Origin of the sequence: Rhodanobacter sp. C06, assembly GCF_002001105.1 — a bacterium.
GTDB lineage: Bacteria > Pseudomonadota > Gammaproteobacteria > Xanthomonadales > Rhodanobacteraceae > Rhodanobacter_A.
This window is the reverse complement of record NZ_MUNP01000049.1, coordinates 1-55,057: the sequence shown is the minus strand read 5'-3', so window position 1 is coordinate 55,057 and position 55,057 is coordinate 1. Positions and strand designations below refer to the sequence as shown.

56 protein-coding genes (1 of these 56 cut by a window edge) are annotated in these 55,057 nt (G+C 68.9%); 33 read left to right on the top strand and 23 right to left on the bottom strand.

Features of this window, described 5'->3' with window-relative positions; translation table 11 throughout:
- Positions 1-881, bottom strand: the 5' portion of a protein-coding gene (gene xerD / locus B0E52_RS10625) for a site-specific tyrosine recombinase XerD (RefSeq protein WP_077483816.1). It extends 34 nt beyond the left edge of the window; 881 of the gene's 915 nt are visible here — the first part of the coding sequence; the start codon lies at positions 879-881; its stop codon lies beyond the left edge, outside the window.
- A gap of 44 nt (positions 882-925) precedes the next feature.
- On the opposite strand from xerD, the gene B0E52_RS10620 reads away from it, so the two are divergent.
- Positions 926-1,417: an RDD family protein gene (locus B0E52_RS10620; RefSeq protein ID WP_077483799.1), complete on the top strand. Its 492-nt coding sequence runs from the start codon at positions 926-928 to the stop codon at positions 1,415-1,417.
- 3 nt (positions 1,418-1,420) lie between these two features.
- Here B0E52_RS10620 and B0E52_RS10615 read toward each other — a convergent pair whose 3' ends face one another.
- Positions 1,421-2,443 carry a cupin-like domain-containing protein gene (locus B0E52_RS10615; protein ID WP_168174177.1) on the bottom strand — a complete coding sequence of 341 codons (1,023 nt, stop codon included), beginning with the start codon at positions 2,441-2,443 and terminating at the stop codon, positions 1,421-1,423.
- A gap of 288 nt (positions 2,444-2,731) precedes the next feature.
- Between B0E52_RS10615 and phaZ the strand changes: the two genes are divergently transcribed.
- On the top strand, positions 2,732-3,985 hold the full coding sequence (gene phaZ / locus B0E52_RS10610; RefSeq protein WP_077483797.1) for a polyhydroxyalkanoate depolymerase: 1,254 nt from the start codon (positions 2,732-2,734) through the stop codon (positions 3,983-3,985).
- 6 nt (positions 3,986-3,991) lie between these two features.
- On the opposite strand, the gene B0E52_RS10605 is transcribed toward phaZ, so the two are convergent.
- Entirely contained in the window at positions 3,992-4,327 is a 336-nt protein-coding gene (locus tag B0E52_RS10605; RefSeq protein ID WP_077483796.1) for an MGMT family protein, read from the bottom strand.
- An 80-nt stretch (positions 4,328-4,407) separates the two neighbouring features.
- Here B0E52_RS10605 and B0E52_RS10600 point away from each other — a divergent pair, with 80 nt between their 5' ends.
- Positions 4,408-4,812: a hypothetical protein gene (locus tag B0E52_RS10600; RefSeq protein ID WP_077483795.1), complete on the top strand. Its 405-nt coding sequence runs from the start codon at positions 4,408-4,410 to the stop codon at positions 4,810-4,812.
- A 10-nt stretch (positions 4,813-4,822) separates the two neighbouring features.
- Here the strand turns inward: B0E52_RS10600 and B0E52_RS10595 are convergent, their stop codons facing one another.
- The gene (locus tag B0E52_RS10595; protein ID WP_077483794.1) at positions 4,823-5,947 is read right to left on the bottom strand and encodes an inorganic phosphate transporter; all 1,125 of its coding nucleotides are present in this window, start codon (positions 5,945-5,947) and stop codon (positions 4,823-4,825) included.
- Positions 5,948-5,957: 10 nt separating this feature from the next.
- Positions 5,958-6,587 (bottom strand): pit accessory protein, encoded by a 630-nt coding sequence (locus B0E52_RS10590; RefSeq protein ID WP_077483793.1) that lies wholly within the window; start codon positions 6,585-6,587, stop codon positions 5,958-5,960.
- Positions 6,588-6,818: 231 nt separating this feature from the next.
- On the opposite strand from B0E52_RS10590, the gene B0E52_RS10585 reads away from it, so the two are divergent.
- The gene (locus tag B0E52_RS10585) at positions 6,819-8,144 is read left to right on the top strand and encodes a hemolysin family protein (protein WP_077483792.1); all 1,326 of its coding nucleotides are present in this window, start codon (positions 6,819-6,821) and stop codon (positions 8,142-8,144) included.
- A gap of 103 nt (positions 8,145-8,247) precedes the next feature.
- Here the strand turns inward: B0E52_RS10585 and B0E52_RS10580 are convergent, their stop codons facing one another.
- Positions 8,248-9,057, bottom strand: coding sequence for an RNA methyltransferase (locus B0E52_RS10580; RefSeq protein WP_077483791.1), 810 nt, complete (start codon positions 9,055-9,057; stop codon positions 8,248-8,250).
- Positions 9,058-9,204: 147 nt separating this feature from the next.
- Here B0E52_RS10580 and B0E52_RS10575 point away from each other — a divergent pair, with 147 nt between their 5' ends.
- Together B0E52_RS10575 and B0E52_RS18350 are read left to right on the top strand one after the other, a co-directional pair.
- Entirely contained in the window at positions 9,205-10,023 is an 819-nt protein-coding gene (locus B0E52_RS10575) for an inositol monophosphatase family protein (protein ID WP_077483790.1), read from the top strand.
- 48 nt (positions 10,024-10,071) lie between these two features.
- Positions 10,072-10,530, top strand: coding sequence for a hypothetical protein (locus B0E52_RS18350; protein ID WP_139351641.1), 459 nt, complete (start codon positions 10,072-10,074; stop codon positions 10,528-10,530).
- Between the two features lie 80 nt (positions 10,531-10,610).
- Here the strand turns inward: B0E52_RS18350 and hda are convergent, their stop codons facing one another.
- From hda to B0E52_RS10560, 3 genes are all read right to left on the bottom strand, one after another.
- A complete protein-coding gene (gene hda / locus B0E52_RS10570; protein ID WP_077483789.1) occupies positions 10,611-11,318 on the bottom strand; it encodes a DnaA regulatory inactivator Hda in 708 nt (235 codons plus the stop codon).
- Positions 11,315-12,508, bottom strand: coding sequence for an AI-2E family transporter (locus B0E52_RS10565; protein ID WP_077483815.1), 1,194 nt, complete (start codon positions 12,506-12,508; stop codon positions 11,315-11,317). Before B0E52_RS10565 ends, hda begins: the two co-directional genes overlap by 4 nt.
- A 238-nt stretch (positions 12,509-12,746) precedes the next feature.
- Entirely contained in the window at positions 12,747-13,727 is a 981-nt protein-coding gene (locus B0E52_RS10560; protein ID WP_077483814.1) for a DUF2066 domain-containing protein, read from the bottom strand.
- A 164-nt stretch (positions 13,728-13,891) separates the two neighbouring features.
- Between B0E52_RS10560 and purM the strand changes: the two genes are divergently transcribed.
- The 3 genes from purM to B0E52_RS10545 all read left to right on the top strand — a co-directional run bounded on the left by purM (position 13,892) and on the right by B0E52_RS10545 (position 16,511).
- Entirely contained in the window at positions 13,892-14,926 is a 1,035-nt protein-coding gene (purM, locus tag B0E52_RS10555) for a phosphoribosylformylglycinamidine cyclo-ligase (RefSeq protein WP_077483788.1), read from the top strand.
- Between the two features lie 176 nt (positions 14,927-15,102).
- Positions 15,103-15,753: a phosphoribosylglycinamide formyltransferase gene (gene purN, locus B0E52_RS10550; protein WP_077483787.1), complete on the top strand. Its 651-nt coding sequence runs from the start codon at positions 15,103-15,105 to the stop codon at positions 15,751-15,753.
- 89 nt (positions 15,754-15,842) lie between these two features.
- Entirely contained in the window at positions 15,843-16,511 is a 669-nt protein-coding gene (locus B0E52_RS10545) for a DUF3108 domain-containing protein (protein ID WP_254426764.1), read from the top strand.
- 3 nt (positions 16,512-16,514) lie between these two features.
- Here B0E52_RS10545 and B0E52_RS18345 read toward each other — a convergent pair whose 3' ends face one another.
- The 3 genes from B0E52_RS18345 to B0E52_RS10535 all read right to left on the bottom strand — a co-directional run bounded on the left by B0E52_RS18345 (position 16,515) and on the right by B0E52_RS10535 (position 18,489).
- Positions 16,515-16,835, bottom strand: coding sequence for a hypothetical protein (locus B0E52_RS18345; protein ID WP_139351640.1), 321 nt, complete (start codon positions 16,833-16,835; stop codon positions 16,515-16,517).
- Between the two features lie 46 nt (positions 16,836-16,881).
- Positions 16,882-18,141: a UDP-N-acetylglucosamine 1-carboxyvinyltransferase gene (gene murA / locus B0E52_RS10540; RefSeq protein WP_077483785.1), complete on the bottom strand. Its 1,260-nt coding sequence runs from the start codon at positions 18,139-18,141 to the stop codon at positions 16,882-16,884.
- Between the two features lie 105 nt (positions 18,142-18,246).
- Positions 18,247-18,489: a BolA/IbaG family iron-sulfur metabolism protein gene (locus B0E52_RS10535; RefSeq protein ID WP_077483784.1), complete on the bottom strand. Its 243-nt coding sequence runs from the start codon at positions 18,487-18,489 to the stop codon at positions 18,247-18,249.
- Between the two features lie 176 nt (positions 18,490-18,665).
- On the opposite strand from B0E52_RS10535, the gene B0E52_RS10530 reads away from it, so the two are divergent.
- The 12 genes from B0E52_RS10530 to ptsP all read left to right on the top strand — a co-directional run bounded on the left by B0E52_RS10530 (position 18,666) and on the right by ptsP (position 29,138).
- Positions 18,666-19,676, top strand: coding sequence for a KpsF/GutQ family sugar-phosphate isomerase (locus tag B0E52_RS10530; protein WP_077483783.1), 1,011 nt, complete (start codon positions 18,666-18,668; stop codon positions 19,674-19,676).
- A gap of 40 nt (positions 19,677-19,716) precedes the next feature.
- A complete protein-coding gene (locus B0E52_RS10525) occupies positions 19,717-20,256 on the top strand; it encodes an HAD hydrolase family protein (RefSeq protein ID WP_139351639.1) in 540 nt (179 codons plus the stop codon).
- Positions 20,253-20,861, top strand: a complete 609-nt coding sequence (gene lptC, locus B0E52_RS10520; RefSeq protein WP_254426763.1) for an LPS export ABC transporter periplasmic protein LptC — start codon at positions 20,253-20,255, stop codon at positions 20,859-20,861. The genes B0E52_RS10525 and lptC overlap by 4 nt, the downstream gene beginning before the upstream one ends.
- Positions 20,827-21,411: a lipopolysaccharide transport periplasmic protein LptA gene (gene lptA / locus B0E52_RS10515; protein WP_077483782.1), complete on the top strand. Its 585-nt coding sequence runs from the start codon at positions 20,827-20,829 to the stop codon at positions 21,409-21,411. Before lptC ends, lptA begins: the two co-directional genes overlap by 35 nt.
- A 2-nt stretch (positions 21,412-21,413) precedes the next feature.
- Complete coding sequence (gene lptB / locus B0E52_RS10510; protein ID WP_077483781.1) at positions 21,414-22,133, top strand: LPS export ABC transporter ATP-binding protein; 720 nt, start codon at positions 21,414-21,416, stop codon at positions 22,131-22,133.
- 84 nt (positions 22,134-22,217) lie between these two features.
- Positions 22,218-23,684 (top strand): RNA polymerase factor sigma-54, encoded by a 1,467-nt coding sequence (locus B0E52_RS10505; RefSeq protein ID WP_077483780.1) that lies wholly within the window; start codon positions 22,218-22,220, stop codon positions 23,682-23,684.
- A gap of 421 nt (positions 23,685-24,105) precedes the next feature.
- The gene (gene raiA / locus B0E52_RS10500; protein WP_077483779.1) at positions 24,106-24,429 is read left to right on the top strand and encodes a ribosome-associated translation inhibitor RaiA; all 324 of its coding nucleotides are present in this window, start codon (positions 24,106-24,108) and stop codon (positions 24,427-24,429) included.
- 133 nt (positions 24,430-24,562) lie between these two features.
- On the top strand, positions 24,563-25,513 hold the full coding sequence (gene hprK, locus B0E52_RS10495; protein WP_077483811.1) for an HPr(Ser) kinase/phosphatase: 951 nt from the start codon (positions 24,563-24,565) through the stop codon (positions 25,511-25,513).
- Between the two features lie 4 nt (positions 25,514-25,517).
- Entirely contained in the window at positions 25,518-26,420 is a 903-nt protein-coding gene (gene rapZ / locus B0E52_RS10490) for an RNase adapter RapZ (RefSeq protein WP_077483778.1), read from the top strand.
- A gap of 39 nt (positions 26,421-26,459) precedes the next feature.
- A complete protein-coding gene (locus B0E52_RS10485) occupies positions 26,460-26,855 on the top strand; it encodes a PTS fructose IIA subunit family protein (RefSeq protein WP_077483777.1) in 396 nt (131 codons plus the stop codon).
- Positions 26,856-27,132: 277 nt separating this feature from the next.
- Entirely contained in the window at positions 27,133-27,402 is a 270-nt protein-coding gene (locus B0E52_RS10480) for an HPr family phosphocarrier protein (protein WP_077483776.1), read from the top strand.
- Between the two features lie 5 nt (positions 27,403-27,407).
- Positions 27,408-29,138 (top strand): phosphoenolpyruvate--protein phosphotransferase, encoded by a 1,731-nt coding sequence (gene ptsP, locus B0E52_RS10475; RefSeq protein ID WP_077483775.1) that lies wholly within the window; start codon positions 27,408-27,410, stop codon positions 29,136-29,138.
- 49 nt (positions 29,139-29,187) lie between these two features.
- Here ptsP and B0E52_RS10470 read toward each other — a convergent pair whose 3' ends face one another.
- Positions 29,188-29,895, bottom strand: coding sequence for an AraC family transcriptional regulator (locus B0E52_RS10470; protein WP_077483774.1), 708 nt, complete (start codon positions 29,893-29,895; stop codon positions 29,188-29,190).
- Between the two features lie 132 nt (positions 29,896-30,027).
- Here B0E52_RS10470 and B0E52_RS10465 point away from each other — a divergent pair, with 132 nt between their 5' ends.
- Genes B0E52_RS10465 through B0E52_RS10425 form a run of 9 tightly spaced genes read left to right on the top strand, consistent with a single transcriptional unit; the run spans position 30,028 to position 40,755 of the window.
- Complete coding sequence (locus B0E52_RS10465) at positions 30,028-30,969, top strand: proline racemase family protein (protein ID WP_077483773.1); 942 nt, start codon at positions 30,028-30,030, stop codon at positions 30,967-30,969.
- Entirely contained in the window at positions 30,966-32,078 is a 1,113-nt protein-coding gene (locus tag B0E52_RS10460) for an FAD-dependent oxidoreductase (protein WP_077483772.1), read from the top strand. The genes B0E52_RS10465 and B0E52_RS10460 overlap by 4 nt, the downstream gene beginning before the upstream one ends.
- The gene (locus tag B0E52_RS10455; protein WP_077483771.1) at positions 32,075-32,320 is read left to right on the top strand and encodes a 2Fe-2S iron-sulfur cluster-binding protein; all 246 of its coding nucleotides are present in this window, start codon (positions 32,075-32,077) and stop codon (positions 32,318-32,320) included. The genes B0E52_RS10460 and B0E52_RS10455 overlap by 4 nt, the downstream gene beginning before the upstream one ends.
- Entirely contained in the window at positions 32,313-33,596 is a 1,284-nt protein-coding gene (locus B0E52_RS10450) for an FAD/NAD(P)-binding oxidoreductase (protein ID WP_077483770.1), read from the top strand. The genes B0E52_RS10455 and B0E52_RS10450 overlap by 8 nt, the downstream gene beginning before the upstream one ends.
- A 2-nt stretch (positions 33,597-33,598) precedes the next feature.
- Positions 33,599-34,504, top strand: a complete 906-nt coding sequence (locus tag B0E52_RS10445) for a dihydrodipicolinate synthase family protein (protein ID WP_077483769.1) — start codon at positions 33,599-33,601, stop codon at positions 34,502-34,504.
- Between the two features lies 1 nt (position 34,505).
- A complete protein-coding gene (locus B0E52_RS10440; RefSeq protein WP_077483768.1) occupies positions 34,506-36,104 on the top strand; it encodes an aldehyde dehydrogenase family protein in 1,599 nt (532 codons plus the stop codon).
- Complete coding sequence (locus B0E52_RS10435) at positions 36,101-37,309, top strand: Xaa-Pro peptidase family protein (protein WP_077483767.1); 1,209 nt, start codon at positions 36,101-36,103, stop codon at positions 37,307-37,309. Before B0E52_RS10440 ends, B0E52_RS10435 begins: the two co-directional genes overlap by 4 nt.
- 55 nt (positions 37,310-37,364) lie before the next feature.
- Entirely contained in the window at positions 37,365-39,143 is a 1,779-nt protein-coding gene (locus B0E52_RS18640) for a DUF885 family protein (RefSeq protein ID WP_077483766.1), read from the top strand.
- 43 nt (positions 39,144-39,186) lie between these two features.
- Positions 39,187-40,755, top strand: a complete 1,569-nt coding sequence (locus B0E52_RS10425; RefSeq protein WP_077483765.1) for an APC family permease — start codon at positions 39,187-39,189, stop codon at positions 40,753-40,755.
- Positions 40,756-40,776: 21 nt separating this feature from the next.
- Here B0E52_RS10425 and B0E52_RS10420 read toward each other — a convergent pair whose 3' ends face one another.
- Positions 40,777-41,664, bottom strand: a complete 888-nt coding sequence (locus B0E52_RS10420) for a LysR family transcriptional regulator (protein ID WP_077483764.1) — start codon at positions 41,662-41,664, stop codon at positions 40,777-40,779.
- A 92-nt stretch (positions 41,665-41,756) separates the two neighbouring features.
- Here B0E52_RS10420 and B0E52_RS10415 point away from each other — a divergent pair, with 92 nt between their 5' ends.
- Positions 41,757-42,782: a YeiH family protein gene (locus tag B0E52_RS10415; protein WP_077483763.1), complete on the top strand. Its 1,026-nt coding sequence runs from the start codon at positions 41,757-41,759 to the stop codon at positions 42,780-42,782.
- 47 nt (positions 42,783-42,829) lie between these two features.
- Positions 42,830-43,171, top strand: a complete 342-nt coding sequence (locus B0E52_RS18340) for a hypothetical protein (RefSeq protein WP_139351638.1) — start codon at positions 42,830-42,832, stop codon at positions 43,169-43,171.
- Between the two features lie 63 nt (positions 43,172-43,234).
- Here the strand turns inward: B0E52_RS18340 and tsaB are convergent, their stop codons facing one another.
- The 6 genes from tsaB to B0E52_RS10380 form a co-directional block, all read right to left on the bottom strand.
- Positions 43,235-43,933, bottom strand: a complete 699-nt coding sequence (gene tsaB, locus B0E52_RS10405) for a tRNA (adenosine(37)-N6)-threonylcarbamoyltransferase complex dimerization subunit type 1 TsaB (protein WP_077483810.1) — start codon at positions 43,931-43,933, stop codon at positions 43,235-43,237.
- Between the two features lie 222 nt (positions 43,934-44,155).
- Positions 44,156-45,304, bottom strand: coding sequence for an FMN-dependent L-lactate dehydrogenase LldD (lldD, locus tag B0E52_RS10400; RefSeq protein WP_077483761.1), 1,149 nt, complete (start codon positions 45,302-45,304; stop codon positions 44,156-44,158).
- Positions 45,305-45,350: 46 nt separating this feature from the next.
- A complete protein-coding gene (locus B0E52_RS10395) occupies positions 45,351-46,115 on the bottom strand; it encodes a helical backbone metal receptor (RefSeq protein WP_077483760.1) in 765 nt (254 codons plus the stop codon).
- Positions 46,116-46,122: 7 nt separating this feature from the next.
- Positions 46,123-46,515 (bottom strand): DUF4440 domain-containing protein, encoded by a 393-nt coding sequence (locus tag B0E52_RS10390; protein ID WP_077483809.1) that lies wholly within the window; start codon positions 46,513-46,515, stop codon positions 46,123-46,125.
- A 26-nt stretch (positions 46,516-46,541) separates the two neighbouring features.
- Positions 46,542-46,910, bottom strand: a complete 369-nt coding sequence (locus B0E52_RS10385; protein ID WP_077483759.1) for a VOC family protein — start codon at positions 46,908-46,910, stop codon at positions 46,542-46,544.
- A 113-nt stretch (positions 46,911-47,023) separates the two neighbouring features.
- Positions 47,024-49,006 carry an ATP-dependent DNA helicase gene (locus tag B0E52_RS10380; RefSeq protein ID WP_077483758.1) on the bottom strand — a complete coding sequence of 661 codons (1,983 nt, stop codon included), beginning with the start codon at positions 49,004-49,006 and terminating at the stop codon, positions 47,024-47,026.
- A 201-nt stretch (positions 49,007-49,207) separates the two neighbouring features.
- Between B0E52_RS10380 and B0E52_RS18580 the strand changes: the two genes are divergently transcribed.
- A complete protein-coding gene (locus B0E52_RS18580; protein ID WP_168174176.1) occupies positions 49,208-49,357 on the top strand; it encodes a hypothetical protein in 150 nt (49 codons plus the stop codon).
- Positions 49,358-49,773: 416 nt separating this feature from the next.
- Here B0E52_RS18580 and B0E52_RS10375 read toward each other — a convergent pair whose 3' ends face one another.
- The 3 genes from B0E52_RS10375 to B0E52_RS10365 form a co-directional block, all read right to left on the bottom strand.
- Positions 49,774-50,304: a tetratricopeptide repeat protein gene (locus B0E52_RS10375; RefSeq protein WP_077483757.1), complete on the bottom strand. Its 531-nt coding sequence runs from the start codon at positions 50,302-50,304 to the stop codon at positions 49,774-49,776.
- Positions 50,305-50,306: 2 nt separating this feature from the next.
- On the bottom strand, positions 50,307-52,664 hold the full coding sequence (gene mrcB / locus B0E52_RS10370; protein WP_139351637.1) for a penicillin-binding protein 1B: 2,358 nt from the start codon (positions 52,662-52,664) through the stop codon (positions 50,307-50,309).
- A 1,130-nt stretch (positions 52,665-53,794) separates the two neighbouring features.
- On the bottom strand, positions 53,795-54,448 hold the full coding sequence (locus B0E52_RS10365) for a hypothetical protein (RefSeq protein ID WP_139351636.1): 654 nt from the start codon (positions 54,446-54,448) through the stop codon (positions 53,795-53,797).
- Between the last annotated feature and the right edge of the window lie 609 nt (positions 54,449-55,057).

Genomic DNA, 55,057 nt, shown 5'->3' with positions numbered 1-55,057 from the left:
TTCAGCCCTTCCTTCGCCACCAGGGTGTAGATCTGCGTGGTGCTGAGCGCGCTGTGGCCGAGCAGCATCTGCAGCGCACGCAGGTCGGCGCCGTGGTTGAGCAAATGCGTGGCGAAGGAGTGGCGCAGCACGTGCGGCGAGATGCGCTTGGCCTGGATGCCGACCTTCAGTGCATGGCGCTTCACCAGGGTCCAGAACATCTGTCGCGTCATGCCCTCGCCACGCCGGCTGAGGAACAGCGCCGCGGGCTGATGCCCCTTGGCCAGCGCGGGACGCGCACCGGCGAGATAGCTTTCGATCCAGCCCAGCGCCACCTCGCCTACCGGCACGAGGCGGTCCTTGCCGCCCTTGCCGGTGACGCGCAACACGCCCTGGCGCGGGTTGAGCGCGGCGAGCGGCAACTCCACCAGCTCGGAAACGCGCAGGCCCGAGGCGTACATCAGCTCCAGCATCGCGCGGTCGCGCAGGCCCAGCGTGCCGTCGGTGTCCGGCGCATTCAGCAGCGCCTCGATCTCGCGCTCGGCCAGCGCCTTGGGCAGGCTGCGTGGCATGCGCGGACGCTCGATCAGCAAGGTGGGATCCTCGAAGCCGGTCTGTTCCCGAGCGAGATGCGCGTAGTAGCGGCGGAACGCCGACTGCCGCCGCGCCATCGAGCGCACCGCGGCATGCTGCTCGCCGTGGTAGGCGGAGATGTCCTCGCGCCGCGCATTGCGCAGCGTGCGCCCGCGACCGGCCAGCCAGCGCGCCAGCGCTTCCAGATCCCGGCGATAGGCCTCCAGCGTGCGGTCGGCGAGGCCGTCCTCGGACCACACGCGTTCCAGGAAGGCGTCGATGCTCGCGGCATCCGCTTCGGCGATACTGGGCGAATCTTCTTTCTGCATGCGCACCATGCTGGGCATGGCGCCAACCGAGTGCAAGCCGCCCGATGAACGCCGCCAACCTGCCCTGTCCGCTGTGGCGTCGCCTCGCCGCCCTGATCTACGACCTCTTGATCGTGGTAGCGATCGTGATGGTGGTGGGCCTGCTGTGCCAGCTCGCCACCGGCGGCCGGCTGATCGAAACCGGAGCGCGCACCGTGGTCCCGCTCTGGTACCAGTGGCTGCAAGGCGTGGTGGTGGCCGCCTACTTCGTGGCCTCGTGGCGCCGCGGCGGGCAGACCGTGGGCATGCGGCCGTGGCGCATCCGCGTGAGCCGCGACGACGGCGGCACGATCAGCCTGCAGCAGGCCGTGGTCCGCGTGCTGGTCGCCGCCGCGCCGATGCTGCTGCTGGCGCTGGAGCCGCTGCTCGGTTTGCACGCCACGCTGTGGACCGTGCTGGGTGCATGGGCGCTGTGGTTCGCCGTGGCGCTGTTCGATCCGCGCCGCCGCGCACTGCACGACCTCGCCGCGGATACCGAGTTGCGGCGCATCGAATGAGCGTCAGCGCACCTTCCAACTGGCGACCGGCCAGCTGCTGGAATCGCCGGCTTCGGCACAGGTGACCGGCGCCAGCCGCGCGACGCGCCCCGCCGATCCCGCGGCGGAGAGGCGCGGCCAGCGCTCCAGCATCGACAGCAGGCCGCCGAGCGCGCTCAGGTACGCCCGCTTGGCATGCCGCTTCGACCCAGGCAGGCCGCTGGCGCGGGAACACAGTTCGTCGACATAGCCGCCCCAGTTCGAACCGTCCAGCATGTTCTGGCAGATCGAGATCGATGGCGACAGCGCCCGCGCGCCGTGCCACCAACGCGAGGGCACGAACACCATGTCGCCCGGATGCAGCACGGTGTGGTACTGGGTGGCACGCTCGTACAGCGGGAAGCGCTGCGGGTCGACCTGGCGCACGTCCGGGATCGTCGACTGGTTCGGCATGCCCGGTTTGGGATACAGGAACGCGGCGTCTTCCGGCGGATACAGGATGAACTCCTTGTCGCCGTGGATCTCGGTGATCGTCGCGTGCGAGTTCTCGAGGTCGTAATGCAGGAACGGAAAGCGCCCCCCGATGCCGCCGATCAGCAGCTTCAGATAGCCGTCCGGCCGCCGCCACTGCCGCGGCATCAGCGGGCTGGCCAGCCGTCGCGGGAACGCATAGGGATTCAGCGGCTCCAGGTCCGGCAGCAGCTCCGGCATGTGCGGGCCGATGAACAGGCGGTACATGTACGGGCCGGGCGCATCCTCGCGCGAGGCCAGCACCGCGTCGATGAAGTCGGCGAACGTCATCTGCTCGCTGGGGCTGACCTGGATGGGTTTCGCGCCGAAGCGTTCGCGGAAATATTCCGGCGTCCACTGCTGCCGCGCCGGGCAGGCCCGCAGCGCGTCCTCCACCACCACCGGACGATTGCGCGCGACGTAATCGCGCACGAAGTCCGGATACGGCAACTCGGCGGCGCTCCGGCGCTCGAGCGCAACCCGGCGCTGCGCCCCGATTTCCGGACGCGCCTGCGTATCGATGTCCACTGCGCCCATGTCGATTCGCTCCCCTGTGCGAAGCAGCCGCGGGCCACCCGTGCCGGTGTGCCACGCCACGAAATCACGACGCCGGAGCGCGACGCTACGCGCGCCGTCGGACGGCGTCAACGCGATCGTGCGCCGGCTGGCGCATCCGGCCGGCATCGCCGCTTGGCGCCGCCGGGCGACGCCAAGCGGCGCAAGCCAAACCCTTGATCGTCTTGACGATCGCGCCTGCGGCACTGCAACACAAGAAACCGTGAACGGCGCTAAGATGGCGCGTTTTTCGCCCATACCGGTCGCCCCATGCTCTATCAGATCCACGAGTGGCAACGCGCCTTCCTCGGCCCGCTCAGCCACTTCGCCGACGCCAGCGCACAGATGCTCAACGATGCGAACAACCCGTTCGCCGCGTGGCCCGGCACGCAACGGCTGGCCGCCGGCTACGAGCTGGTCCATCGTCTCGGCAAGGATTACGAGAAGCCCGTCTTCGGCATCCACCAGGTCGAGGCGCACGGCCACGAGATCGCGGTGATCGAGCGCGTGGCGCTGGACACGCCGTTCTGCCAGCTGAAGCGCTTCAAGCGCTTCAGCGACGACCCGGTCACCATCGAGACGATGAAAACCGACCCGGTGGTGCTGGTGGTGGCGCCGCTGTCCGGCCACCACGCCACCTTGCTGCGCGACACCGTGCGCACCCTGCTGCGCGAACACAAGGTCTACGTCACCGACTGGGTGGATGCGCGCATGGTGCCGGCCGAAGCCGGCCCGTTCGGGCTGGACGACTACGTGGCGCTGATCGAGCGCTTCATCCGCCACATCGGCGCGGAATCACTTCACGTGATCTCGGTCTGCCAGCCCACGGTGCCGGTGCTGGCGGCGGTGTCGCTGCTGGCCGCGCGCGGCGAGGCCACGCCGCGCAGCCTCACCATGATGGGCGGACCGATCGACCCGCGGTGCAGCCCCACCAGCGTCAACAACCTCGCCACCACCCAGCCGCTGGCCTGGTTCAAGGGCAACGTGATCCACACCGTGCCGCCGAACTATCCCGGCCGCGGCCGCGAGGTGTACCCGGGCTTCCTGCAGCACGCCGGCTTCATCGCGATGAACCCCGGCCGCCACCTGCAATCGCACTGGGACTTCTACCAGAACCTGCTGCGCGGCGACCTGGAAGACGCCGAGTCGCACCGCAAGTTCTACGACGAATACAACGCCGTGCTCGACCTGCCGGCGGAGTTCTACCTCGACACCATAGCCACCGTATTCCAGCAGTTCCTGCTGCCGCGCGGGCTGTGGGACGTGGCCGGCGAGCGGGTGAACCCCGCCGCGATCACGCGGAGCGCCTTGCTCACCGTGGAAGGCGAACTGGACGACATCTCCGGCCTCGGCCAGACCCAGGCCGCGCACGACCTCTGCAGCAGCATCCCGGCGAAGCGCCGCGCGCACAAGGTGATCGAAGGCGCCGGCCACTACGGCATCTTCAGCGGCCGGCGCTGGCGCGAAGTGGTCTATCCGCAGGTGCGGGATTTCATCCGGCGGTTCGACAAGACCGCCGCCTGACCGCCGTCAAGGCATCCCCCACAGCGCACGGTCAAGGTTCGCGTCCAGCCCGAACGCGCTGAGCGCCACGCGACCGTTCTTCACCTCCACGCCCTCGGCATGCAGCCGTCGCACCTGTTCGCGGAAGCCGCGGCTGCCCTTGGGCAGGGCGATCTCGCCCGAGGAACGCAACACCCGGAACCAGGGCAGCTCCACGCCGTCGGGCACTTCGCCCAGCAGCTTGCCGACCAGCCGCGCGCGGCCCGGCAGGCCGGCGCGGGCGGCGATGGCGCCGTAGCTGGCAACGCGGCCGGGCGGGATCGCGGCGATGGCGGCGTAGACGCGAGCGTGGCTGTCTTGCATGGCGATAACAGGGCCTTGACCAAGGCGGGATACGGACGTGTCAGAGTAGCAGTGCCATCGGCCAGTCACGGGGGCGTCCCATGCACCATTTCGAAGCCGTACGTTCCCACGTGGGCAGCCTGCACGGGCTGCGCCAGAACGACCCCTACCTGATCAGCTTCGACCTCAGCCTGCCGCGCGGGCGCCACCAGGGCATCTACCTGGCCGAGCTGGAGGACGAGACCGGCCGCCGCTACCTGCGCATCTCCACCCCGATCGGGCCGCTCGCGGGCACCGACCCGCAACGCTGCCTGCGCTTCAACTGGGAGCAGCGCTGCGGCTTCCTCGCCGTCACCGACCTGGACGGAGCGCCCTACCTGCAGCTGTGCGAGAACCGCCCCTACGAGTTGCTCGACGAGCGAGAACTGCATCGCCTGATCACCGAATTGGGCAACCTTGGCGACCAGCTGGAACAGCTGGTCGCCAACAGCAGCGACGCGTTCTAGGCAGCGAGGCTCAACCCCACAAACGGGCGATCTCGACAAAGCCCCACGCGATCAGCGCAGTAACCGGCAGGGTGAGGATCCACGCCCACACCATGCGCTCCACCACGGACCAGCGGATCGCGTTCGAGCGCTTGGCCGAGCCCACGCCCATGATCGCCGAGGACACCACGTGGGTGGTGGACACCGGCAGGCCGAAGTGCGAGGCAAGCAGGATCACCGCCGCCGAGCTGCCTTCCGCGGCGAAGCCGTTGATCGGGTGCAGCTTCACCATCTTGTGGCCCAGCGTCTTGATGATGCGCCAGCCGCCGCCGGCGGTGCCGCCGGCCATGGTCAGCGCGCACACCACCGCCACCCACGCCGGCACCGCGAAGCCACCGTGCGCGGTTTCGTGGATGCGCAGGAAATGCAGCCACGCCGGCAGGTGGTCGAACTGCCCCGCCGCGGTGGTGCTGGCCAGCGCCAGCGCGATGATGCCCATGCTCTTCTGCGCGTCGTTGCTGCCGTGCGCCAGGCCCATCGCGCTGGCCGAAACGATCTGCGCCTTGCCGAAGAAGCTGTTGACGAAGGGCGTGCGGCCGAGCAGGCGCAGCCAGCCGCCGCGGCGCGAGAACCACGCCAGCAGTGCGTAGAGGCCGCCCATCAGCGCGAAACCGATCAGCATGCCCATGATCGGCGAGGCCACCATCGGCACCACCACCTTGGGGATCACGCCCTTGCCGGTCCACCAGTGCGCGCCACCCTGCGTCCAGATCACCGCGTCGAAGCTGCCGCTGGCCTCGGCGATCGCGGCGCCCACCAGGGCGCCGACCAGCGCGTGGCTGGAGCTGGACGGCAGACCCAGCCACCAGGTGATCAGGTTCCACACGATCGCCGCCAGCAGCGCGCAGATCAGCAGCTGCGGGCCGGCCTCGACCACGCCGCTGTTGACGATGCCCGCAGCGATGGTGGCCGCCACCGCGGTGCCCCACAACGCGCCGATCAGGTTGGTCACCGCGGCCAGCAGCACCGCCTGGCCCGGCGTGAGCACCTTGGTCGCCACCACGGTGGCGATCGAGTTGGCGGTGTCGTGGAAGCCGTTGATGTAGGTAAAGACGAGGGCGATCAGCACCACCGCCACGACCAGTCCGAGGCTCATGCGACGGGCCTCACGAATTCTTCAGCACGATCGAGTAGACGATGTTGCCGACGTCGCGGCACTTGTCGATCGCCTTCTCCAGCAGCTCGAACAAGTCCTTCGCCAGCATCGCCTTCATCGCGTCGTTGCCTTCGACGTACAGCGTACGGTAAGGCGCCAGCAGCATGCGGTCGCCTTCCGACTCCAGCGTCTGCAGCCGATCCTGCAGTTTCTTCACCGGATCGATGCGCAGGCCGCGGCGCAGCTCGCCGATCATCTCGGACACCACCTCGGTGGAGCGCTCCAGCACCAGCGCGCGCTGGCCGAAATCCACGCCCTGCAGGCGCACCGCCACGATCTCGTAGCGCTCGGCGAACTTCTCCACGGTCTTGGGGATCTTGTACAGCGCCGAGTTCAGCGCCTCGATGTCCTCGCGGTCCAGCGCGGTGACGAAGGTGTTCACCAGCTCTTCGCTGATCTGCGCGGCCAGCGCCTTCTCGCGCGCGCGGGTAGCGGCGAACGCGGCCATCACCGGTGCATGGTCGGCCTGGGTGACCAGGGCCTGGAGCGCCTTGGCGCTCTCGTGCGCCGCCTCGGCGCTCTGCTCCAGCAGCCCGTAGAACTTGTCGCCTTTGCCGAAGATCGTCTGCAGTGAAAACATGCGGGCCACGCCTGGGGGTCGAATGGCGGCGATGTTACAGGACAGTTACCTCGCACCGCAGCACGGTTGTCGCCGCCGCTCCGCCGCACGCCGGCCGGAAGCGCTCTCATCGGCCAACACGATCAGGCACTTGCGCAACGGCACGCCGCCCCATCCGGAGCGCCAGCGTGGAGCGCCACGCGGCGCTGCCGCTACACTCCGGCCCATGCGCCCCTCCCCGCGATCCCCGCGATGCTGACCGAAATCGCGCTCGTCCTCGTGCTCGCCCTGTGCAACGGCTTCTTCGCGCTGTCCGAGATGGCCCTGGTCGCCTCGCGCAAGAGCCGCCTCAAGCAGATGGCGCGCAGCAGCAGCCGCGCCGCGCTGGCGCTGCGGCACGCCGAGAAGCCGGAATACTTCCTCTCCACCATCCAGGTCGGCATCACCCTCTTGATGCTGATCACCGGCGCCGTGGCCGGCGATGCGCTGGGCACGCACATCGCCGCCCTGCTGCATGGCGGGCGCGCCGCGTGGCTGGAGCCCTATGCCCGGGTGCTCGGCGTGGTGTTGGGCTTCGTGCTGATCTCCTTCATCCAGATCGTGGTGGGCGAACTGGTACCCAAGCGCCTCGCGCTGTCGGCGCCGGAGAAGGTGTCGGTCATCGTGGCCATTCCAATGCTGGTGCTGTCGCGCGCCACCGCGCCGTTCGTGTGGTTGCTCAACGCCGCAAGCAGCCTGCTGTTGCGCCTGCTCGGCGTGCGCAGCCGCGGCCATGCCGCCGCCACCGAGGAGGAGATCCGCCTGCTGGTGGCCGAGAGCGCCGAGCAGGGCGTGCTGGACGCCGACGAACACAACATGGTCAACCGCGTGCTGCGCCTGGGCGACCGCAGCGTGGACAGCGTGATGACACCGCGCGTGCGCATTGCCTGGCTGGACATGGCCGCGACGCACGCGGAGAACGTGGAAGTGCTGCGGCAGACGCCATACTCGCGCTATCCGGTCTACCGCGGCGACGAGAGCGAGGTGGTCGGCGTGGTCGAGGTGAAGCGCCTGCTGCAGGCCTTCGCCGACGGCCGCCCGCAGCTGTTCGACCACCTCGCCAAGCCGCTGTACGTACCCGCCACCGCACGCGCGCTGGACCTGCTGGAGGAATTCCGCGACGCCGAGACGCCGCTGGCCCTGGTGGTGGACGAATACGGCGACATCGAGGGCCTGGTCACCGTCAACGACCTGCTCGCCGCCGTGGTCGGCGCCAGCCAGCTCGGCCATGGCGATGCCGCCGCGGACGCGCCCATCGTCGAGCGCGCCGACGGCAGCTGGCTGATCGACGGCAGCCTGGCCAACGACGATCTGCGTGAACTCCTGCACGTCGACCGCCTGCCCGGCGAGAACGAACACGATTTCCGCACCCTGGCCGGCATGGTGACAGCCGCGCTCGGCCACATCCCCCAGACCGGCGAGGTGTTCGCCTGGCAGGGCTTCCGCTTCGAGGTGGTGGACCTGGACGGCGCCCGCATCGACAAGTTGCTGGTCACCCGCGCGCCGCAGCAGGACAACGCGGACGAGGCGGAGGGGTAGCGGCGGCGCGTAAAGCCAGAGCAAAAGCGTGGCTTGATGTCAGGAAAGGGCTTCCTGCCCTTTCCTGACTCGCCCGATCCGGCCCTGGCCGGATCGGGCTCCGTCAATCAGGCTCAGCCTGATTGACGTGCGATCCCTCCGTGGATCGCGGCGATGCTGGCGCGGCCCGCGCCAGCATCGCCATCCGCTGCGCATCGGCGAGGATGCCGTGCAGCACGCGCAGCTCGCGCTGGTCAGGTTGAGCGCGCTGGAACAGCTTGCGCAAGCGCAACATGATCGTCTCGGGCGAACGGCCCTTGTGGAAGTCGATGTCGTCCAGCGTCTCGGCGAGATGCGCATAGAAGCGCTCCATCTGCGAAGCGTCGGCGGGCGGCTCGTCGTGCTCGGGCGGCGGCGCGGGCAACTCGTCGCCCAGCATCGCCAGGCGCAACTCGTAGGCCATCACCTGCACGGCCTGGGCCAGGTTCAGCGAGCTGAAATCGTCCACGCTGGGAATGCGCACCATCGCATGGCAGGTCGCCAGCTCGTCGTTTTCCAGTCCCGTGCGCTCGTTGCCGAACAGCAGCGCCACCTGCTCGCCGCGCGCGGCCGCGGCCAACGCCTGCCGCGCTCCCTCGCGCGGCGACAGCTCCGGCAGGTTCACCCCGCGCCGCCGCGCCGACAGGCCCAGCGCGAAACTCGCGCCGGCCAGGCCGTCGACCAGCGTCTCGTGCACGCCGGCCTCGGCCAGCACCTGCACCGCGTTCGCCGCCAGCGCGTCCGCCTCGCGGTCGGGGAAGCGCGCCGGCGCCACCAGCTCCAGCCGGGTGAACCCCATCGTGCGGATCGCCCGCGCCGCACCGCCGATATTGCCGGGGTGCGAGGTGCGCACCAGCACGAAGCGGAACAAGACAGCAAGATCGTTGGCGGTCATGCGAGGGCGGATTGGGCGAGGATGGTCGACAAGGATAGTCCAAGCCCCGCCATCGTTCCGAACCGCCGCCGCGACGCACCGACTGGCTCGCGCCCCGGCTCTGCTAGAATCGCCCGCCGCAACCCGCTCTTTTGCCAAGCCGAAGCCATGACCCGACCCGCCATCACCATCGCGGTGCGCGCCGCGCGCGCCGCCGGCAACGTCATCCTGCGCTACATGAACCGCATCGACGGCCTCACCGTCGTCGAGAAGCAGCGCATGGACTTCGCCTCCGAGGTCGACAAGCTGGCCGAAGCCGAGATCGTCAAGGAACTGCGCCGCGCCTACCCCGACCACGGCATCCTCGCCGAGGAAAGCGGCGCGATCGGCAAGAAGGGCCCGCTCACCTGGGTGATCGACCCACTGGACGGCACCCACAACTACCTGCGCGGCATCCCGCACTTCTCCGTCTCCATCGCGATGCTCGACAAGGGCGTGCCGGTGTACGGCGTGGTGTTCGACCCGTTGCGCGGCGAGCTGTTCACCGCCAGCAAGGGCGACGGCGCGTATCTCGACAAGGGCACCGGCCCCACCCGCATCCGCGTCGGCAAGCGCGAGAACCTGGGCGGCGCGATGATCGCCACCGGCTTCCCCTATCGCCAGCGCGCACATCTGGACACCCAGCTCGCGATGACCCGCGCCCTGCTCGGCCAGGCCGAGGACATCCGCCGCTCCGGCTCCGCCGCGCTGGATCTCGCCTACACCGCCGCCGGCCGCTACGACGGCTACTTCGAGATCGGCCTCAAGCCCTGGGACATGGCCGCCGGCGTGCTGCTGGTGCACGAGGCGGGCGGCCGCTACGGCGACTTCGCCGGCCGCGACGGCATCCCGGCCAGCGGCAATATCATCGCCGGCAACCTCAACGTGGCAAAGGCGATGACCGACGCCATCGGCGCGCAGGCGACACCGGAGTTGCTGAAGGCCTGAGGTAACCATCGGCATCACCGATGCGCCAAAAAACCTAAGGAAGCTTGCATGAGGATCGTGCAAATACCTTTGATCTCAGCAGCCCTGGCATTGGCTGCATGTGCCGCTTCCAGCACGCAGCAACTCCCGATCTCCGGGCAGTACGGAACAGTCGCATATTCGGGCACGGTGGTTCGCGAGGAAACGCCTGACACCTACGTGTTCATCGTGCGTGATCTGAAACTGACTTTCTCGCCAAACGCGGGGATCAATTCGGTTGAGGCGATCACCAATCCGACACTCCGACTGGAAACGATGTATCTGGCGCCGAGCGCTACGCAAGGCGTTCCTACATCGGAAGAGTCGACCACCCTGCACCTTACGCTTGATGCCGATCACCCTGTCGCGCACGTGCGCGACCTACGCTTCGTGATGAACAAGACCAAGGTCACAGCATCGACTTCCACGCATCTAGACCTGACCGATGGCCATACTCTCTGGCCATTTGTATCGCAATTGAAACCTTAGAGATTTTGTCCAACCATTCCATTTGAAAGCGCTCACTTGCGTCGTTTGGCTCAAGCGCCCGACCGTCGCTTCGACATGAGTCAAGATCCTACACGGCCTGATTCGCGCAACAGCCCGCGCAAGAACGGAATCGTCACCCGCCGCTGCGCCGCCAGCGAGGCCTGGTCGAGCCGATCGAGCAGATCCAGCAGCGCGCCGAGATCACGCGTGTGGCGGGCGAACAGCCAGTCGAGCACGCCCTCGTCCAGCTCGATGCCACGCAGGCCGGCCTGGGCCTTGAGCACGGCGCGGCGTTCGGCGTCGTCCAGCGGTTTGAGCGCGAACTGGGTGCAGGCGCCGAGGCGCGAGCGCAGGTCGGGCAGCGTGAGGCCGAGCTGCGCCGGCACGGCATCGGCGGCGAACAGCAGGGCGGCGCCTTCGGCCTTCGCGCGGTTGTAGAGGTCGAACAGCGCATGCTCGGCCTCGCGGTCGCCGGCGATGGCGCCGAGATCGTCGAATGCCAGCAGCGCGCCGCCGGCCACGCCGCGGATCGCGACGGCGCGGTCGGCGATGCGCGCCAGCGGCAGGTATTGCACGCCGCGACCGGCCTCGCCGGCGGCCTGGCAGGCAGCCATCAACAGGTGGCTCTTGCCGCTGCCGGCGGGGCCGTGCAGGTAGAGCCATGGCGCGTCCGACTCGCACGCCAGCGCCTCGACCGCGGCGAGCGCGACGGCGTTGGCGCCGGCGTGGAAATGTTCGAAGCGCTGGCGGCGCGGCCAGCGCAGCGCGAGCGGCAGCTGCGGGATCATGGCTGGGCGGGCGGCTCGTGCGACGGCGGCTCGATCACCGTCGTGGTTTCCACCGTGCCGGCGGCGGTGCTCACTGCAACATCCACCTCGGCGACCGTTTCGTGGAGGGCAGGATCGGCCTCACCCTCTTCGGTGTACAGGTCGCTCTGGCGGTAGCGCTCCATCAGGTAGCGCAGCAACACCATCACCACCGAGGCGGCCGGCAGTGCCAGCAGCACGCCGATGAAGCCGAACAGCTCGCCGCCGGCGAGCACCGCGAAGATCACGGCCACAGGATGCAGGCCGATCTTCTCGCCCACCAGCTTGGGCACCAGCACGTAGCCTTCCAGCAACTGGCCGACGATGAACACGCCGCAGACGATCAGCACGTGTGTCCAGTCGCCGTACTGCACCAGCGCGGCGATGATCGCGGCGCCGAAGCCGGTGATGAAGCCGAGGTAGGGCACGAAGCTCAGCAGGCCCGCGATCATGCCGATCAGCACGCCCACCGACAGCCCCGCCACCAGCGACAACGTGCCGCCGTAGTACACGCCCAGCGCCAGCATCACCAGCAGCTGGCCGCGCACGAACGCGCCGAGCACCGCATCCGACTCGCGCGCGAGGTGAGCGATCGTAGGCTGGATCAAGCGCGGCAGCAGGCGGTCGATCGCCGCCACCAGCCGGTCCCAGTCGCGCAGCAGGTAAAACGCCACCACCGGGATCAGCACCAGGTTGGTGAGCCACAGCACCACGCCCAAGCCGGAACGCGAGACCTTGCCCAGCACCTGGCCGGCGATGCCGCCCACCGAGCCGATGTGCTCCTTGATCGTGGCGATCATCCGGTCGCTGTCGAAGGTGCGCGGATCGAGGTGCAGCTTCGCCTGCAGCCACGGCCAGGCGGTGTGCTCGGCCCAGTCCACGTAGCGCGGCACGTTCTGGATCAGGTTCTCGATCTGGTGCGAGATCAGCGGGATCAGCAGCAGCAGCGCGCCGGTCAGCACCAGCGCCAGCACCAGGAACACGATGCTCACCGCCAGCGTGCGCCCCATGCCGACGCGCTCCAGCCGGTCGGCCAGCGGATCGCCCAGATAGGCCAGCATCGCCGCCACCACGAACGGCATCAGCATCGGCGCCAGCCGCCACAACAGGAAGACGATGACTGCGAGGATCGCCAGCAACTGCCAGCGGCGCTGGTTCTCCTGCGTCAGCATGACGACACCCCAGCGGCGCACGAACGCCGGCGGGACACGTGCGTGGAGGAGCATTGGAAAACCTCCGTCACCCCAGTGGAAGCTGGGGTCCGGCGCCTCCCGATCCTTGACGGCAAAGATCCTGGACGACTCGCTGCGCCCGCCCCTCCGGGGCCGCCCTGCGGGCGTTCTGCGCGATCCGCGCTTGTCCTGCTTTCGCAGGAATGACGAACAAGCAAGCGGTCGTTCCTGATACCCATCAATGCAGCCAGCGCAGGCTGGCGTCGGTGCCGGGATGCGCGGTGGCACGGATCAGCCGTCCGCTGGCGGCGAGGTTCGCGGCCAGCGCACCGGCCGGCATCGCCGACTTCACTTCGATCAGCATGCCGTCGTTCTCCGCACCAAGCGTCGCGACACTGCGCACCGAGGGATCGGCGCGCAGCACGTTGAGCAGGCTGGCGTAGTCCATCGCGCTGCTCAGCCCGCTCACCCACAGCTTTTCGTCGCTGACCGTGGCGCCGATCACGTTGAGCTGTTTGCCGATGCGGTCGACCGTACCGTTGCCGGCGTCGGCCAGCAGGGCGTCCTCGGTGGCGGCCTTGTCGGTCCAGCGCTGCGCCTTGCCGCCGGAGACCAGGGTCCAGTCGGCGCTGCCGTCGTGCAGGCTGCCAAGCAGCACCAGGCCGGTGTGGTATTGCTGGTTGATCGCCGCCAGCGTGGCCGGATCGGCCGCGTCCACCTTGGCCGGATCGGGCGCATTGGCGGGATCGACGTAGGCCACGCCGTAGCCGCGAGCGGCGGCGGCCTTGGCGAGACCGGCCAGCGCGTCCTTGTCCAGCAATTGGCCGTCACTGCCGCGCACCATCAGCAACACCGGCGGCTTGGCGCCCACGCTGCCCACCACGCCCAGCGTGGAGACCAGATGGCGCACCGCGCCGGGCTCGAAATCCACGGTGAGGCTCATGCCAGTGGCGGCACGCGCGTACTGGAAGCGGCGCACCAGCGCGGCGGCGTTCTTCAGCGCGTCGTCGTAGCCCGCCTTGCTGCGCAGATCCTGGCCACCGGCGACCCGCGCCAGCACCTGGCTGAGCGCGGTGGCGAAGGCGTCGCCGCGCTGGGTGTCGCTGGTGTCGGGCACCGGCACCGTCACCGAGTACGGCGAGGCGACCTGCGCCTGCAGCGGCGGCAGCGCGGCGAAGCCCAGCAGCAGGGCGATGGTGAACAGGCGGAGCAGACGCATCGGGGGCAGGCGCATCGGCGGGACACAGGTCGGGGGATACCGCGGAAGTCTGCCCAATCGCCCTCCCCGCGTCCATGCCGCGGGCCACGGAACCGGGCATGCGACCGCGCCGACCACGGCCCGCATGCGCTAGAATTGCGCGTTTCCCACCGCCGGTTTCCGCCATGTCCGACGCCCTTACCTATCGCGCCGCCGGGGTCGATATCGACGCCGGCAATGCCCTGGTCGAACGCATCAAGCCGCTGGTCAAGCGCACCAGCCGACCCGAGGTGATGGGCGGGCTGGGCGGCTTCGGCGGCCTGTTCAACCTGGGCGGCAAGTACAGGGAGCCGGTACTGGTCTCCGGCACCGACGGCGTGGGCACCAAGCTGAAGCTGGCCCAGCAGCTCGGCCGCCACGACACCATCGGCATCGACCTGGTCGGCATGTGCGTCAACGACGTGCTGGTGCAGGGCGCCGAGCCGCTGTTCTTCCTCGACTACTTCGCCACCGGCAAGCTGGACGTGGACACCGCCGCGGCCGTGGTGGGCGGCATCGCCAGGGGCTGCGAACTGGCCGGCTGCGCGCTGATCGGCGGCGAGACCGCCGAGATGCCCGACATGTACCCGCCCGGCGAATACGACCTGGCCGGCTTCACCGTGGGCGCGGTGGAGAAGGCCGACCTGCTCTCCGGCGACGCCATCGTGGCCGGCGACGTGGTGCTGGGCGTCGCCTCCAGCGGCCCGCACTCCAACGGCTACTCGCTGATCCGCAAGATTCTCGACCGCGCCGGCCGGCCGCTCGATCTCGACCTGGGCGGCACGAAGCTCGCCGACGCGCTGATGGCGCCCACCACGATCTACGTGAAGCCGATGCTGGAGCTGCTCGCCACACAGCGCGCGGCCATCCACGGCATGGCGCACATCACCGGCGGCGGCCTGAAGGAAAACATCATCCGCGTGGTGCCCGACGGCCTCGCCCTCGCGCTCGACGCCGGCACGCTGACTCTGCCGCCGGTATTCGACTGGCTGCAGCGCGAAGGCAAGGTGGCGCGCGAGGAAATGTGGCGCACCTTCAACTGCGGCATCGGCTTCACCGTGATCCTGCCGCAGGCCGCGGTAGCCGCGGCCACGGCCCTGCTGGCGAAGCACGGCCTCGCCAGTCGCGTGATCGGCGCGGTGGTGAAGGCCAGCGGCGACGAGCGCGTCCATATCGGCTGATGTCAGCCAACTCGACTTCCACCACCCACTTGCAACAACGTCATTCCGGCGAAAGCCGGAACCCAGTGAAATGCATCGTGCGAAGCACACGAAACAGAACATATTCGGCGTGCTTCGCACGAGTTCTCTGACTGGATTCCGGCCTGCGCCGGAATGACGAACTGGTTTCCTCGCCCATGCCCACTCCCTTGCGCATTGCCGTGCTCGCTTCCGGCCGCGGCAGCAACCTCGCCGCGCTGATCGCCGCGCGCGATGCCGGCACGCTGCCGGTGGAGTTCGTGCTGGTGGCCAGCGACAAGGCCTCCGCCGGCGCGTTGCGGCTGGCCGAGGCGGCGGGCATCCCCACGCTGGCGCTGAACCCGAAGAGCTATCCCGACCGCCCGAGCTTCGACCGCGAGCTGTTCGCCCGCGTCGCCGCCAGCGGCGCCGACCTGCTGGTGCTGGCCGGCTTCATGCGCGTGATCGACGGCGCCGTGGTAGCCAAATGGGAAGGCCGTGCCATCAACATCCACCCCTCGCTGCTGCCGAAGTATCCCGGCCTGCACACGCACCGCCGCTGCCTCGAGGCCGGCGATGCCGAACACGGCGCCAGCGTCCACTACGTCACCGCCGAACTGGACGGTGGCCCGGTGGTGGCGCAGGCGCGCATCCCGGTCGGTGCCGGCGCCACCGAAGCCTCGCTGGCGGAACGCCTGCTGGCGGAAGAGCACCGGTTGCTGCCCGCGGTGGTCGGCGCCATCGCCTGCGGCCGCCTGCGCTGGAATGGCGAGGCGCTGTTCGATGGCCAGCCGGTGACGACGCCCCTGACGGTGGCGCAACTGTCGTAGGTCGCAGGAAAGCGGGGGTCGCGGAACATTCAGGCATGCGCCCTATAGTCGGCAGGATGAAGACCACCCTCCTCCGCGCCGGCCTCGCCATGGCCCTCGTCCTGCCCGCCGCCGCGTCCTTCGCCGCGAGTGTGCCGCAGTCCTTCACCGCCACCTACCGCGTGCTGCAAGGCGACCAACTGCAGGGCGACGCCACGCTCACGCTGAAGCCGGTTGGCAACGGCCAGTTCGAATACACCGACAAGATCACCGGTACCGCTGGCCTCGCCGCCGCGCTGGGCGCAAGCACGTCGGAAGTGTCTCGCTTCACCTGGGCCGGCCAGGTGCCGCAGGCAGTGTCGTACAAATACGCCTTCGCCTCCGCGTTCAAGCCGAAGAACCGCGAGCTCGTCGTGCAGGGCAATACTGTGCAGATGGACGACAACGGCAAGCATCACAGCTACCCCATGCAGCCAGGCATGGTGGAACGCAACACTCTGCCGCTGGCGCTGGGTATCGCGCTGCGCAACGGCGCGACAAGCGCCAGCTTCCCCGTCGGCGGCAGGCAGGCGGTCGAGATGCAGACGTTCAAGGTGGCCGCCAGCGAAAAGGTCAGCGTGCCCGCCGGCTCGTTCGATGCGGTGCGCGTGGATCGCACCGACCAGAACCGTGGCTTCAACGCCTGGTACGTGCCGGCGAAATATCCGGTGCCGGTCAAGATCGCCCAGAAGGAGGGCGGCAACCTCACGCTGGAACTGGTGAGCTATTCACAGCCATGAGGCTTACGCAGGGACGTAGCGATCCAGTTCGTGCGCATGCTCGCGCAGCCAGCGGCATGCGACCGGCTGCCAGATCCAGCAGTCGATCGCGAAACCGGTCACAGGCAATGCCAGCATCTCCAGCCATAGCTTGGAGTGGGTCGGCAGCCATGAAGCGCTTGCGGCGTCACTCGCCTGCATCACGGCAGCAAACACGGCCAACGATGCCAGCCAGCGACCCCACGTGAAGCTGCACCTCCCCGCCTCACGCCATAGCCGTCGCCGGCGCGACCTGGGCATGTCGCGCAACCCGGGAATGTCCTTGAGCCGCCAGTAGTACACCATTCCCCGCCCTCCGTTGCGCAACCGAGGGCAGTCTGCGGCGGGACACTCAGTTCGGCAAGCGCCGGATCCGCGCGCCCAGCGTGCCGAGCTTTTCCTCGATGTTCTCGTAGCCGCGGTCGATGTGGTAGACGCGGTCGACCACGGTGTCGCCCTGCGCCACCAGACCGGCCAGCACCAGGCAGGCCGAGGCGCGCAGGTCGGTGGCCATGATCGGCGCGCCGCTCATGTGGTCCACGCCCTTGATCACCGCGGTGTTGCCTTCGAGCTGGATGTCAGCGCCGAGGCGCTGCAGCTCGTGGGCGTGCATGAAGCGGTTCTCGAACACCGTCTCGGTGATCACGCCGGTGCCCTCGGCCACGCAGTTCAGCGCGGTGAACTGCGCCTGCATGTCGGTGGGAAACGCAGGGTACGGCGCGGTGGTGATGTTGACCGCCTTCGGCCGGCGCCCGCCCATGTCCAGCTCGATCCAGTCCTCGCCGCTGGAGATGTGCGCGCCGGCGTCCTCCAGCTTGGCCAGCACCGCGTCCAGCGTGCCGGCGCGGGCGCCGCGGGCGCGCACCTTGCCGCCGGTCATCGCTGCGCCGACCAGGAAGGTGCCGGTTTCGATGCGGTCGGGCAGCACCCGGTAATCGGTGCCGTGCAGGCGGTCCACGCCGTGGATCACCATGGTGGAGGTACCCTCGCCTTCGATCTGCGCGCCCATCGCCATCAGGCAGTGCGCGAGATCCACCACCTCTGGCTCCTGCGCGGCGTTCTCGATCACCGTGGTGCCCTCGGCCAGCGTGGCCGCCATCATGATGTTCTCGGTGCCGGTGACGGTGACCATGTCCATCACGATGCGCGCGCCCTTGAGCCGCTTGGCGCGCGCCTTGATGTAGCCGTTCTCCACGCTGATCTCGGCGCCCAGCGCCTGCAGGCCGCGGATGTGCTGGTCGACCGGGCGCGAGCCGATCGCGCAGCCGCCGGGCAGCGACACCTCGGCCTGGCCGAAGCGCGCCACCAGCGGGCCCAGCACCAGGATCGAGGCGCGCATGGTGCGCACCAGGTCGTACGGCGCGATGCAGGTGCTGGTGGTGCGTGGGTCGACGTGGATCTTCATGCGGTCGTCCAGCACCAGCTGCACGCCCATCTGGCCGAGCAGTTCGATGAAGGTAGTGACGTCGTGCAGGTGCGGCACGTTGCCGATGCTCACCGGCGCATCGGCCAGCAGGCAGGCGGCGAGGATCGGCAGCACGGCGTTCTTCGCGCCGGAAATGCCCACCTCGCCCTGGAGCGGCACGCCGCCATTGATCAGGATCTTGGCCATCGGATGTTCCTAAATCTGGTGCGCTCCTCCATGAGCGCAAAGAAGAACCGGCATCCCTGCCGGACTTTTCAATTCAAGCAGGAGGCATTTCAAGCAGGAGTCGCTTCACCCTTGGCGCGCCGCGACTTCCTCGGGGGTCAGCGTCTTCAGCGCCAGCGCGTGGATCGCGCCGCCCATCAGCTCGCCCAGGGTGGCGTAGACCAGCCGGTGCCGCGCCAGCGGCAGCTTGCCGGTGAACTGGCCGGCGACCACGGTGGCCTCGAAGTGCACGCCATCGTCGCCGCTGACCTCGACCTTGGCCCCGGGCAGGCCGGTTTCGATCAGGGTCTGGATGCGTGCTGGGTCCATCGGGCTTCCACGGGCAGGGGCGGCGACGTTACCGGAACCGGCATTGCGTCGACGTGTGACGTTAAAATGCGAATATGCCATGGTAATGGAAATCCCCTGTCGCAGAAACGACAGCGTCCTCCGCCTGGCCGCCAGCACCCCTGCCACGGGCGTCCCGTCGCCCGCACCGAGCCGACATGAATCCACGCCCCGTCCCGCACACCGCCATCGAACCGCAGCCCGACGCCATCGTGCACAGCGCCCGTGCGGTGATCGCCACCGAGGCGGCCGCGATCGCCGAGCTGGGCCCGCGCATCGACGGCGCATTCGTGGAGGCCTGCCGGCTGCTGCTGGCCTGCCGCGGCCGCGTGGTGGTCACCGGCATGGGCAAGTCCGGCCACGTGGCGCGCAAGATCGCCGCCACGCTCGCCTCCACCGGCACCCCGGCCTTCTTCGTGCACCCGGGCGAGGCCAGCCACGGCGACCTGGGCATGATCCAGCCCGATGACGTGGTGCTGGCGCTGTCCTACTCGGGCGAAACCGACGAGCTGCTGTTCATCCTGCCGATGATCAAGCGCCAGGGCATCCCGCTGATCGCGATCACCGGCAAGCCGGCGTCATCGCTGGCGAGCCAGGCCGACGTGCACATCGACGGCAGCATCTCCAGCGAGGCCTGCCCGCTGGGCCTGGCGCCCACCACCAGCACCACCGCCGCTCTGGTGCTGGGCGATGCGCTGGCGATCGCCCTGCTGGAGGCGCGCGGCTTCACCTCGGACGACTTCGCCCGCTCGCACCCCGCCGGCAGCCTGGGCCGCCGCCTGCTGCTCAGGATCAGCGACGTGATGCACAGCGGCGACGACGTGCCGCGCGTGCCGCCCGAAGCCGGCCTCACCGCCGCCTTGGTGGAGATGACCCGCAAGCGGCTGGGCATGACTGCGGTGGTGGATGCCGAGCAGCACCTGCTCGGCGTGTTCACCGACGGCGACCTGCGCCGCGCGCTGGACGACGTGGACGTGAACCTGCGCGGCGCCCGCGTGGCCGAACTGATGACCCGCGGCCCCAAGACCATCGGCCCCGACAAGCTGGCGGCCGAGGCTGCGCAACTGATGGAGAAGCACCAGATCAACGCCCTGCTGGTGGTCGACGACGAGCGGCGCGTGGTTGGTGCGCTCAACATTCACGATCTGCTCCGTGCACGCGTGGTCTGATCGCGCGTTGCCATTCCCCTCCACCTTCGCGATCCAATCCATGTACCTGGCCGATTTTCCTGCCGATCTCCTCGCCCGCGCCGCGAAAATCCGCCTGGCCGCCTTCGACGTGGACGGCACGCTCACCGACGGCCGCCTCTGGTACGGCGAGGACGGCCACGAGGCCAAGGTGTTCCACGTGCACGACGGACTGGGCCTGAAGCGCCTGCAGGCGAACGGCATCGCGGTGGCCATCGTCACCGCGCGGATCAGCCACCCAGTGGCCTTGCGCGCCGAGGAGCTGGGCATCGCCCACGTCTACCAGGGCCAGGGCGACAAGCACGCCTGCCTGGAAACCCTGCTGGAGGCGTTGAACCTCACGCCCGAACAGGCCGCCTTCACCGGCGACGACCTGCCCGACCTGCCCGCCATGCGCATCGCCGGCCTCGCCGTGGCGGTGGCCAACGCCCACCCCTGGGTGGCCGAAGCCGCGCATTGGCAGACCCGCCTGCCCGGCGGCATGGGCGCGGCGCGCGAGGTCTGCGACCTGCTCCTGCATGCGCAGGGCAAGAGCGCCGCCGAACGGGAGCGCTGGCATTGATCGCGCGCCTGCGTCGTTGGCTGCGCGACCGCAAACTGGCCAGCGCGATCGTGGTGGTCGCGCTCGGCGTGGGCCTTGCCCAGCTGCTGCTGTGGTGGATGGGGCCGGCGCCGAAACCGAACGATTTCGTGGGCCCGCCGCGCTCCGGCTACACGCTCACCAACTTCAAGCTCTGGTCCTACAACCCGGAAGGCCAGCTCGCCTTCCGCATGCAGGCGCCGCAGCTGGAGCGCCGCGAAGGCGACGAGTCGCTGTACATCAACTCGCCCGTGTTCGACCTCTCGTCCAAGAAACCCGGCGTGCCGGACTGGCACGGCCAGTCGCTGTACGGCTGGGTGGACAAGAGCGGCAGCCTGATCAAGCTGCAAGGCCCGGTGACCATGCACCGCCCCGCCTGGGCCGACACCCCGGCGACGGATCTGGTCAGCTCGGATGTCACTGTGTGGCCGAAGGAAAACCGCATGGTCACCGCCGCGCCGGCGCAGATGACGCAGGGCGCCAGTAGAATGGACGGGGTCGGCATGCGTGCCAACCTCAACGACAATCACCTGGAGTTGCTCGACAATGTCCATGCCACGTTCCCGCCGCGCAAGCGCAAGTCGTAAGTTCGTCGCCGGCCTGCTCGCCGCGGCGGCGTTGGCGCTGCTGCCCACGCTGGCGCTGGCGAAGAAGTCCGACCGCCAGCAGCCGATGAACGTCGAGCACGCGGACTCGTTCGACGGCACCTACGCGCCCAACAGCACGGTCAAGCTGCACGGCCGCGTGGTGATCACCCAGGGCACCATGAAGATCACCGGCGACCTGGCCACGGTGCATTTCGACGCCGACCAGAACGTCGACCACGTGCAGGTCACCGGCGCGCCCGCGCACATCCAGGAACTGGACGACGCCGGCAACCTGATGACCGGGGACGCGGCGCAACTCGACTACGACAACATCAACGGCATCGCCGTGCTTACCGGCAACGCCGTGGTCAAGCAGCAGGGCCGCGGCGAGGCGCACGGCGACAAGCTCACCTACAACACCGAGACCAGCGAGATGACCGGCAGCAGCAGCGGCGACAACGCCGTGCACATGACCTTCCTGCCCAAGCCCAAGCCGGGCCAGCCGGCGTCGCCCGCTCCCGCCCACAGCGCACCGGCGGGCGGCAAGTAAGCATGCTGTCAGCCGAAGGTCTGCAGAAGAGTTTCAAGTCGCGGCAGGTGGTGCGCGATTTCGGTTTCTCCATCCGCGAGGGTGAGGTGGTGGGCCTGCTCGGCCCCAACGGCGCCGGCAAGACCACCTGCTTCTACATGGTGGTGGGCCTGATCGAGGCGGATGCCGGCACGATCAAGCTGGACAAGCAGGAGATCACCGGCCTGCCGATGCACCTGCGCGCGCGCCTGGGCATCGGCTACCTGCCGCAGGAGGCTTCGGTGTTCCGCCGGCTCTCGGTGGCCGACAACATCATGGCCGTGCTGGAGCTTCGCGAGGGCCTGTCCCCGCAGCAGCGCGACGGCGAGCTGGAAAGCCTGCTCGACGAACTGAAGATCGCCCACATCGCCGGCCAGAAGGGCATCAGCCTGTCCGGCGGCGAGCGCCGCCGCGTGGAGATCGCCCGCGCGCTGGCCGCCAGCCCGCGTTACATGCTGCTGGACGAACCGTTCGCCGGCGTCGACCCGATCTCGGTGGGCGAGATCCAGCGCATCGTGCGCCACCTCAAGGAACGCGGCATCGGCGTGCTGATCACCGACCACAACGTGCGCGAGACGCTGGGCATCTGCGACCGCGCCTACATCCTCAACGAGGGCGAAGTGCTGTCGCGCGGCACGCCCGCCCACATCCTCGCCGACGAGAAGGTGCGCGAGGTCTACCTGGGTCGCGAATTCCGGTTGTGACGCCGTTCCGGCGGGAATGTCGGGCTATGGCCGCCCCCGCCGGCTGCGGGTAGGATTGGAACCCAGTCCATTCCACAGGCCGGCATGAAACCCGCACTGCAATTCCGCCTCCATCAACAGCTCACCCTGACGCCGCAACTGCAGTTGGCGATCCGCCTGCTGCAACTGTCGCAACTGGAGCTGGAGGCCGAGTTGCGGCAGCTTGCCGAAAGCAATCCGTTGCTGGAGTTCGCCGACGAGAGCGAGGACGAGGCCGCCTCTGACGAGGCCACGCCGGAAGCCGACTACGTGCAGGCGCCCGGCCCCGCCGAGGCCGCCGCCGATCGCGATGTCGACGGTGGCGACGTCGCCGACTGGGCCGACGACGGCGGCGGCAGCGTCGAAACCCCGATCGACTTCTCCAACGGCAGCGGCGGCAGCGGCGCCACGCGCGGCGACGAGGATTTCGAGCCGCAGAACGTCACCCCCGAGTCCCTGCAGCAACACCTGCTGTGGCAGCTCAACCTCGCCGGCTTCAACCCGCGCCAGACCGCGATCGCCACCGTGCTGATCGATGCGCTGAACGCCGACGGCTACCTCGCCGACAGCATCGAGGCGGTGCGCGCGGCGCTGCCGGCGAACCTGGCCGCCGACCTCGACGAGATCGAGGCGGTGCGCCGCCGCCTGCAGGGCTTCGACCCGCTGGGCGTGGCCAGCCTGGACCTGCGCGACTGCCTGCGCAGCCAGCTGGAACAGTTCGACGCCGCCACCCCGCATCGCGAGCTGGCGCTCGCCATCGTCGACGGCGAGCTGGAACTGCTCGCGCGCAACGACATCGGCAAGCTGGCGCGCAAGCTGCGCGCCGGCGAGGACGAGGTGGCCGCCGCCGCCGCGCTGATCCGCAGCCTCGACCCGCGCCCCGGCGCGGCGCTGGACACCACCCCGGTGGAATACGTGGCGCCGGACGTCTATGCCGTGAAGGAAGGCGGTCGCTGGCAGGTGCGCCTGAACCCGGACGCCCAGCCGCGGCTGGGCCTGAACCAGCACTACTGCAACCTGATCGCCCGCGCCCGCGGCGACGACGCCAGCTGGATGAAGGGCCAGCTGCAGGAAGCGCGCTGGCTGCTGAAGAGCCTGGAATCGCGCGCCGAGACCCTGCTGAAGGTGGCCGGCGCGATCGTGCGGCGGCAGAGCGCGTTCCTCGACTACGGCCCCGAGGCGATGCATCCGCTGGTGCTGCGCGAGGTGGCCGAGGAGGTGGGCATGCACGAATCCACCATTTCGCGCGTCACCACGCGCAAGTACCTGCACACGCCGCGCGGCACCTTCGAGCTGAAGTATTTCTTCTCCAGCGGCGTGTCCACCGAGGACGGCGGCAGCGCCTCGGCCACCGCGATCCAGGCCATGCTGCGCAAGCTGATCGAGGCGGAAGACCCGCGCAAGCCGCTGTCCGACCAGGCGCTGGCCGAGGAGCTGAAGGGCAAGGGCATCCAGGTTGCCCGGCGCACCGTGGCGAAGTACCGGGAGGGGTTGCGCATCCCCAGTTCCAGCGAACGCCAGCGCATAGTCTGAAGGATGCTCCGATCAATCCCAGTGCAGGCGTCATGATGCCCAGAAGGTTCGCAGATTGTCGTGCGTGGCGCCGCCCAGACGGCTGTCTGGGCAAGACGCGCGCGGCGATATGCGGACCTTCTGGGCATCACCTCGTCATTTGAATTCAAGCAGTTGAGGCCGGTCTGTCTGCGCGCATCCCTTCGGCCCGCCGTCTTGACAGACAGCCAGTCTGCCTTCGACGACGGTCCTGCGGGCTGCGCGCAGACAGACCGGTGACACCTACACTGGGATTGATCGGAGCATCCAAAGGGAACTTGCCCACCGGAAAAACGCTCCCATTACCTGTAGTGAAGGATGATCGACGACACGCCAGGGGCCAGCCCCTGGCGTGTCCATCCCGCCGCCAAACGCGGCACTGCACCACCAGAGGAGGCGTACCATGCAATTCCAACTCAGCGGCCAGCAGATCGAAGTCACCCCCGCGCTGCGCGCCCATGTCGAATCCAGGCTGGACCGCCTCCAACGCCTCGATGACAAGCTGATCAGCCTCGCCGTGGTGCTCTCCGTGGACAAGCTTCAGCACCGCGCGGACGCCACGCTCGGCGTCACCGGCGCCACCCTGCACGCGCAGGCCGCCGAGGCCGACATGTACGCCTCCATCGACATGCTGTTCGACAAGCTGGTCAACCAGCTGCGCCGCCATCGCGAGAAGATCGTCGACAAGCACCAGCGCGCCGTGCGCGAGGAACGCCAGTACGGCTGATCCGTCTCCCGCAGGCCGCTCCGCGAGGGGCGGCCTGCCTTCCCTTCGAAACACGCACACCGCCCAAGCTGGCACAATGCCCCTGCCCCGCCGCGAACCCTACCGGCGGCGCGCGACGCAAAGGACCGAAGGCTTGGACCGGCTCACCGCACGACAACTCTACGATGGCGTCAACGAGCGCATGGTGCTGCGCTGGGTCGCCGGCATGCGCGGCGAATCACGCGTGCTGGAACCGGGCGCCGCGCAGGCGCGCCGGCCTTCGCTGATCGGCTACCTCAACGTCATCTACCCGAACAAGATCCAGATCATCGGCACGGAGGAGCTGAACTTCCTCGACGGGCTGGACTCGCGCCAGCGCTGGGAGGTGATCCACAAGATCGCCGCCAGCCGGCCGGTGGCGCTGATCGTCACCAAGGACCAGCCGGTACCCTCCGACCTGCGCGAGGTGGCCGAGGAAACCGACACCCCGCTGTGGGTCAGCGCCAAGCGCGGCCACGAAGTGTTGACCTTCCTGCAATACCACCTGGCGCGCCAGCTGGCGGCGAAGACCACCCTGCACGGCGTGTTCCTGGAGGTGTTCTCGATCGGCGTGCTGATCACCGGCGAAGCCGGCGCCGGCAAGAGCGAGCTGGCGCTGGAACTGATCAGCCGCGGCCACCGCCTGGTCGCCGACGACGCCACCGAGTTCACCCTGATCGCGCCGGACGTGATCGACGGCAGCTGCCCCGAACTGCTGCAGGACCTGCTGGAGGTGCGCGGCCTGGGCGTGCTCAACGTGCGCGAGATGTTCGGCCACATGTCGGTGAAGCCGTCCAAGTACCTGCGCCTGGTGATCCACCTGAAACCGTTGCGCGAGGGTGAGGACATCGACGCGCTGACGCGCCTCACCGGCGACATCGGCCACCGCGAGGTGTTCGACGTCAAGGTGCCGATGATCACCATCCCGGTGGCGCCCGGCCGCAACATCGCCGTGCTGGTCGAGGCGGCGGTGCGCAGCCACGCGCTGAAGAGCAAGGGCATCGACCCCGCGCAGACCTTCATCGACCGCCAGGCGCACCAGCTGCGCCGACTGCCGCCTTGGTGATGCCATGAACGAAGACCATCCGCCGCCGCCCAGCCCCTACACCGACCCGCACGAGACGCACCTGATCGTGCTCACCGGCATGTCCGGCGGCGGCAAGACGGTGGCGCTGCGCGCATTGGAGGACCTGGAGTTCTACTGCGTCGACAACCTGCCGCCGGCCCTGCTGCCGCAGTTGGTGGACGCGGTGGGCCGCGGCGCCGGCCGGCGCCGGCGCATCGCGGTGGGCGTGGACGTGCGCAATCGCGGCGACGACTTCGAGCACCTGCCCGAGGTCCTCTCCGCACTGGCCGCCACCGGCGTGCAGCTGCACCTGATCTTCCTCGACTGCAGCAACGAAGTGCTGCTCAAGCGCTACTCGGAAACCCGCCGCCGCCACCCGCTGGCAACGCGCGGCATGTCGCTGGCCGACGCCATCGGCAAGGAGCGCCGCCTGCTGCGCCCGCTGATGGCGATCGCCGAGAAGGTGATCGACTCCAGCGAACTCAACGTGCACCAGCTGCGCCGGCTGGTCGCCACCGGCTACGCGCAGGCCACCGAGGGCATGACCCTGATGTTCCAGTCCTTCGCGTTCAAGCGCGGGCTGCCGCTGGATTCGGATTTCGTGTTCGACGCGCGCTGCCTGCCCAACCCGCACTGGCAACCGCGGCTGCGCCCGCTCTCCGGCAAGGACGCGCCGGTGCGCGAATACCTCGAAGGCGAGCCGCTGGTGACCGAATACCTCGCCGACACCACGCGTTGGCTGGACACGTGGCTGCCGCGCTTCGAGCAGGACGACCGCAGCTACGTCACCATCGCGATCGGCTGCACCGGTGGCCGGCATCGCTCGGTGTACCTGGTCGAGCAGCTCGCCGCGCATTATCGCGAAACGCGCGAAGGCGTGCTCACCTTCCACCGCGAGCTGGACTGAAGCCATGACCATCGCATGCAAGCAGGCGGGTGCACGACCATGAGCGTGGGCGTGATGCTGATGACCCACGAAGCGGTCGGCCACGCGCTGATCTCCGCCGCGCACCACGTGATGCCGAAGCTGCCGTTGCAGGTGGAAGCGGTGGAAGTGCCGCCGCAGGCCGACCCCGACGTGATGCGCACGCTCACCGCCCGGCATGCGCGCGCGCTCGACCAGGGCGAGGGCGTGCTGGTGCTAGCCGACCTCTACGGCGCCACGCCGTGCAACATCGGGCTGTCGCTGGGTTCACTGGGCGTGCGCCTGCGCTGCGTCTCCGGCCTCAACCTGCCGATGCTGCTGCGCGTGCTCAATTACGCGGAAAAACCACTGGACGAACTGGCCGAGATCGCGGCAAGCGGCGGCCGCGGGGGAATCTTCATTGATGGGGCGCACTGACCTGTTCAACATGGGCGTCACCGATTCTGCCTGCCCGCAGATTTGTGCCGAACCGACGAAGGTAGGCTGGCTGCCTATCGAGGAGGTGCGACGCGAAGCTGCGGGCAGGCAGAATCGGCCCGCGCATTCAATACCAAATGTCAGGGTGAAACCTGGAAGGCCCGCAAGCCGCGATGCGCGCCTTGCCAAGGCGGCCAGCCTTGGCTGCGCCACGCCCCGCACCCTGCGGGCCTTCCAGGTTTCATGCCGCCCATGCTGAACAGGTCAGTGCGCCCCAATGCTTGAACAAGAAATCGTGGTGTCCAACAAGCTGGGCCTGCACGCCCGCGCCTCGGCCAAGCTGGTGCAACTGGTGCAGGGCTTCAAATCCACCGTGCTGCTGGCCAGCAAGGGGCGCGAGGTCAACGCGCAGAGCATCATGGGCGTGATGATGCTCGCCGCCGGCATCGGCACGCCGCTGACGATCCGCGCCGACGGCCCCGACGAACAGGCCGCGCTGGACGCGGTGGCGGCGCTGTTCGAGCGCAAGTTCGACGAGGGAGCGTAATCGCGATGAGGCACGTCCTCCCAGGCACCCAGGCATCGCGCGGCATGGCGCTGGGCCGTGCGCGCCTGGTGCAGCCCAGCCGCTACGCGGTGGATACCCGGCCGCTGGCCGAGGATGAAATCGGGCCCGAGCTGGAACACCTGCACCGCGCGCTGGACACTGCGCGGCAGGAGTTGCGCGAGCTGCGCGGCAAGCTGCACGGCGCGCTGGCGCGCGAGGTCAACGAGTTCATCGACGCGCACAGCCTGTTGCTGGACGACGCCGAGTTGCTGCGCGGCCTCGACGACCTGGTGAAGATCGGCCACTACCGCGCCGGCGCCGCGCTGAAGAAGCAGCGCGACCGGCTCGCCGCGGTGTTCGAGGCGATGGACGATCCCTACCTGCGCAGCCGCAAGGAGGACATCGACCAGGTGATCGCCCGCGTGGTCTCCGCGCTGCAGCGCCACACCACGCCGGAGGAGCGCAAGCTGGCCGCGCGCGTGGGCGAGATCCTGGTCGCCGACACCATCGCGCCTGCCGACATGGCCCAACTCGCCGGCAACGGCCTGCTCGGCGTGGTCACCAGTTCTGGCAGCGCGTATTCGCACAGCGCGATCCTCGCGCGCAGCCTTGGCCTGCCGATGCTGGTGGGCGCGCGCGACGCGCTGGCGTTGCTGCACGACGACGACCTGATCCTGCTCGACGCCGAGCGCGGCGAAGCGATCGTGCACCCCACCGCGCAGGACCTCGCCCGCTACCGCGCCTGGCAGCGCGAGGTCGCCGCCGAAGGGCGCCGCCTCGCCACCCTGGCGAACGCGCCCACGCGCACCCGCGACGGCATCGAGATCCGCCTGCTGGCGAACGCGGAAACTCCCACCGACGTGGCGCTGGCGCGTGCCCGCGGCGCCGACGGCGTGGGCCTGTACCGCACCGAGTTCCTGTTCCTGCGCCACAAGGGCCTGCCGTCGGAAGACGAGCAGTTCATCGCCTACCGCGACCTGGTGCTGGGCATGGGCGGCTTGCCGGTCACCATCCGCACGCTGGACCTCGGCGCCGACAAGGCGGACGCGGCGGGCCTGGTGCTGCGCGGCGAGGACAACCCCGCGCTCGGCGTGCGCGGCGTGCGGCTGTCGCTGCGCTATCCGGCGGTGTTCACCACGCAGATCCGCGCGATCCTGCGCGCCGCCTGCTACGGCCCGATGCGCGTGCTGGTGCCGATGGTGACCCAGCCGGACGAACTCATCGCGGTGCGCACGCTGTTCAAGCTGGCGCGGCAAGACCTGAAGCGCGAGAGCATCGACCTGCCCGAGAAGCTGCCGCTGGGCGCGATGATCGAGGTGCCTGCCGCCGCGATCAACGTGCGTGCCCTGCTGGAGCACGCCGACTTCCTCGCGATCGGCACCAACGACCTCGCCCAGTACGTGCTGGCCGCCGATCGCGGCAACGACGCGCTGGACAACATCTACACCCCGCTGCAGCCGGCCATGCTGCGCCTGCTCTCGCACGTGATCAGTTCCGGCCGGCGCGCGAAGAAGCCAGTGAGCCTGTGCGGCGAGATCGGCGGCGACGTGCACTTCACCGCGATGCTGCTCGCGCTCGGCCTCAACGAATTCAGCATGCACCCCAGCCAGCTGCTGCAGGTGCGCGACCGCCTCGCCACGCTCGATCACGCCGCGCTGCGCGGCCACGCCACCCGCCTGTTGCGCGCCACCACCCACGAGCAGGTCGCCGGGCTGCTGGCGCAGCTCGCCGAGTGATCACGCTGCGCCGGCATCCTGCCGGCGCGGGCGCCCGGGACCCACTCGTTCACGACGCCGTGATCATGTTCCTGTAATCGCGTGGCGACATGCCCACCGTGGCCTTGAACTGGCGCGCGAACGAACTCTGGTCGGCAAAGCCGCAAGCCAACCCGATCGCCGCCACGCTGCCGGCGCCCTGCAGCATCCGCATCGCCGCCTCGATGCGCAGCTTGGTCAACACCTGCTGCGGGGTGAGCTGGAACACACGTCGGAAGTGCCGCTCGAGCTGCGCCACCGAGAGCTCGGCCAGTTCCGCCAGCGTCGCCACGCGGATGCTTTCGGCGTAGCGCTCCTGCAGGTGGGCCAGCACGCGGCGCAAGCGCAGGTAGGTCGGATGGCGGCCATCCGGCTGCCCCAGGTCGCGCGAGATGCCGACCACGCCGCAGATATCGTCGCCCTGGCGCAGGGGGCGCTTGCAGGTCAGGCACCAGCCCGGGGCGCGGTTCGCGAAGATATGCACCTCGAGCTGGTTCTCGATCACTTCGCCGCCCAGCACGCGCCGGTCCTGCGACGCATACGAGCCGCCCATGGCCACGGGGAACAGCTCGGTCACGCTGCGACCGATCACGTCGTCCCGGCGCTTGAGGCCGAGCCGGCGCACCAGGGTGAGATTGGCGTGCGTGTAGCGGCCCGTCGTGTCCTTCACGAAGAACACCACGTCGGGCAGCGCATCGAACAGCGCCTCCAATTCGTTCGCCGAGATTTTCATTTCCATTGCGCAGCTCCGGCAGGTGCATGGGACGGGTGCATCGCCGGCTCCGGCAAGCGATAAAAGTATGCAGACTTCCGCATCCGCGGGCCACAAGCGTCCATAGACGCCCGGTTGCGGCGGCGCGAGCATGGGCGCATGACTACGATAGACGTGATCGATTCGCATACCGGCGGCGAACCCACCCGTGTCGTCATCGGCGGATTCCCGGACCTCGGCCCCGGCACGCTGCCCGAACAGCGCCAACGTTTCCGCGAGCGGTACGACCGCTGGCGTAGCGCCATCGCCTGCGAACCGCGCGGCTCCAGCACCGTGGTCGGCGCGCTGCTGGTGCCGCCGCAAAGCGCGGACGCCTGCACCGGGGTGATCTTCTTCAACAACGTCGGCTACCTCGGCATGTGCGGCCACGGCACCATCGGCGTGGTGCGCACGCTGCAGCACCTGGGCCGCATCGGCCCCGGCAGGCATCGCATCGATACGCCGGTGGGCACCGTGGGCGCGGAGCTGCACGACGACGGCCGCGTCACCATCGACAACGTGGAAAGCTATCGCCACGCCGCCGGCGTCGGCGTCGACGTGCCGGGTTACGGCCGCGTCACCGGCGACGTCGCCTGGGGCGGCAACTGGTTCTTCATCACCCACGACACGCCGCTGCCGCTGGAGATCCGCCACCAGCGCGCGCTCACCACCTACACCGAGGCGGTTCGCCACGCGCTGGAAGCGAACGGCATCACCGGCGCGGAAGACGGCGAGATCGACCACATCGAGGTCAACACCCGATCGCCGGTCGACGGCCTGGACGGCCGGAACTTCGTGCTGTGCCCCGGCCTTGCCTACGACCGCTCGCCGTGCGGCACCGGCACCAGCGCCAAGCTGGCCTGTCTGGCCGCCGACGGCAAGCTCTCACCGGGCGAAACCTGGCAACAGGAAAGCATCCTCGGCAGCGTGTTCGAAGGCCGCTACACGCAGGGCGAGCGCGGCGTGCGTCCGCAAATCACCGGCACCGCGTTCGTGGTGGCGCGCAGCACGCTGTTGTTCGACGAAGCGGACGCCTTCGCGTGGGGCAGCGGCGCGGAATGAATGGCACCGCCGCCACGTTCGACCTGATCGTCGTCGGCGCCGGCATCGTCGGCGCCAGCTGCGCCGATGCCGCCAGTGCGGAGGGCATGCGCGTGGCTATCGTGGAGCCCGGTCCGATCGGCGGCGGCGCCACGGCGGCGGCCATGGGCCATCTCGTGGCGATGGACGACGATCCTGCCGAACTCGCACTCGCGCATTACTCGCTGCGCCTGTGGGAAGCATTCGTCGACCTGAAGGAAGCCGAATTCAGCCGCTGCGGCACCTTGTGGGTGGCGCGCAACGACAACGAGCTCGCCGCCGCCGGCCAGCGCATCGCGCGCCTGGGCGCCGCCGGCATCGATGCCCGGCTGGTCGATGCCGCGGCGCTGTACGAACTGGAACCCGAGCTGGTGCCGGGGCTCGCAGGCGGCATGCTGGTACCCCGCGAGGCGGTGGTGTATCCGCCGCGCGTCGCCAACCACCTGGTGCAGCGCGCGCAATCGCGTGGTGCACGCCTGTATGCGGGGCGTCGCGCGCAATCGCTGCAACGAGGCGGCGTGCTGCTCGACGACGGCACGCGCCTGTCCGGCCCCGTGCTGGTGGCCACGGGCTGCGCACTGCCTGCCCTGCTGCCGATGCTGCCGATGCGCGCGCGCAAGGGGCACCTCGTCATCACCGATCGCTATCCCGGCCTCATCCGCCACCAGTTGCTGGAACTGGGCTATGCCGACAGCGCCCACGGCGATGCGGACAGCAGCGTGGCGTTCAACGTGCAGCCGCGACCGACCGGACAGATCCTGATTGGCTCCTCGCGCGAGTTCCACGCGAACGACGCCGGCGTCTCGCCATCGATGGTGCAGCGCATGCTCGAACGCAGCTTCACCTTCGTGCCGCGCCTGCGTGAACTGCAGGCGCTGCGCATCTGGACCGGCTTCCGTCCCACCACGCCGGATGGACGTCCGTACCTCGGCGCCGTGCCCGGTGCCGTCGACCAGTGGGTGGCCGCCGGCCACGAAGGCCTGGGCGTAACCACCGCGCCGGGCAGCGCGAAACTGATGCTCGACCTGATCCAGGGCCGCCGGGCCGCCATCGATCCCGCACCGTACTCGCCCCAGAGGATGGCGGCATGAGCGCCGTGGTGCGACTGGTGGTGAACGGCCATCCGGTGGAAGTGCCCGCCGGCGCCAGCGTCGCCGCCGCGGTGGCGCAGGTCACGCTGCGTTTCCGCCGCTCGGTGGATGGTGCGCCACGCGCACCGCTGTGCGGCATGGGCGTGTGTTTCGAATGTCGCGTGCAGGTGGATGGGGTGGCCCACGTGCGCGCATGCATGACGCCGGCCAGCGAAGGCATGCAGGTGGTCGCCGATGCGTGAGCATTACGACGTTCTCGTGGTGGGCGCTGGCCCGGCCGGCCTTGCGGCGGCGCAGGCTGCCGCATCGCGTGGCGCGCGCGTGGGCCTGCTCGACGCGCAGCCGCGTGCCGGCGGACAGGTCTGGCGGCACGACGTGCGCCTGCCGGCGCCGCGTGCGGCGCGCCGGGCCATCGACAAGCTGCAAGGCGTTGAAGTGCTGGTGCGCCACAGCGTGGTCGCCGCGGAGCCGACGGCGCTGCGCGTGGAAACGCCGCAGGATTCCCGGCTGCTGTCGTTCGGCGCGCTGGTGCTTGCCACCGGTGCGCGCGAACTGCTGCTGCCTTTTCCCGGCTGGACGCTGCCCGGCGTGACCGGCGCCGGCGGCCTGCAGGCCCTCGCCAAGCAGGGCTGGCCCGTGGCCGGCAAGCGCGTCGTGATCGCCGGCAGCGGACCGTTGCTGCTGGCCGCTGCGGATACCTTGCGCAAGCATGGCGCGCAGGTGCTCGGCATTTTCGAGCAGGCCTCCGCCGATGCGGTCCGTTCCTTCGCTTGGCAACTGCGCCAATGGCCGGCCCGCGCCTGGCAGGCCGCCGGCTTGCGCCTGCGTCTTGCCGGCGTGCCGTATCGCTTCGGTTCCTTCGTGCGCGAAGCCGTCGGCGACGACGCCGTGCGCGGCGTGGAGATCGAAACACCCCGCGGCGTGCAGCATGTCGAGTGCGACTTGCTCGCCGCGGGTTACGGGCTGGTGCCGAATACCGAACTGGCATCGCTGCTCGGCTGCGCCCTCGACGACGCGGATACCCATCCGCGCGTGCAAGTCGACTCCCTGCTGCGCACCAGCGTGGCCAACGTCCATGCCGCCGGCGAATCCTGCGGCATCGGCGGGCTGGCGGTCGCGCGCATCGAAGGCGCGATGGCAGGCCTCATGGCGATCGGCGATACCGCGGCGGCCAGCGCCTGGATGCCGCAACGGGATCGTGAACGACGCTTCGACGCGCTGCTCGCCCGGCACTTCACGCTCGATCCGCGTCTGCGCACGCTGGCCGACGACCAGACGCCGGTCTGCCGCTGCGAAGACGTCCGCCTCGGCGCGCTTGCCGGCTTCGGCGACGCCCGCGCCGCCAAGCTCGCCACGCGCTGCGGCATGGGCGCCTGCCAGGGCCGCATCTGCGGCGCGGCGCTGGCCGAACTGGGCCGCTTCCCGCGCGGCGCCGCGCGCCCGCCCGTTTTCCCCGCTCGTCTGGCCACGCTGGCCGGACTTGCCACTCTTCCTTCCGACGCATACCGAGGTAGCTGACCATGAGCAACGCATCCATCTGGCGCGGCGTGATTCCCGCCATCACCACGCCATTCACCACCGACGGCCAGGTCGATCACGACTTCCTCGCCAGGCACGCGCGCACGCTGATCGACAGCGGCTGCAAGGGCATCGTCCCGCTGGGCTCGCTGGGCGAGGCGGCGACGCTGACGTTCGACGAAAAGCTGGCGATCATCCGCACCCTGGTGAAGGCGCTGGACGGGCGCGCACCGGTAATCCCGGGCATCGCCGCGCTGTCCACCGAAGAGGCCGTGCGCCTCGCCCGCGAGGCCAAGGCGCTGGGCGCCTCGGGCCTGATGGTGCTGCCGCCCTACGTGTATTCCACCGACTGGCGCGAGATGGGCGCGCACTTGCGCGCGGTGATCGCGGCGACCGATCTGCCGTGCATGCTTTACAACAACCCGATCGCCTACAAGACGGACTTCTCGCCGGAGCAGATTGCCGAACTCGCGCACGCCTATCCCAACGTGCAGGCGGTGAAGGAATCCTCGGGCGACGTGCGCCGCTTCGCCGCGCTGCGCGCGCTGCTGGGCAACCGCCTGGAATTGCTGGTCGGCATGGACGACGCGATCGTCGAAGGCGTGGCGATGGGCGCGCGCGGCTGGATCGCCGGCCTGGTCAACGCCTACCCGAAGGAATCGGTGAAGCTGTTCGAGTTGGCGCGCGACGGCGGCGCCGAGGCGGCCGCCGAGCTGTATGCCTGGTTCCTGCCGCTGCTGCGCCTGGACACCGTGCCGAAGTTCGTCCAGCTGATCAAGCTGGTGCAGGAAAAGGTCGGACTGGGCAGCGAACGCGTGCGCGCGCCGCGACTGGCGATGCATGGCGCCGAACGCGAAGCCGCCCTGCGCGTGATCGACCACGCCATCGCCCACGCGCCGGTGCTCTGAGATGGCCACGCAACCGCTGCTGATCGCGGGCGACTGGCGGCCGGCCAGCGAACTGCTCGCCAGCTTCCGCGCCGAGGACCCGGCCACCGGCAACGCCATCGGCGCGGAGTTTCCGGTCAACGGCGCGGCCGACGTGGAAGCCGCCATCACTGCCGCCGCCGCGGCGGCGGATGAACTGGCGAGGACGCCAGCGGAACGGATCGCCACCTTCCTCGACGCCTATGCCGGCGGCATCGAGCACGACGCGGAGACGCTGGTCGCGCTGGCCCACGCGGAGACCGCGCTGCCCGCGGAGACTCGGTTGGCCAAGGTGGAACTGCCGCGCACCAGCGGCCAGCTGCGCCAGGCCGCGCGCGCCGTGCGCAACTTCAGCTGGACGCAGCCGGTGATCGACACGGCCGCAGGCCTGCGCAACCATCGCGCACCGCTGCACAAGCCGGTGCTGGTGTTCGGGCCGAACAACTTCCCGTTCGCCTTCAACGCGATCGCCGGCAGCGATTTCGCCTCGGCGATCGCGGCGCGCAATCCGGTGATCGCGAAGGCGCATCCCTCGCACCCGGCCACCAGCGAGCGGCTGGCGCAGCTGGCCCATGCCGCGCTGCGCGAGGCCGGCCTGCCCGCAGCGGCGGTGCAGATGCTCTACCAGTTCGACCCGACACTCGGCCTGAAACTGGCCGGCGATCCGCGCCTGGGCGCGATCGGCTTCACCGGCAGCCGCGCCGGCGGCCTGGCGCTGAAAGCCGCCGCCGACGCGGCCGGGGTGCCGGCCTACCTGGAGCTGTCCAGCGTCAATCCGGTCTTCCTGCTGCCCGGTGCGCTGGCCGAGCGCGGCGCCGCGCTGGCGCAGGAATTCTTCAGCTCGTGCACGATGGGCAGCGGCCAGTTCTGCACCAACCCTGGCGTGGTGGTGGTGCCGCGCGGCGCCGATGGCGATGCCTTCGTCGCCGCCGCCACCGCGCATTTCGGCAACGCCGCCGCGGGCGTGCTGTTTTCGCGCGGCGTGCTGGAGCACCTGCAGCGCAACGTGGCCATCCTGCGCGGGGCCGGCGCCGAACGGCTGGCCGGTGGCAACGCGGCGGGCCCGGGCTATCGCTACCAGCCCACCCTGCTGCAGGTGGATGCCGCGCAGTTCCTGCGTGCACCGCAGGCGCTGCAGACCGAGGCGTTCGGCCCGGTCGGCCTGCTGGTGCGCGCCGACGATGTCGCGCAGATGGCCGCGCTGGCGGCGGCGTTCGAAGGCAACCTCACCGGCACGATTTACAGCGCCGCCGACGGCAGCGACGACAACGCATGGGCGCAAGTCGCCGCCGCGCTGCGTCCACGCGTGGGCCGGCTGATCGGCAACCGCATGCCGACCGGCGTGGCGGTGAGCCCGGCGATGAACCACGGCGGCCCCTACCCCAGCACCGGCCATCCCGGCTTTACCGCGGTCGGCATGCCGGCGGCGATCCAGCGCTTCACCGCGCTGCACAGCTACGACCACGTGCCGGACGGGCAACTGCCGCCGGAACTGCGCGACCGCAACCCGGGTGGCGTGGCACGGCAGATCGACGGCCACTGGTGCGTCGATGACGTCGACGGCACGGCCACCGGCGCATGAGGTCGCCCGCCCAGATCGGCGGCCTCGACCACGCCGCGGCACAGGCGCTACTCGCACCGTGGGCGACCCCGGCGCCCGCGATCACCGCCGACGAATACCAGCGGCGGCTGGAACGCGCCCGTGCCCTGATGCGCGAACAGCGCACCGATGCGCTGCTGATCACCGCCGGCGCCTCGCTGCGCTATTTCAGCGGCATCGGCTGGGGTGCCAGCGAGCGGCTGCTCGGCCTGCTGCTGACCGCGCGCGGCGAGCCGCTGGTGATCTGCCCCGCGTTCGAGGCCGGCTCGCTGGCCCACGCCCTGCGCATCCCGGTCGGGCTGCGCTACTGGGAGGAACACGAGGATCCGCAGGCGCTGGTCGCCGATGCCTTGCGCGAGCGCGGCGCCGGCAGCCTCGCGCTCGACCCGGCCGCCACCAGCGTGGTCGCCGAACGCCTGCGCGCGGCGCTGGTCGGCATGCCCGTGGTGGATGCCAGCGCCATCGTCGACGGCTGCCGCATGTGCAAGTCGCCGGCCGAGCTGGCGCTGATGCAGCAGGCTACCGCGATGACGCTGCAGGTGCACCGGCTGGCCGCCGGCCTGGTCCACGAAGGCATCAGCAGCATCGAGCTGACCCGCTTCATCGACGGCGCGCACCGTGCGCTGGGCGCCGACAACGGTTCGACCTTCTGCATCGTGCAATTCGGCCGCGCCACCGCGTATCCGCACGGCATTCCCGGCGAGCAGCGGCTGGCCGAAAACGAACTGGTGCTGATCGATACCGGCTGCAGCGTGCAGGGCTACCAGTCCGACATCACCCGCACCTACATCTTCGGCCGGCCCACGGCGGAGCAGGCGCGCATCTGGGAGCTGGAGCAGGCCGCGCAGCGCGCGGCGTTCGAGGCAGTCCGCCCCGGCGTGTCCTGCGCCGCGGTGGATGCCGCCGCGCGCGCCGTGGTGGAGCGCGCCGGACTCGGCCCCGACTACCGCCTGCCCGGCATCCCGCACCGCACCGGACACGGCTGCGGCCTGAGCATCCACGAGACGCCCTACCTGGTGCGCGGCAATGCCACCGAGCTGCAGGCGGGCATGTGCTGCAGCGACGAGCCGATGATCGTGCTGCCCGACCGCTTCGGCGTGCGCCTGGAAGACCACTTCCACGTCACCGGCGACGGCGCCGCCTGGTTCACCCCGCCGTCGCCCGCCATCGACCAGCCATTCACCTGATTCCATCGACTCCACGCCGCCGACGCATGCGCCATCGACACGGAGACACCCGCCCATGAGCAAGCTGTTCGCCAGTCTGGGATGCGTCATTTGCCTGGCCGCCGCCTCACCCCATGCGCGGGCCGCCGACGATGCGGCGACCCGCTTCCACGCGATCTACACGCGGGAGTGGTCATGGCGGCAGGAACAGTTCCAGGGCCTGGACGACGAGGACAGCCAGGGCGCGCCTTCCGACCATCTGCCCAGGGTCGATGCCTCCACCCAGGCGATGCGCGAGCGCTACTGGAGCGACGTGCTGGAAAAACTCGATGCCATCAAGCCGGCCGAGCTGCACGGCGAAGACGCGGTCGACTACGCGGTCTACCACGACCAGATCGAAACCCAGCTGGCCGACCAGCATTTCCGCACCTGGGAAATGCCGTTCAACAGCGACTCGGGCTTCTGGAGTGACCTGGGCTTCACCGCCCGCGTCACCTACGCCAGGCCGCAGGAATACCGGGACTACATCGGCAAGCTGCGCGACATCCCGCGCTACTTCCGCGAGGAAACCGACAACATGCGGCTGGGCCTGGCGCGCGGTTTCAGCCAACCGAAGATCATCCTGCAGGGGCGTACGCAATCGATCAGCGAAGTGGCCGATGCACCGGGCGAGCAGAATCTTTTCTACACACCGTTCAGGCACATGCCCTCGAGCATCCCCGCCGCCGAGCAGGCCAGACTGCGCGCCGCGGCACTGGCTGCGATCAAGCAGGACGTGATCCCGGCCTATGCCCGGCTGCTCGACTTCATGCGGGACGAGTACATCCCCAAGGCGCGCACCGACATCGCCGCCGAGGACCTGCCGGACGGCAAGGCTTTCTACCAGGCGCAGATCCGCGAATACACCACGCTGGACATGACGCCCGACGCCATCCACCAGCTCGGCCTGCAGCAGGTGGCGATCATCCACCAGCAGATGCTGGAGACGATCAGGCAGACCGGCTTCAAGGGCAGTTTCGCCGACTTCCTGCACTTCCTGCGCACCGACCCGCGCTTCTATGCCAAGACGCCCGACGAACTGCTCAAGGACGCCGCCTGGATCGCCAAGGAAGTCGATGGCAAGGTCGGCGACTACATCGGCCGCCTGCCACGCCGTCGCTTCGCCATCGAGCCGGTGCCGGCCGACCTGGCGCCGATCTACACCGGCGGCCGCGGCGGCCCGGGCATCTACCTGGTCAACACCTACGACCTGCCCTCGCGCCCCTTGTATTCGCTGCCCGCGCTGACCCTGCACGAATCCTCGCCCGGCCACGCGCTGCAGATGCCGCTGGCGGCGGAGATGCACGGCCTGCCGGACTTCCGCCGCTATTCGTACATCTCCGCCTATGGCGAAGGCTGGGCGCTGTACTGCGAATACCTCGGTCAGGAAATGGGTATCTACCACACGCCTTACGAACAGTTCGGCTACCTGAGCTACCAGGCCTGGCGCGCGGCGCGGCTGGTGGTGGATACCGGCATCCATCACCTGCACTGGACGCGCCAGCAGGCGCAGGATTACCTGCGCGAAAACACCGCGCTGGCCGACCACGAGATCGAAACCGAGGTGGATCGCTACATCGCGTGGCCGGCGCAGGCGCTGTCCTATTACCTGGGCGAGATGGCGATACGCGATGACCGCGCGCGTGCCGAGCAGGCGCTGGGCCGGAAGTTCGATATCCGCGCCTTCCACGACGCGGTGCTGTCCACCGGCTCGGTACCGTTGCCCGTGCTCAACGCGCGCATCGACCAGTTCATCGCCGACGGCGGGAAATCACCCTACGCCGACGAGAAGCACTGTGACTGCAAGTCGCCCTGACGAAAGCCCGCGTCATCCTTCCCAAGCCGCCGGATCACACCGCATGCCATCAACGGGAAAATTCCATCGCCAGCTCAGCCTCACCGACCTGACCTTCATCGGCCTGGGCGCGATCTTCGGCTCCGGCTGGCTGTTCTCGGCCAGCCATGTCTCGGCCATCGCCGGACCGGCCGGCATCCTGTCCTGGCTGATCGGCGGCGCCGCCGTGCTGTTGCTGGGCATCGTCTACTGCGAACTGGGCGCCGCCCTGCCCCGCGCCGGCGGCGTGGTGCGCTACCCGGAGTATTCGCACGGGCTGCTGCTGGGGTCGCTGATGGGTTTCATCACGCTGATCGCGTTCTCCAGCCTGATCGCGATCGAGACCGTGGCCTGCCGCCAATATGCCGCGGCCTGGTTCCCCGCGCTGAGCCGCGATGCGGCAGGCAATCCCACCGTGCTGGGCTGGCTGGTGCAGCTGGCGCTGCTGGCGCTGTTCTTCGTGCTCAACTATTCCAGCGTGAAGACCTTCGCCAAGGCCAACAACCTCATCAGCATCTTCAAGTTCGTCGTGCCGCTGCTGGTGGTCGTCGTGCTGCTGGCGCATTTCCAGCCGCGGAACATGAGCGTGCACGGCTTTGCCCCGAACGGCTTCAGCGGCGTGGAAGGCGCGGTTTCCGCCGGCGGCATCATCTTCGCCTACCTGGGGCTGACGCCGATCATCTCGGTCGCCAGCGAGGTGCGCCATCCGCAACGCACGATCCCGATCGCCTTGATCCTCTCGGTGCTGCTGTCCACCGTGATCTACCTGCTGCTGCAGATAGCCTTCCTGGGCAGCATCCCCACCCGGATGCTGGCGCAGGGCTGGGGCGCCACCGGCACGATGTTCTCGCTGCCCTACCACGACATCGCGCTGACGCTGGGCATCGGGTGGCTGGCCGCGCTGGTGGTCTGCGACGCGGTGATCTCGCCCAGCGGCACCGGCAACATCTACATGAACGCCACGCCGCGGGTGGTCTACGGCTGGGCACGCAGCGGCTCGTTCTTCAAGCTGTTCACCCGCATCGACGGCAAATCCGGCATCCCGCGCCCCGCGCTGTGGCTGAGCTTCGCGCTGTCGATCTTCTGGACCTTGCCGTTCCCTTCGTGGGAGGCGCTGATCAGCGTGGTCTCGGCCGCGCTGGTGCTGAGCTACGCCGTGGCGCCGATCACCGTGGCGGCACTGCGCCGCAACGCGCCGCAGCTGCCGCGACCGTTCCTGGTGCGCGGGTTCGGCGTGGTCGGGCCGGCTTCGTTCGTGATCGCCACGCTGATCGTGTACTGGTCGAGCTGGCAGACGGTGTCGTGGCTGCTGGGGCTGCAGGTCGTGCTGTTCGCGGTCTACGTGCTGTGCCGGCTGCCCTCGCCCGACGGTCGCGTCCGGCTGCGCCAGGAGGTGTATTCGTCGTGGTGGCTGGTCGCCTACTACGCGCTGCTCATCGCGCTGTCCTGGCTGGGCACCTTCGGCGGCCGCGGCATCATCGGCCACCCCTGGGATACCTTGGCCGTGGCCCTGGTCGGCCTCGTCATCTACTACTGGGGCGCCCGCACCGGCCTGCCCGCACACCTGCTCGATCTGGGCAGCGACGACGACTGACGCCGATGCGCGAGGCGTGGCTCAGCGGCCGAGGCCCGCCTGCGCAATGAACGCATCCAGCAGCGCGCCGCGGTATTTCTGGCGATGCACCAGCATCGAGAGCTTGCGGCGCAGATCGAGGAACGGTGTCTTCAGCGCCTTCAGGCGGCCGGTGGCGAGCGCGTCGGTGACCGCCACCTCCGGCAGGCAGGCGATGCCCAGGCCGGCGATCACCGCCTGCTTGATCGCCTCGATCTGGTCCAGCTCCAGCACGGTTTCGCCAGGCGGCAACTGCGACAGCACGCGCTCGCTGGTGGCGCGGGTGGCCGAGCCCGGCTCGCGCATCACCCAGCGCGCGCCGGCGAAGTCGGCGGGCTTGAGGCCGCGCTTGCGCGTCAACGGATGGTCGGGCGGCGCGCACACCACCAGCAGGTCGTCGCGCCACGGCCGTATTTCCAGCTGCGGGTGCGTCACCGGCCCTTCCACGCAGCCGAGGTCGAGGCTGTGGTCGAGCATCGCCGCGGCGATCGCGTCGGTGTTCGCCACGCGCAGGCGGATCGCCACCTGCGGCTGCGCGCGCACGAACGCGCCCAGCAGTTCGCCCACGCGGTAATTGCCCACCGTGTTGCTGGCGCCGATGCGCAATTCGCCGGACAGCGCCGCGCCGTCCTCGCGGCCGCGGCGGCCGAACTCGGCATGGCGCTCCAGCAGCTCCTGCGCCAGCGGCAGCAGTTCGCGGCCGCGCGGATTGAGCCGCAGCCGGCCGCGCTCGCGGGCGAACAGCGGCGCGTCGAGCTGACGTTCCAGCTCGGCCAGCGCCATGCTGGCGGCCGGCTGGGTCAGGTACAGCCGCTCGGCGGCAGCACGCACGCTGCCCAGCAGCGCGATCTGCACGAACACTTCGAGCTGGCGCGGGCTGATGTTGTTCATCACTCGATCTTATACGAACGATCAGATTTTCCAAGTTTTTCTGATCGATGGCGGCGAGGACAATGGCGCGCATCCCCGGAATCTGCCATCCCATGAACACACCGCTCGCCGCCGCCCTCGCCCGCCCCACCCTGCGCAGCCGCGCACCCGGCCTGCTGCTCGCCGTCGCCATCGCGCTGCTCGCCTGGTGGCTGGGTCGCCTGATGCCGCTGATCGGCGGCCCGGTGATCGGCATCCTGCTCGGCATCGCGGTGCGCAACCTGTTCTCGCCCGATGCACGCTTCACCCCCGGCATCGCCTTCGGCGGCAAGCAGGTGCTGCAGTGGTCGATCATCGCGCTGGGCTTCGGCCTCAGCCTCACCCAAGTGGCGAAGACCGGCCTCGAATCGCTGTCGGTGACCCTGGTGACGCTGACCGTGGCCTTCCTCAGCGCCTGGGCGCTGGGTCGCTGGCTGGGCGTGCACGACAAGCTGCAGGTCCTGATCGGCGTGGGCACCGCGATCTGCGGCGGCTCGGCGATCGCCGCGGTGACGCCGATCATCAAGCCCGACGAACACGACACCGCGTTCGCGATCTCCACCATCTTCCTGTTCAACGTGGTGGCGGTGCTGCTGTTCCCGCTGCTCGGCCACCTGATGCACATGAGCGACCTCGGCTTCGGCCTGTGGGCCGGCACCGCGATCAACGACACCTCGTCGGTGGTGGCCGCCGGCTACAGCTACAGCCACGCGGCCGGCGACTACGCCACCATCGTCAAGCTCACCCGCGCCACCCTGATCATCCCGATCTGCCTGATCCTCGCCTTCGCGGTGGCCGCGCGCGAAAAGAAGAAGGGCAGCACCGACTTCAGCCTGCGCCGCATCTTCCCGTGGTTCATCCTGTGGTTCCTGGTCGCCTCGGCGCTGCGCACCGCCGGTCTGGTGCCCACCGCCATCCAGCCCGCGCTGCACGCCGCCGCCGAGTTCCTGATCATCGTGGCGCTCACCGCGATCGGCCTGTCCGCCAACCTGCGCAGGATGATCGCCAGCGGCGCAAGACCAATCCTGCTGGGGCTGGGCGTGTGGGCGGCGGTGTCGGTCAGCAGTTTGGCGGTGCAGTTGCTGATTGGGCGACTTTGACTATTCGCACCTCATACTCGTGATGTGCGACATGCTTATAAGGCGCGTTGGATACTCTCAAGGGTGAGATATCGCTTCGCACCTTTGCCGGTAACCACAAGCGAGAAATCAACGGCTGTGCCATCTGCCAAATGAGTGACGCAATCGACAGCAGCCACGAGGCCTGTGCTTTTGAGAGCTTCGGCATTGAAGTACTTGATCGTCATGTATGGAGCAACGTCACCCGGGGCGTCCATATCGTCGGAAAGCGCGGCCTTCATGTCCGCCTCGATGGCACTCGCCAGATCGCGGCCATAGGCGCAGGCATAGCCGAATCGCTCAGCCAAGGCAGCGAAGTCACCATCGCGCTACTTGGCAATGGCTTCGTGAGCAAACTGCTCAAGCGATGACCGAGCTGTTTGTGATTCGGATATTTCCATGCGACGCATGCCTCCATTCAAGTATCCGAAGCTTCAAGCCTTCCCTTGCTCTACCAGCGTCAACGCCACCTTGTCGCGCAGGTATACCGGCAAGGCCTGCTCAGGCGGCAACGCACGGCCGGCCTTGAACTCGCGAGCGGCGAGTTCCGCCACATGCACGGCCTGCGGGTAGCAGGCGCCATTGGCGAAGCGCGGCGCGGCGCCCAGCTTCTCGCGCAGCACCGTCTCGTAAGTCGCCCAGCCGCTGCCCACCACTTGCCAAGCCCGGGCTTCGGGCAGCAGTAATGCGTCGGCGGTGCAGACGCGTTCGTCGTCCAGCACGACGAGACCGCCTGCGCCGTCGCGGCGGTAGCAGGCGGCGTAGATCTCGCCCATGCGGGCGTCGATCACGGCGAGGATGGCGGTGTCGGCATCGCCGTCGTCAGGCGCCTCCAGCGCCAGCGCGGCGAGCGAGGAGACGGTGACCACGGGCAGATTCAGCGCCAGCGCCATGCCCTGCGCCAGCGACACCGCGAGGCGCACGCCGGTGAACGCGCCGGGGCCGCGGCCGACGGCGATCGCGTCCAGCGCATGCTTGCCCAGGCCCGCCTCGGCCAGCAGTTCGTCGGCCATCGGCAGCACGCGTTCGGCGTGGCGGCGCGGCGCCAGTTCGCTGCGGGCAATCACTTCGTCGCCGTGGACCAGGGCGACGGAGCAGGATTCGGTGGCGGTTTCGATCGCGAGCAGATTCATGGCCGCTCCATGATAGCCGTTGACGGAACGTGCCACGCCGGCACTCCGGCCGTCGTGCCTCGACGGCTCGTCGCCGTCCGCGTCGGCCAGCACCCGCATGCCGGAAGGATCATCTGCGCGCACCTCGCCAGGGAGTGCTCATCACATCAGCGGGAAGAGCGCTGCGCGAGGCGGCAACGGCCGGTTCGGAGCCAGCGCGATGGCATGGCCGGGAAGCGAACGTCACGACGACGCTTGCGCGACGGCCAGGCTGTCGCGCGTGATACCGGCGATGGACTTCGCGCCGGTCAGGGTCATCGCCACGCGCATCTCACTGGCGATCAGGTCCAGCAGATGGGCCACGCCCTGCTCGCCCTTCGCCGCCAGCGCGTAGACGAAGGCGCGCCCCAGCAGCACGCCGTCGGCACCCAGCGCCAGCATGCGCACCACGTCGAGGCCGCTGCGTACTCCCGAGTCCGCGAGGATCTTCAGCTCGCCCCGCACCGCATCGGCGATCGCCGGCAGCGCGCGCGCGGAGGACAGCACGCCGTCCAGCTGGCGACCGCCGTGGTTCGACACCACGATGCCGTCGGCGCCGAAGCGCACGGCTTCCCGCGCATCCGCCGGGTCGAGGATGCCCTTGAGCAGCATCGCGCCCTTCCAGGATTCGCGTATCCATTCCAGGTCGCGCCAGCCGATCGCAGGGTCGAAATTCTTGCCCAGCCAGCCGATGTAATCCTCCAGCCCGATGCGGTGGCCAAGGTAGGCCGACACGTTGCCGAGGTCGTGCGGCCGGCCCAGCAGGCCCACGTCCCACGACCAGCGCGGATGGCATACCGCCTGCCACACGCGGCGCAGGGCGGCGTGCGGGCCTGACATGCCCGAATGCGCATCGCGGTAGCGCGCGCCCGGCACCGGCATGTCCACGGTGAACACCAAGGTGCGCACGCCGGCGGCCCAGGCGCGGTCCAGCACGCTCTTCATGAAGCCGCGGTCCTTGAGCACGTAGAGCTGGAACCAGATCGGCCGCGGCACCTGCTTTGCCACTTCCTCGATCGGGCACACCGACACCGTGGACAGGGTGAACGGCACGCCTTTCGCCGCCGCCGCGCGCGCCGCCTGCACCTCGCCGCGACGCGCGTACATGCCGGTGAGCCCCACCGGCCCCAGCGCCACGGGCAGCGCCAGCTTTTCGCCGAACAGCTCGGTGGAGAGATCGACCGTGCCGACCTCCCCGAGCACGCGCTGGCGCAGGGCGAGGCCGCGCAGATCCTCGACGTTGCGGCGCATGGTCTGCTCGTCGTAGGCGCCACCGTCGATGTAGTGGAACAGGAAGGGCGGCAGGCGGCGCTTGGCCGCGGCGCGGTAATCCAGGGCGGAAGAAATGATCATGGCTAGCCACTCTGCACCGCCGCGCCATGGTGCGCAACGCCGCGGATCACTCTACCGCGGCGATGGCCGCTCGCAACTGCCGGTAGCCTTCGACCAGGCGCGGGCCTGGCCGGCCGAGGAAGGCCTCGCTGATCGCGTGGATGCGATGGTTTGCCACCGCCGGCACCTCGCTCCAACCCTCGCGGGCGCGCACCTTGTCGGCGCGATAATTCGCCACCTTCACCCCGCACCAGCTCATCGCCACGATGTCGGGCCGCTGCGCCGCCGCGTCCGCCAGCTCCAGCGGCACGCTCTTGGCATCCACGTCGCCCCAGGGATTGCTGCCGCCCGCGCGCTGGATGAGGTCGTTGACCCAGGAGCGCCTCGCCGCGGCGATCACTGGCTTGGGCCACCACTCCACCAGCACGCGCGGCCGCCGTCCCGCCGGCTCCACCGTCGGCATCGCCACCTCCATCTGCGCCACCAGCGCCTCACCGCGCGCCGCCACGCCCAGCGCGGCGGCGATGCGACGGATATCGCCGTACACGTCGTCCAGCGATTGCGGATCGCACACCAGCGTCTGCAGTCCCGCGGCTTCCAGTTCCGCCACCACGCGCTCGTGGCCCGGCACGGTGAGCGAAGTCAGCACCAACTCGGGTTCGAGTTTCAGCACGGCCTCGATATCGAGATCGAGGTCGCGTCCGGTCTTGGGCAAGTCGGCCACGACCTCGGGCGGATAGTCGGAATCCGCATCCACGCCCACCAGCGTGCCGGCGCAGCCAAGCGCGCAGACGATCTCGGTGTTCGAGCAGGTGTGGGAGAAGACGCGCATGGCTGGATCAGGCATCGGCCACCACGGTGCCCTGGTGGTACACGATCTTCCAGCCGCCCGGATCGCGCTGCCAGATCGTGGCGCGGCGCGTCACGCGCTCGCCCTGCCGCAACGTGTAGGTGAGCAGGTAGACCATGTCGGCAAGCTGGCGGCAATGGAAGTCGCTGGTTTCCCACGGGTCGGGCTGCGGATCGCGCTGGCGCTCGTCCAGCACATCGAGCACATGCTCGCGGCTGTAGCGACGGCCGGAGGCGCCCACTTCCCGGAAGTCCTTCGCCGTCATCGCCAGATGGTCGGCGCGGGTCGTGCCGAATTCCGGGCGGTGGAAGATCGGCTCGCGCCGACGCAACTCGTCCAGTACGCCGGCGAGCCGGGGATCGGTGACCAGGTTCGGTTCCACGTCGACTTCCTCTCGGCAGCGGTGCATCAGGCCGGCGGCTGCCACAGTTCGACGCGGCTGCCTTCGGGGTCGGTGATCCAGCCGAAGCGGCCGAACTCGCTCTGCTCGACGCGTTCGTCCACCGCGACGCCGGCGGCACGCAGTTGCGCCAGCAATGCGTCGAGGTCGTCGACGCGGAAGTTCAGCATGTACGACTGCGGGCCGGTGCCGAAGTAGCCGGTGTCGGCAGCGAACGGCGACCACAGGGTGCAGCCGGGGCGCCGTTCGTCCTCGACGAAGCGGGCGCCACCCCATTCCTCGACGTCCAGGCCAAGATGCTGCGCATACCACGCGCCCAGCGCGGCGGGGTCGCGCGATTTGAAGAAGATACCGCCGAGTCCGGTGACCTTTGCCATCGTTCAATCCTCGCTGGGTTGTGCTCCCTCCCCCCGACTTTGTCGGGGGAGAGGGTTGGGGGTGAGGGGCGCACTTGATCCTGAAGCTTCTGAAGAGCAAGAGCCCCCTCACCCTAACCCTCTCCCCCATCGCAGGCGATGGGGGAGAGGGGATCAAGCGCGGCACGCGGGAGGGCATTCCCGAAGAATGCCTGCACGTCGGCCAGTGCGCGCGTGCGCGGCATAGCCGGCAGGCTGGCAAGGAACAGTTTGCCGTAATTCTTGCCGGTGAGGCGCGGGTCGCACAGCACCAGCACGCCGCGGTCGGTGACGCTGCGGATCAGCCGGCCGGCGCCCTGCTTCAGCGCGATCGCCGCGGCCGGCACCTGCCAGCCCATGAAGGGGTTGATGCCTTGCCGCTCCAGCGCCTCCAGCCGCGCCACCAGCACCGGATCGTCGGGCGCGGCGAACGGCAGCTTGTCGATCACCACCACGCTGAGCGCATCGCCCACCACGTCCACGCCCTCCCAGAAACTGGCCGCGCCCAGCAGCACGCCGTGGCCGGAATGACGGAATTCCTCCAGCAGCTGGTGGCGCGGCGCCGTACCTTGCACGAACAGCGGCCAGGGCACGCGCGCGGCCAGCAGTTCGGCGGCGCGGCGCAGCGCGCGGTGCGAGGTGAACAACAGGAAGGCGCGGCCGTTCGATGCCTCCAGCACCGGCAGCACCGCGTCGAGCACGCGTTCGGTGTGGTCGCGTGCAGCCGGATCGGGCAGGCCTTCCGGCAAGTAGCACAGCGCCTGCCGCGTGTAATCGAACGGGCTTTCCAGCAGCAGCGCCTGCGGCTCGTCCAGGCCCAGCTGGCGTGCGAAATGCTCGAACTGCCCGGCCACCGACAGCGTGGCCGAGGTGAACACCCAGGCGGCCGCGCTGCGTTCGCGCATCGCGCGCAGCGGCGCAGCGAGGTCCAGCGGCGTGGCGTACAACGCGAAGCCGCGCGGAAACAGCTCGTACCAGCGCACGTCGCGTTCGGATGCCTGTTCGACGATGCGCTGCAGCCGCTCGGCCAGCAGCGCGGCGCGCTCGTGCGCATTCGCCAGCCCGCGCGAGCGCTCGGCCTGCGAGCCGAGCAGGTCGGCCAGCGTGGCCAGCAGCTCGCCGACTTCGTGCAGGCCTTCGCGCACGGCCGCCACCGCTTCGAGCGCCCCGAACGCGCCGCGCGGCGGCAACGGATCCATCGCGAGCCGCAGGCGCTTCAACGCATCCTGCAACGCATCCACCGGCTCCAGCAGCAGGCCGATCGCGCCGGTGACGCCGCTGCATTCGCGCAAGGCGTCCTGCGCCAGCTCGCTGAGCTGGCGCGCGCTGACGCTTTGCGAGAAGAATTGCCCGGCCAGCTCGGGCACCTGGTGCGCCTCGTCGAGGATGAAGGCCGCCGCGCCGGGCAGGATCTCGCCGAAGCCCTCCTGCTTCAGCGCGAGGTCGGCGAACAGCAGGTGATGGTTCACCACCACCAGTTGCGCCTCCTGCGCCTCGCGGCGCGCCTTCACCACGTGGCAGTCGTCGTAGAACGGGCACTCCACGCCAAGGCAGTTCTCCGGCGTGGAGGTGACGCGCGGCCACAGCGGTGATTCCTCCGGCACCTCGGCCAGCTCCATGCGGTCGCCGCGGCGCGTGCGCGCCGACCAGGCGCGTATCGTCGCCAGCTGCGCGGCCTGTGCCCGATCGAAGCTCGCGCCCTCGCGCACGGTCTGGTCGAGGCGGTACAGGCACAGATAGTTCGCGCGCCCCTTCAGCAGCGCGGTCTTGCCGCGCGCATCCAGCACCGAGCGCACTTTCGGCAGGTCGCGGAAGTAGAGCTGGTCCTGCAGCGCCTTGGTGCCGGTGGAGACGATCACGCGTTCACCGGACAACAGTGCGGGCACGAGGTAGGCGTAGGTCTTGCCGGTGCCGGTGCCGGCCTCGGCGATCAAGGTGTCGCGATCCGCGATGGCCTGCGCCACCGCCGTCGCCATCGCCTGTTGCGCGGCGCGCGGCGCGAAATTCGGCAGCTCGCGCGCAAACGGGCCATCGGCGCCCAGCAGCGCGGCGGCATCGGTATCGTCGTGATCCATCATCGCGCCAGTATCGCCGCAGCAGCGGCGCCTGCAAATGTACGACGTGCTCAGGCAAGCCCGCTTGTCTGCGCGCGCCGGCTGTCGCAACCGTGGCGTCCCACGCGATGCATGCAGGAGCCCCATGTTCCCGGCGAAACCCGTCATGCCGCAGGAACGCCCCGGTTTCGTCGTCTGCAGGAAACCGCGCCGGGATGCTGGCAGGTGGTCGGCGTAGCGGCGCGACGCCCCGGCCTCACCGCGCGGATGGCGCGCATCCAGGCGGTGCAGGACGCCACTGGTGGCCGCTTCGACGACGGCGGCCGCTATGCCGCCGTGTTGCGCAGCGAGTGGCGGATCGCGGCGCAGTTCTGAGCCGCTACGCGCGACAAACCGGTTGCGTGCCAGCCGTGCGATGGCGGCCCGCATCCGGACGCGGCGAAAGTCCTCCGGCAACCCGGCGGCGCGGGGGCGCCGCCGGGTTACTGGAGAGCGCCCTCCCGACGCCGACCTGCATGCTTGACGTGCAAGGCATGCATACCACTCCAAGCCGCCGGGCCGGCGGCGTGCCCGGGCACGCCTGCGCCGCCATGGAACGCCACAGGCCGCGGCGGCGACCCCGGCATGCCCGGGCGATCGCCAGCCGCGACGGGCGTTCCGACCCGTCTCGACTAGTCAGACGTTCGAGGGGTGGAAAATTGAAACGGCGGCCATCGTCCCGCCGGGACGCTCACGCCGAAGGCGCGGAGCGGCGCCGGCCGCGTATGGAATGGACACGACACGGGGCCGGCTCAGTAGCGGTTGACGCCCTGTACGTGGCACTTCGCCAGCCACTTCTGCGCGGTGGCGGCGCCGGCCTCGTCGCCGGCTTGCTGGCGCAACTGGGCGATGGTTTCCCAGTTGCGTGCGCACAGCGGGCCAAGCTTGGGGCCCAGCGTCCACGACTGCTGGGCCAGTTTCTGCGCCAGCGCGTAGTCGCGCTGGTACACCGCCACCTCGGCGCGATCCTGCAGCAGCTCTGGCGAATCCGGGCTGTGCTTGAGCGCCTGGTCGAGCTTGGCCGCGGCCGCGTCGTAATGGCCGGCGTCGCTGTCGGCCTGGGCGGCCTGCTTCCAGGCGCTGATGCCGGGGTCGGCCAACGGCTGCACCGCGATCACGGACTGTTCGCGCTCGCCGGCGGCGCGGATCGCCGCGACCATGGCGGTGGGCGCCAGCGCGGGGTGCTTCGGCGACTCGATCGGCGCCGGCGTGGTGCAGGCCGCCAGCAGGACCGCCGCCAGGGGCAGCGGCCATGCGCGCAAGGGTCGACGTACGAGGAACATGCTCAGTTTCCGCTGGACAGGGAGGGGATGGCCACCGGGGCCGTGCCGGGATTGACCGGGGCGCTGCTCGACGACGGGGCCGCCGGGCTGCCGCCGCCGAACAGGCTTTGCCAGAAACCGCAGCCTTCGACGTCGCCGGACAGCGAGCCGGTCACCACCGGCACCTGCTTCGCGCCGGAACACTGTTGCTCGGTGGGCTTGCCGTCGGCGGGGTTGACCCACGCCATCTGCAGCCCGTCGCCCGGTGCGGCGGACAGCGGCCGGGTCGGCAACTTGGCGAACAGGTTGCGCCACACGCGCAGCGCGCCGGTGGCGCCGAACAGGTGGGCGGGCTTGTTGTCGTCGCGGCCCATCCAGAACACGCCGAGGTGCTCGCCGGTGAAGCCGGCGAACCAGCTGTCGCGCAAGTCGTTGCTGGTGCCGGTCTTGCCCGCCACATGCAGCGAAGCCAGGCTGGAATTGCCGAGCGAGCTCGCGGTGCCGTAGGTGGTGACCTGCTGCATCGCCCAGGTCACCAGGCGCACCGCCTCCTGGTATTCGCCCTTGCCGCTCTGCACCTCGTAGCGCTTGATGGTCCGGCCGTTGCCGTCCACCACGCCGCGCACGGCGAGCAGCGGCAGCGCATGGCCGTCGGAGGCGATGTACTCGTACAGCTGCGCCACCTGCAGCGGCGAGAGGTCGAGCGCGCCGATCAGCAGCGAGGGACCGGAGTTGACATCGGTCAGGCCGAAGGACTGCAGGAACGCGCGGATGCGCGGCAGCCCCACCGCGAGACCGAGGCGGATGCTGGCGAGGTTCCACGACTTCGCCAGCGCGTCCACCATCGGCACCATGCCGTGGCTCTGGTTGTCGTCGTTGTGCGGCTCCCACAGCGTGCCGTTCTGCATGCGCATGCTGATCGGACTGTCGTCCAGCGCGGTGGCGAGGTTCCAGCGCGCGGGATCGGTCAGCGCCACCAGGTAGACGAAGGGCTTGATGGTGGAGCCGATCGGCCGCTGCGAATCCAGCGCGCGGTTGAAGCCCTGGTCGCCGGGGATCTTGCTGCCCACCACCGCCAGCACGCTGCCGTCATGCGCATCGGTGACCACGCCGGCCGCCTGCAACGGGTCGGCGCGCTTGCCCAGTTCCTTCATCGTGGTGTCGATGGCCTGCTCAGTGTAGAGCTGCGCGGCCGGGTCCAGCGTGGTGAAGATCGACAGGTTGCCCGCGCGCAGCGTGTCCTCGTCGAAATCGCTGGTGATCTGCTGACGCACCAGTTGCATGAAGGCGGGGAAACGGTCATGCGGCAGCTGGCCGTTCTTGATCACGTCCAGCGGCGCGGCCTGCGCTTCCTTGGCTTGCGCGGCCGAGAGCAGGCCGGTGTCGACGAACTCCTGCAGCACCAGGTTGCGCCGCGCCAGCGCGCGCTCCGGCGAGCGGCGCGGGTCGTAGTAGCTCGGCCCCTTCACCAGGCCCACCAGCATCGCGATCTCCTGCGGGCGCAGGTCGCGCAGCGGACGGCCGTAGTAGAACTCCGCGGCAGCCGCGAAACCGTGCACTGCCTGGCCGCCCTGCTGGCCGAGGAAGACCTCGTTGACGTAGGCCTCCAGGATGCGGTCCTTGCTGTAGTGCAGCTCCAGCAGCAGCGACATCAGCGCCTCGTTGATCTTGCGCGTGAAGGTCTGCTGGCGGCTGAGGTAGAGGTTGCGCACCAGCTGCTGGGTCAGCGTGGAAGCGCCCTGCACGGTGCGCCCGGCGCGCAGGTTCGCGAACGCAGCGCGCAGGATCCCGCCGAAGTCGATGCCGATGTTGTGCTTGAACGAGCGGTCTTCCACCGCCTGCAGGCCGCTGACCAGCAGCGGCGGCAGGTCGGCCAGGCGCACGATGCGCCGGTCGACCTGCTGGGCGCCGTACACGGTGGCGATGCGCGCGGGATCGAGATGGGCCAGCTCGACCGGCTTGCCGGTGGCGAGGTCGCGCACCGACGCGATCGTGCCGTTGCCCAGGCGCACCTCGATGCGCTTGGGCAGCTCGCCGCCTTCCGGCCCCGCGTAGCCGCGCGAGGAGATCGTGTAGCGCGCGCCCTGCTTCGCCCAACTGCCCGGCACCTGGCCGTGGCCGTCGTCGCTGTAGCCGGCGAAGGTCAGCTCCAGCTGCAGCGCCGCCGACGTCATCGGCTCGCCCGCGGCCAGCGGCAGCGGCCGCGCGAACACGCGGGTGGGCACCGCGAACACCAGGTCGTTGAAGCGCTCCTGCACGCGCTTGTTCAGCACCAGTGTGTACGGCAGCACGAAGCCGACCAGCAGGCCCAGCGCGATCCAGAACGGGATGCGCAGCCACGGCCACGCGGCGCGCAGGAACGAGCGGGTTCGGGTCAGCAAGGCGGGGGAATCCTGAACATACAGGCGCCGATGATAGGGCCTGCTACCCGGCGCGCATCTGAACGAAATCGGCGCTTTCGGGGGCGGCGGAGGGCGCCGGCCACCGACGACACCGATGAATGAGAGAGGTCACCGGGCGCGGATTACACCTTGGTCCGCACCAGCACCATCGGTGCAACAAGACCGTCTACGGAGTGCCGTCTGACTTTCGTTACAGCCACCGAGCACTGACGCGCAACACGCAGCACGCACTACCCGAAACGCACCACCGGCAGCAGCCCGAACGCCCAGGGCAAAAGCTTCACTCGCCCTGCTTGACGGGAAAGTCTCCTACGGAGTGGTTAGGGCTTGTGCGTTGCTGCGACAACAAGCACAAGCCCGAAAACGGCTAGAAGCAAAGGCAATAAGATGCGAATACGGCTGACGTACGTGGACGCAGAAGGAGAACTGAGCGTACGCCAACGAGAGCTAAATGCAACGCCCAAAACGGCGTTGCCTACGCTTGGGTCTGCGATGCGAGGCATGCCGGTGTAGAAAAAGCTCAACGACCCGCGACGATTTACCCACTCGGGGTGCTCGGCTTGGACGATGCCGCTGAGCTTGACGACCGCGTGCAGGTAGACAGGTATGCAAATAAGCAATACGAGGCCAGCAATCGGAAATAGCAGATCCATCTGAGAGCCCTAACGCTGGAGTTAAGCGGCGGCATAGCTGCCCGCCTTGAACGAGTGGTTAGGTGCCGCCGTTACGGCAGGGATCGAACTTCGACTGCAGCGGTTGTGCGATTTACCGTGACGGAGAAGCCGCAGTCTACGCCAGGCTTTTTGCACACATAAAGAAAGAACCACTCTTTCCCGTCTTCACTGAGATCATTGGTAGGAGGGTAAGGGAGGAGCGAATATTTTTCTAGAACATAGCCATGCTCGATTGCTGCGTGTCGAGCCATAAGCACAGCCTTTTCATGCGTAATCAACCCTTGGGGTGAACGCTTTTGAGCGAATGCTTGTGTCAAAAAAAGAGATGTCACAAGTAGAGCTGTGTAAACCCTCAGATTCACTGTTGCACCTAACGCCTGAGTTAAGCCGTGCCGCAAAGCGGCATCGGCTTGAACGAATTGTTATACGTACAAGCTACTGCGGCACAGTGCCTTTCAAGTAGTACTTCATGCCTTTGCGATTGCCTGTCGTCTCCAACTCTCCGGAGTCATACATTGGGCGGAGTGCCAACTGTGCCACCGGAACTTCAATCTGAAGTACCTGAGCCATTGATACGACTGTCATGCCAGGATTCTGTGCCAAGAGATCACGAATCTCTGCGCGCCGTTCCTCTAGATAACTGTCGATCGTGCCGCGTGCCTTCTTTGGATAGCGCTGCTCCAGTAGAGCGGCGAGCTTTCCGGCCAACTCAGTGTAGGACGAGTACTGGATTCTATCTAGCCCGCGAAGGTCCGAAGGAACCTCATTGACGTCAGTTTTTGATGGGTCAATCGCGATAAACCATTGATCGCCAATCGCCATGGCGAACCCCAGCTCAAGAGTTACGTTGGGATTCCAGCCGGATATGTCGAAGATGGAGAAGTCAGAGCCCCTAATGTAGGTCTCGATCTTCTTCATGATGTGCATGTTGGTGATCTTTTCATCTGCAAAAATGAAAGTCACATCGTACTTTTCCTCCAGCTCTTTGTAGTGCTTCCGGTAGTCGTCTTTCGGATACAAACGATACGAGTAGGCGACAAACACCTGCTTGCGCAGGGTTGGGAGAACAGCCTGTTGTGGTTCGGTCACGAAAGACTCCCCAGTACGTATAACGCTTAGTAGACCCCGGATCGGGGCATATGCGCCGGATGCTCCACGACCGCTGCAACCACGTCAAGCAGAGAATTCCTTAGCTCTGGCAAGGGCTTGTCGCACCCATCTCGCTTGAGCGGCAAGCACGGTTGCCGTGCATACCGCGCGAAATGCGGTTCATATCGTTTATCGCCGCGAATTGCGGGATATGCCCATCGGTTCGACGGGGCGGCCCACCAGTGCTTTTGCTTCTGCGCGCAGGAGCGCGCTGCTTCACCCGGGGCCCCTATGGCGCGGCGGGTGGGCGAAGGAAAGTCCGCAGGATGGCCCGCAGGGATGCGGGCCAGTTTTCCGCCGGTACAGGGAGGTGCCGTCGGAAAACCCCGTAGCCCGCCCGCGCACCCGCAAGGCAGGATGCCTGGAGGGCGCGCCATCGGGGTGTCGTTTCCTCTTGGTTACTTCTCCTTTGGACAAGCAAAGGAGAAGTAACTCGGGCCGCGGCAGCGGCACGAAACCGCTTTAATGCTTGCAAGAGCAACAAGAAAAACCAGAGTTCATCGCGAGCACCCGCCCCTCACCCCGGCCCTCTCCCCGACGGGGAGAGGG

What these genes read in the sequence shown, in the direction of transcription:
- B0E52_RS10620 (WP_077483799.1), top strand. Translation starts at nt 926, where the DNA reads ATGAACGCCGCCAACCTGCCCTGTCCGCTGTGGCGTCGCCTCGCCGCC.
- B0E52_RS10615 (WP_168174177.1), bottom strand. Translation starts at nt 2,443, where the DNA reads ATGGGCGCAGTGGACATCGATACGCAGGCGCGTCCGGAAATCGGGGCG.
- phaZ (WP_077483797.1), top strand. Translation starts at nt 2,732, where the DNA reads ATGCTCTATCAGATCCACGAGTGGCAACGCGCCTTCCTCGGCCCGCTC.
- B0E52_RS10605 (WP_077483796.1), bottom strand. Translation starts at nt 4,327, where the DNA reads ATGCAAGACAGCCACGCTCGCGTCTACGCCGCCATCGCCGCGATCCCG.
- B0E52_RS10600 (WP_077483795.1), top strand. Translation starts at nt 4,408, where the DNA reads ATGCACCATTTCGAAGCCGTACGTTCCCACGTGGGCAGCCTGCACGGG.
- B0E52_RS10595 (WP_077483794.1), bottom strand. Translation starts at nt 5,947, where the DNA reads ATGAGCCTCGGACTGGTCGTGGCGGTGGTGCTGATCGCCCTCGTCTTT.
- B0E52_RS10590 (WP_077483793.1), bottom strand. Translation starts at nt 6,587, where the DNA reads ATGTTTTCACTGCAGACGATCTTCGGCAAAGGCGACAAGTTCTACGGG.
- B0E52_RS10585 (WP_077483792.1), top strand. Translation starts at nt 6,819, where the DNA reads ATGCTGACCGAAATCGCGCTCGTCCTCGTGCTCGCCCTGTGCAACGGC.
- B0E52_RS10580 (WP_077483791.1), bottom strand. Translation starts at nt 9,057, where the DNA reads ATGACCGCCAACGATCTTGCTGTCTTGTTCCGCTTCGTGCTGGTGCGC.
- B0E52_RS10575 (WP_077483790.1), top strand. Translation starts at nt 9,205, where the DNA reads ATGACCCGACCCGCCATCACCATCGCGGTGCGCGCCGCGCGCGCCGCC.
- B0E52_RS18350 (WP_139351641.1), top strand. Translation starts at nt 10,072, where the DNA reads ATGAGGATCGTGCAAATACCTTTGATCTCAGCAGCCCTGGCATTGGCT.
- hda (WP_077483789.1), bottom strand. Translation starts at nt 11,318, where the DNA reads ATGATCCCGCAGCTGCCGCTCGCGCTGCGCTGGCCGCGCCGCCAGCGC.
- B0E52_RS10565 (WP_077483815.1), bottom strand. Translation starts at nt 12,508, where the DNA reads ATGCTGACGCAGGAGAACCAGCGCCGCTGGCAGTTGCTGGCGATCCTC.
- B0E52_RS10560 (WP_077483814.1), bottom strand. Translation starts at nt 13,727, where the DNA reads ATGCGTCTGCTCCGCCTGTTCACCATCGCCCTGCTGCTGGGCTTCGCC.
- purM (WP_077483788.1), top strand. Translation starts at nt 13,892, where the DNA reads ATGTCCGACGCCCTTACCTATCGCGCCGCCGGGGTCGATATCGACGCC.
- purN (WP_077483787.1), top strand. Translation starts at nt 15,103, where the DNA reads ATGCCCACTCCCTTGCGCATTGCCGTGCTCGCTTCCGGCCGCGGCAGC.
- B0E52_RS10545 (WP_254426764.1), top strand. Translation starts at nt 15,843, where the DNA reads ATGGCCCTCGTCCTGCCCGCCGCCGCGTCCTTCGCCGCGAGTGTGCCG.
- B0E52_RS18345 (WP_139351640.1), bottom strand. Translation starts at nt 16,835, where the DNA reads ATGGTGTACTACTGGCGGCTCAAGGACATTCCCGGGTTGCGCGACATG.
- murA (WP_077483785.1), bottom strand. Translation starts at nt 18,141, where the DNA reads ATGGCCAAGATCCTGATCAATGGCGGCGTGCCGCTCCAGGGCGAGGTG.
- B0E52_RS10535 (WP_077483784.1), bottom strand. Translation starts at nt 18,489, where the DNA reads ATGGACCCAGCACGCATCCAGACCCTGATCGAAACCGGCCTGCCCGGG.
- B0E52_RS10530 (WP_077483783.1), top strand. Translation starts at nt 18,666, where the DNA reads ATGAATCCACGCCCCGTCCCGCACACCGCCATCGAACCGCAGCCCGAC.
- B0E52_RS10525 (WP_139351639.1), top strand. Translation starts at nt 19,717, where the DNA reads ATGTACCTGGCCGATTTTCCTGCCGATCTCCTCGCCCGCGCCGCGAAA.
- lptA (WP_077483782.1), top strand. Translation starts at nt 20,827, where the DNA reads ATGCCACGTTCCCGCCGCGCAAGCGCAAGTCGTAAGTTCGTCGCCGGC.
- lptB (WP_077483781.1), top strand. Translation starts at nt 21,414, where the DNA reads ATGCTGTCAGCCGAAGGTCTGCAGAAGAGTTTCAAGTCGCGGCAGGTG.
- B0E52_RS10505 (WP_077483780.1), top strand. Translation starts at nt 22,218, where the DNA reads ATGAAACCCGCACTGCAATTCCGCCTCCATCAACAGCTCACCCTGACG.
- raiA (WP_077483779.1), top strand. Translation starts at nt 24,106, where the DNA reads ATGCAATTCCAACTCAGCGGCCAGCAGATCGAAGTCACCCCCGCGCTG.
- rapZ (WP_077483778.1), top strand. Translation starts at nt 25,518, where the DNA reads ATGAACGAAGACCATCCGCCGCCGCCCAGCCCCTACACCGACCCGCAC.
- B0E52_RS10485 (WP_077483777.1), top strand. Translation starts at nt 26,460, where the DNA reads ATGAGCGTGGGCGTGATGCTGATGACCCACGAAGCGGTCGGCCACGCG.
- B0E52_RS10480 (WP_077483776.1), top strand. Translation starts at nt 27,133, where the DNA reads ATGCTTGAACAAGAAATCGTGGTGTCCAACAAGCTGGGCCTGCACGCC.
- ptsP (WP_077483775.1), top strand. Translation starts at nt 27,408, where the DNA reads ATGAGGCACGTCCTCCCAGGCACCCAGGCATCGCGCGGCATGGCGCTG.
- B0E52_RS10470 (WP_077483774.1), bottom strand. Translation starts at nt 29,895, where the DNA reads ATGGAAATGAAAATCTCGGCGAACGAATTGGAGGCGCTGTTCGATGCG.
- B0E52_RS10465 (WP_077483773.1), top strand. Translation starts at nt 30,028, where the DNA reads ATGACTACGATAGACGTGATCGATTCGCATACCGGCGGCGAACCCACC.
- B0E52_RS10460 (WP_077483772.1), top strand. Translation starts at nt 30,966, where the DNA reads ATGAATGGCACCGCCGCCACGTTCGACCTGATCGTCGTCGGCGCCGGC.
- B0E52_RS10455 (WP_077483771.1), top strand. Translation starts at nt 32,075, where the DNA reads ATGAGCGCCGTGGTGCGACTGGTGGTGAACGGCCATCCGGTGGAAGTG.
- B0E52_RS10450 (WP_077483770.1), top strand. Translation starts at nt 32,313, where the DNA reads ATGCGTGAGCATTACGACGTTCTCGTGGTGGGCGCTGGCCCGGCCGGC.
- B0E52_RS10445 (WP_077483769.1), top strand. Translation starts at nt 33,599, where the DNA reads ATGAGCAACGCATCCATCTGGCGCGGCGTGATTCCCGCCATCACCACG.
- B0E52_RS10440 (WP_077483768.1), top strand. Translation starts at nt 34,506, where the DNA reads ATGGCCACGCAACCGCTGCTGATCGCGGGCGACTGGCGGCCGGCCAGC.
- B0E52_RS10435 (WP_077483767.1), top strand. Translation starts at nt 36,101, where the DNA reads ATGAGGTCGCCCGCCCAGATCGGCGGCCTCGACCACGCCGCGGCACAG.
- B0E52_RS18640 (WP_077483766.1), top strand. Translation starts at nt 37,365, where the DNA reads ATGAGCAAGCTGTTCGCCAGTCTGGGATGCGTCATTTGCCTGGCCGCC.
- B0E52_RS10425 (WP_077483765.1), top strand. Translation starts at nt 39,187, where the DNA reads ATGCCATCAACGGGAAAATTCCATCGCCAGCTCAGCCTCACCGACCTG.
- B0E52_RS10420 (WP_077483764.1), bottom strand. Translation starts at nt 41,664, where the DNA reads ATGAACAACATCAGCCCGCGCCAGCTCGAAGTGTTCGTGCAGATCGCG.
- B0E52_RS10415 (WP_077483763.1), top strand. Translation starts at nt 41,757, where the DNA reads ATGAACACACCGCTCGCCGCCGCCCTCGCCCGCCCCACCCTGCGCAGC.
- tsaB (WP_077483810.1), bottom strand. Translation starts at nt 43,933, where the DNA reads ATGAATCTGCTCGCGATCGAAACCGCCACCGAATCCTGCTCCGTCGCC.
- lldD (WP_077483761.1), bottom strand. Translation starts at nt 45,304, where the DNA reads ATGATCATTTCTTCCGCCCTGGATTACCGCGCCGCGGCCAAGCGCCGC.
- B0E52_RS10395 (WP_077483760.1), bottom strand. Translation starts at nt 46,115, where the DNA reads ATGCGCGTCTTCTCCCACACCTGCTCGAACACCGAGATCGTCTGCGCG.
- B0E52_RS10385 (WP_077483759.1), bottom strand. Translation starts at nt 46,910, where the DNA reads ATGGCAAAGGTCACCGGACTCGGCGGTATCTTCTTCAAATCGCGCGAC.
- B0E52_RS10380 (WP_077483758.1), bottom strand. Translation starts at nt 49,006, where the DNA reads ATGATGGATCACGACGATACCGATGCCGCCGCGCTGCTGGGCGCCGAT.
- B0E52_RS10375 (WP_077483757.1), bottom strand. Translation starts at nt 50,304, where the DNA reads ATGTTCCTCGTACGTCGACCCTTGCGCGCATGGCCGCTGCCCCTGGCG.